This is a genomic window from Flavobacterium gawalongense (assembly GCF_007097265.1).
In the GTDB taxonomy this organism is placed as follows: Bacteria; Bacteroidota; Bacteroidia; order Flavobacteriales; family Flavobacteriaceae; genus Flavobacterium; species Flavobacterium gawalongense.
The window spans coordinates 57672-115342 of sequence record NZ_VJZP01000006.1 but is presented as its reverse complement, the minus strand read 5'-3'; the positions used below and the strand labels follow the sequence as shown (position 1 = coordinate 115342).

Genomic DNA, 57671 nt, shown 5'->3' with positions numbered 1-57671 from the left:
TCTTCCTTTAGTTAATAAATTGATATTAGCTGTAGCACTGTATTGAGAGGCAACTCTACTTGGATCAGCAGCTAACCAGATGTTTTTAGTATCTTCGAAATTGTAGTTTTTCCAAGTATAATATTCTCCATTAAACTGCGATGTAAATTTTAATGCTTTTACAATTTCATAGTCTAATTTTAAACCGCCCTGCAATGTTATGCTTTTTTGCTTTTCATTAAAAAAGTCTAATTGAGCTACAGGATTCCCTACATTATTAAATGAAGAACCTGTTGTTCCTGCAAAACCATCGTTTCCAACAAAAGACACACCATATTGTCCATTTGGAAAACGAACCGGAACTATTGGAGATTGCTTGTACGCATTTGTAAAAGCACTCAATGGTTTTGGAGTTGAATTTGTTGAACCGAAACTAAAGTTTTGATTCAAAGTCAATTTTTTAGAAATTTTGTATTCATTATTATTTCTAAAAGTAGTACGACTGTAATCTAAGCCATTAAGAATTGCTTTCTCTTGATAATTTCCTAAACTGAAAAAGTATTTTATATTTTCTGTTCCTCCAGAAACCGATACGTTATTTTGATTATACGATCCTGTTCTGGTAATTGCATCAAACCAATCTGTATTTAAAGGTTGATCTTGTGAAAAAGTGGTCGTTTGCAAAGCTGCATTCGAATAATGAGCATACTTGTTACTTCCTGCCATTTTTACTTTTTTCAGAGGCTCTCTAAAACCTGCAAAGCTTTCAAATTCTACAGAAACCTTATCCCCTTTTCCTTTTTTGGTAGTAATTATGATTACACCATTTGCAGCTCTGGTTCCATAGATTGCTAATGAAGAAGCATCTTTCAATATCTCATATGATGTAATATCATTGGTATTGATGTTATTAATATTCTCAGTAGGCATACCATCTACAATAAATAAAGGAGTTCTTCCTCCTAATGCAGTTCCTAAACCTCTAATAACAACAGAAGGTGTACTTCCCGGCAAGTCTGAAGAAATTACTTGAACACCAGCGGCTTTACCTTGTATTGCTTGTGAAGCATTCAAAACTTTGGTTTTAGATATTTCTTCTGCTTTTAATGAAGTAATTGCGGTGGTATTATCAATCTTTTTTCTGGTTCCATATCCAATAACAACCACTTCTTTTAATTCGGTGTCTTTGGCTTCTTTCAAAGTAATGTTCATAACCCCGGATGTTGCATTCACTGATATGGCATCAAAACCTACCATGCTAATTTTTAATACCTCACCTACTTTGGCATTGATATTAAAATTACCGTCAAAATCAGTATCAGCTGAAGTCTTAGAATCGGCAGCAATTATCATTGCTCCAGGAATTCCAATCCCATCCTTATCCAATACTTTTCCCTTAATTACTTGACCAGACATGTACGCCGGAAGTAGAATGAGTGCTAAAAAGCTAAAAATAAAATTTCTCATATATTAATAATTTGTTAAAGTTAGTGGAGCCAAATTAGATAATTACAACGTTATAGTAACCATAATGGAGTTACTACATGAATACATCAAAATATTGAAAAACGACAAGAAATCTATGTTTTAAAGTAGCTAAGAAAGGTAAAGAGGCATTGTACTACATCTATATGATGTAGTAATGATGTATTATAATTTCGTAAAGAATTGACTTAAATAATATAGTATCTATAAAAAATATAACTTATTTATATATTTAATAAAAACTTGGAAAGGTTTTCATCCTGAACAAGGTTCAATTTTTTTCTTAATCGATAGCGATGCAATTCAACACCTCTGAAAGAAATATTCATCATTGGTGCAATTTCTTTGGAGGAAAGATTCATTTTTAAGTAAATACAAAGCTTAATATCCTTAGAAGTCAGGTTTGGATATTTTTTAGAAAGGTTAATTATAAACTCATTATGAATTTGATTCAAATTTGTTTCAAATGTTTCCCATTCATGCTTGTTAACCGCATTGATTTTTATGGCCTTTTTTATCTCGCTTTTTAGTTTGTTGAAATCCGTTTCAGAATCTAAAATTCCTTGAATATTCTCTATCATTTCACTTTGCTTGGCAATCGAAAGTGATTTACCAGCTACTTCTGATGATTTTGACTGTAATTCGAGTTCTAAAATATGCTTTTCATACTCCTGAACATTCAACTCGTTTTCGGCTTTTAATTCCATTTCCAGAATTTTCTTTTGATGCTTTAATTCTTCTTCCTGTAATTTCAGTTTCTGAATATATTTCATCTTATTCCATTTATAATAAAGATATAATATCAAACCTATAACAATCAGGTACACTAAAATCATCCACAAAGAAAAATACCATGCCTTTGCAACAATGAATTGAAAATTGGAAACTTTATTATAATGCAAACCATCGTTACCATAAATAGTCACATCGTGAGAACCACTATTGAGGTTATTCAAAATAATCAATCCTTCTTTTATAGGAATGAATTCTTTTGTCCCATTTATTCTATAAAACAAATCCGGTCTTGTCGCTCCATAAATTCCGGATATTACATGTATTTTAAGCTCTGAATTATGCTTGATTTTTGATTTATTTTCCACCAAAACATCATCGTTGAAAGCTTCAATCTTTACATTTGTTCTTGGCTTATTTTTATATTTTAATTGAAGAGAAATAAAACCATCATCCAGATTCAAAAGATAACTGTCGTTATTCTTATATACTTTCAAATTATCATTGATGATTTTTCCTTTATAATATTTCTCCTGAATACTATTTCTAATGAATTTATTATCATCTGCATAAACATGATACAAAAGTCCATCTTGAAGCACCATGAAGTTATTTTCGTCAATAGCAACAATATCAGAGACGTTTTTGAAATTGGAATTAAACAATTCATTCCCTTCCAACTGATTGGTGATTGAATTATAAGTGTACCAGGAATTGTGTATTAAAAAAAGGATTTCATTTCTGAACTCAAATATTTTTACGCCAAAATCATTGTTGATTTTACTGCGTTGGGTAACATTATCGATATCGATTGTCTCGTAGGCATCATTATAAAGAATTCGATACAAACCTCTGTTATTATCCGCAGCCCAAATCTCATTTTTCCTGTTTTGGGCCACATATTTAATAGGCTTCAATAGTCCTTCTACAACTATCTTTTTATTCAAATCATTAGCGTCATTATAAATGATCACACCACTGTAAGTAGCTTGCAAATACGAATTGTTAATGCTGCTTTTTGTTAAATTCCAACCCCCATTTATAGTACTTAATTTATTGAATGATCCGTTATCATAGATAAAAGTCCCTTCATTATGGCCTATGAGGTATTTATTATTTATTTTACTGATATTCCAAGCCTGGCCTTGTGTATTTGGAACCAATGAAAGTTGTTTGTCCTCATATTTAAAAACACCATGATTAGAAGCCATCAGATAGCCCTTTGCAGTGCTTGCCACCGAATAGACAGAACCTAAAATCCCTGAACTGTCATAAAAAATAGAAATAGGAGAATTGACTTCAATATGAGCAATTCCATTATCCAGTCCCAACCATAAATCATTCTCTTTGTCCTGACCAATACTTAAAATAGAATTGTTCATCAAGACGTTATTTCGATTGATGTTTTTATAAGAACCATCATTCAAATCAAAAACGTAAACCCCTTTATTTGCTGTTCCTATTATCAGTTTATTGCTTTTTATAAACTGGGCAATGTTAATGTTTGCAGCCTTCAAAATGTCATTTAAAGGATTTTTCCAAGCAATCAAAACGCCATTTTCCAGAACATAAACACCATTTTTTTTAGTAAAAAAATATGTTTTGTCTTGGTGTTTTTGAATGGCATGAATGACATTATTTTCTAAAACTGACCATTCTTTTACTTTTTCTATACGACCATTATTCATTTTATAAATCCCTTTCTCTACTGAAGCAATCAATAATTCATTATCTACCACAAAGCAATAGGAAATAAGAAAGGTAAGCTTTATTTCCTTGATTACTTTTCCATCAAAGAGAAAAACCCCATTAAAGGACTGAAAGTAAATTTTGTTATTAAACTTAAATATCTTCCAAATTTCTTCATTGTTCTTTTCATCAAAAACCTTATTGCCTTTGGAAATCGAAACATAATGCATCTTTCCTTCTTTTCGAAACCAATACCCAAATTCTTTATAAGAACCAGAATAAATCTTGTTGCCGTCAACCATTATGGAGCGAATAATTGTTTTGTTAGGCAAGGTATATTTCTCCCATTTTACGCCATCGTATCGCAGTAAATAATAATTATTAGCAAAATACATGGCAGCATCATTTCCTTGCGCCACATTCCAAATCTGGTTATCGCCCTGATAATTAGATTTGCTGTAATTTTCGACGAAAGGAAGTAACTCTTGAGAATAAAGTTGGAATGAAATAAAATATAATAGGATTATTGCTGTAATTCTTACTTTCAAAATGTGGCGTTTTATCTCCAAATATAAACAGATTTCTTAAATAAAAACCATAAAAAAAGCTTCTCTGCAGAAGCTTTTTCAGAAAATGACATTTTTTAATTTGAAAGCAATTCAAATACCTGATTTGCAATTTCTATTTCTTCATTGGTTGGAATAACCAATATTTTTGTTTTTGAATCGGGTGTATTAATTTCTCGAATTTCCTTAGAACGAGTTTCATTTTTGGAATCGTCTAATTCAATTCCGAAATAATCCATATCCGTACAAACCAGTTTTCGAATGTAAGAGGAATTCTCTCCAATTCCTGCTGTAAAAACAATAGCGTCTAAACCATTTAAAACTGCAGTGTATGAACCAATGTATTTTTTAATCCGATACGCATTCATATCTAAAGCCAACTGACAATCAACATTTCCTTTTTCTGCATTTGCTTCAATGTCTCTCAAATCGCTATAACCGGTAAGTCCTAGCATTCCGCTTTGTTTTTGCAGCATCGTATTTACGGCTTCAAGCGAATACCCTAACGAATTAACCAGATAAAAAATCACTGATTGATCCACATCTCCGCTTCGGGTTCCCATAATCAAACCATTCATTGGACCAAAACCAAGCGTATGATCGACACTTTTCCCGTCTTTTATAGCTGTCATGCTACATCCATTTCCTAAATGTATCGTAATAATTTTCGAGCCTTTATTTTTAGAATTTTGTTTCAAATAATGAATTGCATTTTCCGAAACATATTTGTGACTCGTTCCATGAAAACCATATACACGTATTTTATTTTCAGTCAAAAGGTAATTGGGCAATGCATATTTGTGCGCCACGACAGGAATCGTCTGATGGAAAGCCGTATCAAAAACAGCCACTTGCTTTGCTGTATTGAAAATTGCTGACGCAACATTTATTCCTTCCAAGTTAGCAGGATTATGCAAAGGTGCCAAATCAAAAAGCTGTCTGATTTTATCTTTTACTTCACTGGTAATGATTACGGTATTCGAAAAAGCACTGCCGCCATGCACCACACGATGCCCGACAGCTTCAATCTCATCAGTACTTTTAATAACTCCAACTGTCTCGTCCATTAACAATTGAGCGATTTTTTTCAAACCAATTTTATGATTTGGAATAGGCAACGTTTCTTCTAATTTATTATTATTGGTTACGTAAGTAAGATTTGAAGTTTCCAATCCTATTCTGTCAATCATCCCCGAACAAATGACTTCATTAGCCGGCATGTCGATTAATTGGTATTTTATGGATGAACTCCCTGAATTTATTATTACTATTTTCATTATTTATTAGTTTTTTCCTCACCCCAACCCTCTCCAAAGGAGAGGGAGACTGGGTGGATATACTTTGTGTTTGTTTGTTTGTTTGTTTGTTTGTTTGTTTATTCTTAGTTTAAACTCATAACTACAGCCCCTGTGCTTGAATCGCTGTAATCACGACTGTATTTATAATATCATCTACTGTACAACCTCGGCTTAAATCATTTACAGGTTTGTTCAATCCTTGTAACATTGGACCAATTGCTAGTGCGCCAGTTTCTCTTTGCACCGCTTTATACGTGTTATTTCCCGTATTTAAATCCGGAAAAATCAAAACGCTGGCTTGTCCTGCCACTTCTGAATTTGGCATTTTACTTTTTCCGACAGCCATGTCAACTGCTGCATCATATTGAATAGGTCCTTCAATTTTTAAATCTGGACGTTTTTTTCTTACTATTTCCGTGGCTGTTCTTACTTTATCGACTTCATCTCCTTTTCCTGAAGAACCAGATGAATAGGAAAGCATGGCAATTTTTGGTTCAATTCCAAAAGCCAAACTGGACTCGGCAGAGGAAATCGCTATTTCTGCCAGTTGCTCGGCGGTAGGATTTGGATTGATGGCACAATCCCCAAAAACAGAAACCCGGTCTTCTAAACACATGAAAAATATGGAAGAAACCACAGTGGAATTGGGTTTTGTTTTAATGAATTGCAAGGCTGGTAAAATAGTTTGTTGTGTGGTATGTGCCGCGCCGGAAACCATTCCGTCTGCATCGCCTTTATATACCATCATCGTCCCAAAATACGAAACATCTTCCATCAAATCTTTGGCCATTCCTAAAGTTACGTTTTTTGCTTTTCGCAACTCATAATACGTATTTACATAATCATCGTAATGCAACGATTCTATTGGATTAATGATGTGTATTTTAGAAAAATCAAAAGCTAAACCCAGTTCCGAAACTTTATTCTCTATTTGTTTTTTGTTCCCAATAATCGAAATATCAACCACATCCATCGCTAATAATCGCGAAGCCGCAATAATGATTCTTTCGTCATTCCCTTCCGGTAAAACAATATGTTTTCTATACTTTCTGGCTCTTTTTACTAAGTTGTATTGGAACATTTTTGGCGTCATTCCCTCAGCTTCAAAAGTAATTAGCTTTTCAGCCAAATTATCTAAGTCTACATACTTTTCGAAAGTGTTTATGGAAGTTTCAATCTTTTGTTTGTTGTTAGCGTAAATTTTGGATTTAATGGAACCTATTTTATTGGTAATATAATACGTTCCTTCCTCTACAGCAAAAATGGGAACAACAGGAGAAAGTCCTTCTATCAATTTTAAAATACTAACTTCAGGTAATATATTTCCCGTAAGAAGTATTCCCGAAATTGTTGGATAATTTACCGATTCATTCGCTTGCAATGCACCAAGAATAATGTCGGCTCTGTCTCCGGGCGTAATCACCAGACTATTTTCTTTCAAGTGCAACAAGTAATTACAAAGCTGCATGGCACCCACACTAAAATTACCTGTCTGATTGTTTAAATAAGCGGAACCAAATAAAACTTTAGCATCTAATTTGTTTACAATTTCTTGAATTGTGGGATTATTCAAATTTAAAATTAAAGGAATTGAATTCACTAATACACTCTCCGGTAAACTTTTTCTTAAACCAGTAGTCACCAATTCAATGTTTTCAGGTTCGACTTTATTCGCAATAACGGCCAAAACTTCTACTTCTTTAACTTTGAATGAATCGTATACTAGGTACAAACTATCGATTAATTCCTCTAATGTTTTACCCACTCCTGAACCCACAATAATAGTTGGAATTCCAAGATTTTTGGCAATCAAAACATTCATATCTAATTCGATAACGGTTCCTTCCCCAGTAAAACTGGTTCCTTCAACCAAAACAAAATCGAAATGTTCTTCTAATTTCTTGTATTTTTCAATAATTAAATCAAGGACCTCACCTATTTTCCCTTTATTCTTCTTTTTGATTAGTTTACTTTTTGTAATAGCATATGCATCTTCAAATTGAATATCCAACCCAAAATGACCAATCACGGTTTCTATATGATTGTCAAATCCTCCTTCTTCAAAATCTTCTATAATAGGCCTAAAATAACCGACTTTGGCTGTTTTGCCAATAAGCATACTCATCAGCCCCAAAGTTATAATCGATTTACCACTATTTTGTTCACTTGTTGCTATATATATGGCCTTATTCATTTTTTTATTTTTTAATTTAATTCCAAAATAAATCGGATAGTTATATTTTTAATTACTAAAACCAACGACGTTTTTTAAAATAAATAATCATCCCAACTACTATTAAAAACATAGCGCCCACAACAGTATGATAACCATAGTGCCGTTTAAGCTCCGGCATATATTCAAAATTCATTCCATAAACCCCCACAATAAAAGTTAGCGGAATAAATATCGCCGACACAATAGTCAGCGTTTTCATAATCTCATTCATCTTATGGGTTTGTGCCGAGAAAAAGAAATTAGAAGCACTCTCCAGTGAACCCATATCAGATTCTATTTGTTCTAAAAGTTCTAAGCTCTTTTGATGCAATCGGGTAAAAAAACTAAAATTATCCGCTTCCATGGCATTAAACACATTATCGTCTTTTATGCTTTTAATATCGTACAAAGAATCCCGAAGTGGTATAATGGATCGTTTCAGAAAATTAAAATTATCCCTGTGTTTTTCAATTCTTTCCAGAATTAAAGGATCCGCACTTTCCTTGGTAAGGTTAATCAATTCTTCCACCTTATCTTCTTCATTTTCTATGGTTATGTAGAAATTTTCCATGATGGCATCCAAAAGAATGTACAACAAATAATCGGCTTTTTTTGTTCTGACAATCCCTGAATGTGTTCGAATACGTTCTCTAATATGAGTAAAAAAATCACTTCGCTTTTCTTGAAAAGAAACAAGAATGCCGTCTTTTATCAAAAAACTAATTTGCTCCACACTTATATTATCGGAATTTCCTGCAGGTAACAGTGATTTTATATTAAAGAATAAACTGTCCTGAGACTCTTCCAGTTTAGTTCTTCGCGTCGTATTCAAAATGTCGGCTAACATGAAATTATCTATTTTAAAATAAGCGCCAATAGACTTCAACCACTCAACATTATTTAATCCGTGTATGTTAATCCAATTGGTTTTTTGGACATTGATAAATTTGTCTAAATCGGAAACTTTAAAATCTTCATATTCTATCAAATCTAAATTATCATATACAAACAACTGCATTTCCGACTCCTTATTTTTATGAATACCAGTATATTCCAAATTATAAGGTTGCAGTTTCCTTCCTTTCTTGTATTTAATTTTTCTCATTCCAACTGATTTATGTAGTAATATTACAAAAAACTTTTATCAATGAATGACTACTTTATGAATTTGGCATTCATAAAAATGAATATTATCTTATTGATTTATTTTGAAAAACAAAGGTATACAGAAATAATAATCCGTTTTATGAGATTAATCATGTTTCATTTATAAAATTCCACAAAAAAAACCGAGCTATCACTAACTCGGTTTCTTCTTAAAAAATTATATTCTTTATTCAGCATCTACATAATCCTGCAAATAACTAAATCTTGGAGTCAATTTTCCTTTTTCGGTTATCTTGGCTCTTTGAAGAATACCATCAGCATCTCCATTGAAAAAAGCAGGTATTACATGCTCCATAAACATTTCACCAAAACCTATACTGGCATCCTTTGGCAATTCGCATGGTAAATTATCAACTGCCATTACAACAATTGCAGCGGGATGAAAGATATCAACTTCTTTATTTTCACTGGGCAAATATCCATATAAAGGTTCCGCAATTGTTGATGCTCTTTGCGTACAGGCTATTGGACCATTGACATCACAAGAAATATCCGCAACGACTTTAATTTTGCAATCTTTCGACTGCAGCATTTCGCGTGTAAGAATAACCGGAGCTTCATTGGCATAAAAATGCCCTGTAATATAGATATCGGAAACTTTAGTAAATCGTTCAAAATTGGATACGTAATCTTGTGGATTAGTATAAAAATCTTTAAAATCCAATATCTTCCCATCTTTACGTTTGTTGTATTCTAAAACATCAATTTGAGTATAAACGGGTTGTGAATAATTCTTTGTCAAATAATTTTCAACCGAAACTTCCTTTACTTTTATAGCATCCAGAACTTCTTTTGCTCCATTACCCACTTTTCCGGTACCCGTAATCACAAATTTTAAAGGCGGCAATATCAATCGTTTTAAATGAGCGATTAGTGCTTCTTTACCAGAAAGTGTATCTGCCTTTGGCAATTTGAACAATTCGAATTTTATTCCAAAAGCGCGAATACTGTTATAAACCCCTACAATTCCGGCATAGCGTCCAAAACCAATTAACCTGCGATTATGGGAATCCACGATGGTTTCATGATCGTATAAATCAATGTTTTTTTCGAGTATGGCTTGCAACAATTTTCTGTTGTATGGTTGTTTTTTTATGGTATGCGAAAAAAAGAAATACGCTTTATTAGGGATTAAGTCTTCCACAGGAATTTCTTTTACACCAAATAAAACATCACAATCACTGATGTCATTTGTAACTTCAATCCCAAGTTTTTTATATTCCTCATCTGTAAAAATTCGAATATCGGAATGTTCCACTTTTATAGAAACTCCCTGATAAAGCTGTTTTAATCTTGCCAATTCATCTGGTGAAAAAACAACTCTTCTGTCTGGTGGGTTTTTTCTTTCTTTTATAATTCCGAATTTCATTTTCTGTACTTTTATATTAATATAACTTATTTTGTATTATTTGTTACAAATATAACAATTTTAAATAAATTGGCTTTCTTTTTTAAATAATTTTACAAGTCATAAGCCATTAAAAGCTGATGTCCAAAATGATACAAAACAGCATTTATAAAACGTTGATAAAATAGTGTTAAGGTTTCGGAAAAAAGAGGAATCAAAAGGGATTGATTCTATATATTTGTCTTTCTAGCACTATGAAAATGAAATTTATAAAAAAAGCAAATATACTACAAATACTCATCTTGATAATCGTTTTGAGTTCTTGTACCAAAGAGAAAAAGAAAACAGAATTAAGTGATGCCCAACTCCCAAAGAGTACATTGCCTAAGATGAAACCTTTAATAAATGATCTTCCTAAACTAACTGCTGAATACATCGATACTAAAAAAAGGGCTGTTGATGCTTTTTACAATAAAAATTGGTCCAATAATAGTGCTAACGGTAGTTTTCTGGTAGCTAAAAACGGCCAAATTATTTATGAAAAATATGAAGGCTACTCTAATTTTAGGAATAAAACATTAATTACTAAATCGACACCGCTACATATTGCATCAGTGAGTAAAGTCATTACCGCAACGGCTATCTTAAAATTAGTAAATGCCAAAAGAATAGATTTAGATCAAAAAGTAAATACCATCTTGAAAGAGTTTCCTTATCCGGATGTAACTATCAAAACATTGCTGAATCACAGAAGTGGGATGCGTAATTATGCCTATTTTACAGATCGTGATAAATTGATTTGGGACAGACACAACATACTTACCAATCAAGATATCCTGACTATTATGGCAACTAAGGATATTGGTTTAGAATTCAAAACCGATACCCGTTTTAGCTACTGTAATACTAATTATGCCATGTTGGCATTAATAATTGAAAAAGTAACAAAACTCCCTTACAAAGATGCCATGAAACAAATCATTTTTGAACCACTTGGGATGAAAAATACCTATGTTTTTGATTATGAAAGAGATAAAGACACAGCAGTTACCTCTTATAAAGGAAATAAAGTTGAAATTGGCAAGGATTATTTAGATGCGGTTTATGGTGATAAAAATATCTATTCCACACCACGGGATTTATTGAAATTTGACAGAGCCAGAAATAGTTCTTCTTTTTTAACACCAAAGCTGCAAAGTCAAGTATATAAAGGATACAGCAATGAGCGTAAAGGGACTAAAAATTATGGTCTTGGTATTCGGATGGTCAATTGGGATACGGGACAAAATTTTTATTTTCACAACGGTTGGTGGCATGGCAATACGTCATCCTACATCACCTTGAGAAAAGAGAGTGTTACCATTATAGCACTATCCAATAAATTTACCCGAAAAACATACGATGTTAGGAAATTGGCTGTTTTATTTGGTGATTATCCGTTCAGAATAAAAGACGAATAAAAAAGGGAATGATTTTTGTAATAGAGTTGAGAGTTTAGCAGTACTAATTCAAGTTTAAAATTGTACATTTGCAAACTCAAAATTCATATTTTGAATTTTGAAATAAAAAAGGGGTCGACTGGTTTTGACAGCAAGTCGAATTGATAAGTAAGCACGTCGAGCATTGAGACCTTGCTCGTAAATATAAGATCTTACACTTTTACACGGCGAAAATAACTACGCTTTAGCTGCATAATCCGAATTATAGTACGATTAAGCCACGTTCCTATCAGATAGGAAAGCTGGATTCTCCTTGAAAGCCTTGGTTTGTGGCGGTCAATTTAGGGGAACCGTAAAAATAAACCTAGATTTCCATAAGCTTCGGGTGGATTTCGAAATTAAGAAGATAAGTATCGTGTGGCTGTTTCTGGCCAAGCACAATATCGAAAATCTAATCAGGAAATAAACGCGTAGAAAGCCTTTTAGTTGCTTGTTTGGACCCGGGTTCGATTCTCGGCGACTCCACTCGACGGGATGATTAACAAATCATCCCGTTTTTTTTCATAAATAAGACACCATTCATCTCTCATTAACAGGTAATTACGAGAAAATATACTTGACATAGTAGGTGTTCGATACACCCCTTCTTCATAGTATAAGTTGGTGTCGAACACCATACTTATAAATTCCCTTTTTTGCAGAGTTGTCGATTTAGTATAAACATAAGGTATGTCGGTAAGTAAATCCATATTTTTCTGCAAGATTTTATATACGTCCCCTACATTGGTACTCAGCCGTTCAATCGCTCCTTTTAGATTTAAAGAAGAGTAATTATAGGTAGCGTACCATCTGTTGTATGTTTCTCTTGAAATTTCGTTACTGATCCACTTTTCCTCAAGTGTATATAACTTTGCTTCTACATCTACCAGTTCCTCCTTTTTAAGTATCACCTTTTCACCATTACTTTTAATCTCCTTTTCTATTGACAAAGTGCAGCTATTCTTAATGTCCTTTAGCATTTTATCCGAAATGCTCATCAATTCAAAAGCACCTAGTAATTGAGTGTGTGCTTTAAGTGCACTTATATTATTATGCTTGGGACATCTACATTTATAATAATAGAAATATTTCCCCGATTTACCACGAGAAGGAGCACCAGTTAAAATATTGCCACAATGACATTTTAATATTCCTCTTAAAGGAATTTCGTCGTCTATTACCGTTTTTACTTTTTCAGGCTTTTTCATTTTACGTTGTACCATCTGCCATGTTGTAATATCAATTATAGGCTCATGTATCCCCGGAAAAAGTCCTCCAGGGTGTTCTTTAAAAGCCTCAACATGTAATAACCCTGCATAAATAGGATTTGCAAGTATTCTTTCGATTGCGCTATTACCGCCCCTATTAAATGGAAAAAACGGTCAAATTGACCACCACTTTCCAGTCATAAAACCTTTTTTAATATTAATAAAGTAAAATTGAGTACGGAAACTTAAAAAAACACTACTAATGCCAATCAAACCAATTTTTACGAAATAGTCAGCACTTCGCTATATTATCAAAAAACAATAAGTTCCAAAATTATCCTGATAGGGTCTCCTTTCTTGCCTTAAAACATTAAGCTGAGTAAGTATCCTTCGGAACTTAAAGCTCTTCATATCCTTATCTATTTTTTTAATAAATATTGTTTTTCTTTAACTAAAAGAATATGAATTTTAATATTTAGCAATCCTTTAAAACATTTTTTATTTTATAAGATATTTACACCAGAAGCTAAATCAAGTTTGTTTTAACTATTTACATTTTCAGAACCGAAAGGTTTTTATATTGATTTCTTAATTAAAAATCAAAACTAAATCCTTTTTGAGTCAATTTTTCATAAACTTTAGAATCAAATTTGTACAACTTTGCAGCCCGATGGGAAACATTTTGTTGTTCTTCATCCAAGGGAAGCAATAACTTCTTGCTTAAAATCTTTCTGCGAAAATTAGATTTATCTGTTGCTACACCCAGAATCTCTTCGTAAAGATGCAAAAGTTCCAATAATGTAAATTTTTCAGGTAAAAGATTAAAACCTATAGGAGCCTGACGAACCCGATTACGCAACTGCTTTAAGCTAAAAGCTAAAATTTCATTGTGATCGTAAATTAAATCCGGTATATCCTTAATTTTATACCACTTCGCATGTGAAGTGGTAAAACTAGCATTTACATTATATTTTTCTCGATTTACTAAAGCATAATAACCTATGGTAATAACTCGCCTTAATGGAAAACGATTGGGATCTCCAAAAGCCTTCAACTGCTCTAAAAATATATTGTCAAACATTCTAAACTCTTCTAATAATCTATGTGCAGCATTATCAGTACTTTCCTCCCTTTTAATGAGACCAGATGGAAGCCCCCATTTTATCATACCGGTACCTTCTCCTTGCTCCACTAAAAGTACTTCGAGACTTCCTCTATCAAAACCAAATATTACACAATCAATAGTTATTTCATTCATAACTGATTCCTTTACTGTTTTTAATGGATTATTATCTGAAATGGAACAAAAAAACATATTGAAACGTAGTTTTTAGCTACACAAATTATTTCAATACTATTTTTTGTTCCATCACACTACTAACCAAAAACAAACCCCATTTTAGGCTACAAACTATATATATTGATTAATAATATTTTCAAAAAGTTCTTGTTTACCACTTTGCAATGATAACTCCCCATTTTGTTGTGCAATTTTATACAAATCTGTCAGGCTTAATTTTCCTTCTTCAAATGCTTTCCCTTTTCCAGAGTCAAAAGAACTATAGCGCTGTTTTCTTAAACTATCATAAGGCGAAGAAGCAATAATTTTATCCGCAGTAAGCAATGCTCTAGCAAATGTATCTGCTCCACCAATGTGCGCTAGGAAAATATCTTCCATATCGGTAGAATTTCTTCTCAATTTTGCATCAAAATTTACTCCACCACCTTGAAGACCGCCTGCTTTTAAGAAAACCAACATAGCTTCTGTTATTTCTTGGATATTATTTGGGAATTGATCCGTATCCCAACCATTTTGATAATCTCCTCTATTAGCATCCACACTTCCTAGCATGCCCGCTTTTGCCGCAACTTCCAGTTCATGTTGAAAAGTATGCTGAGCTAATGTGGCATGATTTACTTCGATATTCATTTTGAAATCTTTTTCTAATCCATACTCACGTAAAAAACCAATAGCAGTAGCACAATCAAAATCATATTGATGTTTAGATGGCTCCATAGGCTTAGGTTCTATAAAAAAAGTTCCTTTAAAACCTTGTGCTCTTGCATAATCTCTCGCTTGTGTCAAAAACTGCCCCATATGGTCTAATTCTCTTCCCATATCCGTGTTTAGTAAAGTCATGTATCCTTCACGTCCTCCCCAAAAAACATAATTTTCTCCATCTAATGCAATAGTAGCATCTAAAGCCAATTTAACTTGACCTCCAGCCCTAGCCAGAACATTAAAATCAGGATTTGTAGCTGCACCATTCATATAACGAGGGTTAGAAAAACAATTCGCAGTTCCCCAAAGTAGCTTAATTCCTGAAGCTGCTTTTTTCTCTTTTAGATATTCCGTAATAGTTGCTAATCTTCTTTCTGATTCAGCAAATGTTGGTCCTTCTTGAATTAAATCATAATCATGAAAACAGAAATAATCAAAACCCATTTTACTAATAAATTCAAATGCTGCATCTGCCTTATCTTTTGCTGCTTGAATAGGATCAGTAGATTGATCCCAAGCGAAATTTTGCGTTCCTGGTCCAAATGGATCTGACCCTTGACCACAGAAGGTATGCCAATAAGCGATCGCAAATCTAAAATGTTCGCGCATAGTTTTACCTGCAACTATCTGATCTGGATTATAATATTTAAATGCCAAAGGATTATCCGAATCCTTTCCTTCAAAGTTAATTTTACCAATTCCTTTGTAATACTCTTTGTTTCCTAAAACTATCATCTGGTTGTTATTTTTTTGTTAGTATTAATTCTAATTCATTTTTCCAATTCTCATAAGCTTCTAAATAATGCTCCTTGTTTTTTAAAGGCATATAGGTCATTACATGATCGTTTTTGATTATACTCTCTCCAAATTTTTCAAAATTACCGTCAATAAGTCCCACCGCTCTAGCTGCTCCAACAGAACCTGTTGTGTTATAGATTTCTATTTCATGCCCAATAAGTGTGGCCACCGTATTTGAAAAAATTTCCGAACGAAACAAATTGTCATTACCAGCCCGAATAACATTTATTACTGTATTATCCTTTTTCAAAATTTCCATTCCATATACAAATGAAAAAGCAATTCCTTCTAAAGCTGCTCTGTATAGATGACCATGACTGTGTTTGTTTAAATTCAAATTCAAGAAATGAGTTCCTACATTTTTGTTATTCAGCATGCGCTCAGCACCATTTCCAAAAGGAATAATTACAACACCGTCCGAACCAACAGGCACTTTAGATGCTTTTCTATTCATATTTTCATACGAATCTAACCCACTATGATTACGCAACCAACGGTATTGAATTCCAGCACCATTGATACACAATAACTTCCCTACAATTGGTTTTTCATTGGTATAATTCACATGAACAAAACTGTTTACTCTAGAAGTTTCTTTTGAGTCTAATTGATCCGTTATAGCATATAAAACCCCCGAAGTACCTCCTGTAGCGGCAACTTCTCCAGGTTTGAATATGTTTAAGGACAATGCATTATTAGACTGATCTCCCGCTCTATAAACCACCGGAATACCGATAGGAAGTCCGGATTCATTTGAAGCTTGAGCATGTAAAAATCCTTGATTAGTAAAATTAGTTACAATGTTTGGAGTTAAGGACTCATCAATCCCATAATAATCTAATAACCAATTGGCCACTTTATTTTCTTTAAAATCCCAAAGTATTCCTTCAGACAAGCCATTTTTAGTTGTGGCGATTTCTCCTGTCAATTTATACGCAATGAAATCGCCCGGAAGCATGAATTTATAAATTTTATCATAAATAACAGGCTCATTTTCTTTAACCCATTTCAATTTAGAAACCGTAAAATTTCCTGGAGAGTTCATTAAATGAGTAGCGCATTTTTGCTCTCCTAATTCAGTAAAGGCTTGATCTCCGATTGTTACCGCCCTACTATCACACCATATTATTGCATTGCGTAACGCCTTTCCTTCTTTATCGACAACAACTAGCCCATGCATTTGGTAAGATATTCCAATACCTGTTATGTTAGAGGCATCTACATTTGCTTCTTTGATAGCTCGTCTGGTAGCAGTACAAACGTGTTGCCACCAAAGTTCTGGATCTTGCTCTGCCCACTCTTTATGAAAAGCAATTATAGGCATTTCGTCTGATGGCTCATGTATTGCTATTAATTTCTCTCCTGTAACAGCATCTACCAGGGCTACTTTAACTGATGAACTTCCTATATCATAACCTATATAGTACATTATATATTCTTTAAATTACTATTTATTTTAATCGTAATTCACAAACCTATTATATTAAAATAACATAACTGTTCTGAACCATACCGTTTACTGAAATTTAAATAAGAATTCGAGGTTTACTTGGATAGTGGACAAAGAAAAAACTACTTTTTGGGTGATAAAATCTATCATTATCTTTTTTTACCTTGAAAAGAAAATAGCTCTATGATGATGACACCAATTAAAGTAGTTAAAGGAGAATTTTCGAAAATTAAAAACTAGAAATAAAACCGCGAATAACTTGCAATCAACGGCCGTATCAAGACGCGACAAAGACTATTTAAAAGTAAATAATTGATAGTTTCAAAAACGCATAAATAATTCTCAGGTATTTTGACATAAACATGAATCTCTACTACAAATTAAAAAATGCTAAAATCCACTATCTAGAATCAGATATTGCCAGCTTTTTTTCTTAAAAAAATGAAACCCAACAATATATCTCTATGCCTATTTAAATAAAAAAAGTATTGTAAACAATTAGCTAATTGTTTACAATACTTTTTTTCTAACGGAATAAGAATATCTAAATTTTAACTCTCATTAGAAGGTTTTCCTATTGTTGCTAAAATACCCCCATCAACATAAACAACATGACCATTAACAAAGTCACTTGCTTTTGAACTTAAGAAAATAGCAGCTCCTTGCAAATCATCTGGATCTCCCCAACGACCAGCGGGAGTTCTACTTACAATAAATTCATTGAAAGGATGCCCATCAACCCTAATTGGAGCCGTTTGGCTCGTTGCAAAATACCCTGGTCCAATTCCGTTTGTTTGAACATTGAATTTAGCCCATTCTGTAGCCATACTACGTGTCAACATTTTCAGTCCTCCTTTTGCAGCAGCATAGGCACTTACTGAATCTCTTCCTAATTCACTCATCATGGAACACATATTGATGATTTTCCCAGAACGTCTTTCAACCATTCCTTTGGCTACATATTTAGACACAATAAATGGTCCTATAAGGTCAACTCTAATAACTGCTTCAAAATCTACAGTTTCCATTTCAAGAATAGGAGTTCTTTTAATAATCCCAGCATTATTAACCAAAATATCTATTGGCCCCACTTCTTTTTCAATTTTTTCAATACTCGCTTTTACTGCTGCATCATCCGTGACATCAAACAAATAGCCATAAGCTTCAATACCCACTGACTGATATTCTTTAATAGCAGCATCAACACTTTCTTGTGAAGAATGATCGTTTACAACAATTTTTGCTCCTGCATGACCAAGTCCTTTGGCAATTGACATTCCTAAACCATGAACACCACCGGTAATTAATGCAGTTTTACCTGTTAAATCAAATAAGTTTATTGACATAATTATTTATTTTAAAGTTTATTTTAATTCATTTATTTTACAAAAATCCATATCCCCGTAGTCTAAGTTTTCACCAGCCATTCCCCAAATAAAAGTATAGTTACTCGTAGCTGATCCAGAGTGAATTGACCAAGGTGGAGAAATTACTGCTTCGTTATTTGCCATCCATATATGCCTTGTTTCTTGTGGTTCTCCTATAAAATGACACACCGCTTGATCTTCTGGGACTTCAAAATAGAAATAAACTTCCATCCTTCTATCGTGTACGTGGGCAGGCATCGTATTCCATACGCTTCCCGGTTTCAACTCGGTCATCCCCATTTGAACCTGACACGTTTCTACGATACTATTAACTATTAACTTTCTAATAGTCCTCGCATTTGCAGTTTCCATTGCCCCTAACTCTACAACTTCAGCCTCTTTTTGACTTATCTTTTTTGTTGGAAATACTTTATGAGCTGGAGCCGAGTTCAAATAAAACTTTGCAGGATTTGTAGCGTCATCACTATTGAAAATTATTTCTTTATTTTCTCTTCCCACATACAAAGCTTCTTTATATGCCAATTCATATTTTTCCCCATCAACCAAAACAGAACCGCTTCCACCAACATTGATAATTCCCAATTCCCTTCTTTCCAGGAAATATTCTGCTTTTAACGGATCAATTGTTTCTAATTTTAAAGCCGATTTAACTGGTACAGCCCCTCCTGCTATATACCTGTCATAATGGGTATATACCAAGTTTACTGCATCAGGCTCCATCAAATTTTGAATTAAAAACTCTTCCCGCAATCTTGTGGTATCATACATTTTAAAATCGCGTGGCGAAGAAGCATATCGTACTTCAAAAGTGTTTTTCATAACTATATTTATCTAATTATTAGCAGATTCTGTTTTTTATATAAAAACAGAATCTGCTGCAAAAGTACTATTTTATTTTAAAAATACAATCGATTGTATTTATTTTTGTATTTTTGTATAGCATCACTATTAAACGATTCAACATCATTTTGTCAAAATCAAGACTTGTATTTATAGCTAAATAGGGGTTGGTAGTGAAATTTAGAGTTTTGAAGAAATAAAAACATTTAAATATGCTATTCAAGAAGCAATACTGTCAGAAGACACCTAATTTTGCAATAAGTGAATTGTTTATTTTATATTAGAGAGCAAGACGCCAATTAAAACTAACAAAAAAACATCGAAATAGTATTATATAATGGAAAACAGTAAAGTAACTATACACGATATTGCCAAAGCATTAAACATTGACAGCTCAACAGTTTCAAGAGCCTTGAACAACAATTCCAGGGTTACCCAAAAGACAAAAAACAGGGTCAATGAGAAAGCCAATGAACTTGGATACCAACGAAATTTATTAGCCTCAAGTTTACGCAATAACAAGTCTAATACTATAGGCGTGATTGTTCCCAGAATATCTCGTCATTTCTTTTCTTCGGCTATTGCGGGCATTGAAGAAACTGCTTATGAAGCAGGATATAATGTAATTATTTGCCAATCATTAGAACAATTAAGCAGAGAACAAAAAATAATACAAACACTTTCTGAAAACAGAGTCGATGGAGTCCTGATTTCCATTTCAATGGAAACAAAGGATAATCATAATTTATTGATTTTAAAAAAAAATGGAACACCAATAGTCTTTTTTGACAGACATCTTGATATCCCAGGAAACAGTAATGTACTTATTGATGATTTTCAAGGAGGATTTGATGCAACGGAACATCTAATCTCACAAGGATGTAAATGCATCGCTCATTTTTCCGGTCCACAAGAATTAGAAATTTATAAAAACAGATTTGAAGGTTATAAATCGGCTTTAGAAAAACATAATATAGAGTTAAATGAAAACTTAATTATAAGTTCAAAATTAATGGAATCAGATGGTATTGAAAGTGCTAAAAAGTTGCTTTCACAGCCTATACCCATTGATGGAATTTTTTCGGCCAATGATGTCGCAGCCATTGGTGCCATGCAATATTTAAAAGGAGAAGGCATTAAAATTCCTGAGGACATTGCAATTGTTGGATTTAGTAATGAACCTATTTCTTCAGTAATTGAACCTTCATTGACAACTATTGATCAACCTGGTTTTGAAATGGGAAAAATAGCCGCAAATTTATTATTAACACAAATAAAGGACAAATCAGGTTCAACTGTAGCCGAAACAATCGTATTAAAACCTATTCTTATAAAACGAAATTCTTCAAAAAGATTAATCTAATCCTATTTTGTTAAAATTAAAACAACTCTAAATAAATACTTCAATTTAACAAACAGTTCAGAATAGTATTCTTTTAATTAATATATACTTTTGAAATTAATTTAATAATAAATAAATTATGATTTTTTTTAGCAAATACAATCTTTTAAAGTCCCAAATACTATCATTTACTATTTTACAAGTCCTACTTCATTATTTTTGTGAAGCACAAGATAACGTAAATTCGAATTCTAAAGAAGAAAAATTAGGGTATAACAAGCCTTCCGAAAAGTGGGTTGAAGCATACCAATAAAAATCCTGAAATACCGTTTCTCAAAAAATTGGAGATGGTTACCAAATTTCATTTAAAACAATTAAAACGTAATCAATATCCAAATTATAAAAAATTATGTTACAAATATCCTTTACTTCAAAACCGGTACGCAGTCGTTTTATTAAAAATAGAATTGCTCTAGTTACATTATTGACGGTATGTATACAGATGTCTTTTGCCCAAAACGCTGAAAAGTTTTTTGATAAAAAAGACCTTATGCTTGTAGGCAGCTATTATTACCCGGAACAATGGCCTGAATCCAATTGGGAAAGGGATATCAAAAAAATGGCTGACCTTGGTTTTGAATTTACCCATTTCGGTGAATTTGCATGGTCAACGATGGAACCTGAAGAAGGTAAATACAATTTTGAATGGCTGGACAAAGCCGTAGCTCTGGCAGAAAAACACAATCTCAAAGTAGTATTATGTACACCTACACCCACTCCCCCGGCCTGGCTCACTCAAAAGCATCCTGATATATTAATGGTAAATGCCGAAGGACGCACGATACAACATGGTGCAAGACAACAAGCATCATGGTCAAGTAAAACCTACGAAGAATACGTTACTAAAATTGTGACTTTGTTGGCGAAGCGTTACGGCAACAATAAAACCGTTTGGGGATGGCAGATCGATAATGAGCCTTCTCATTATGGAGCTTCTTTTGACTATAGCAACAACGCCCAAAAATCGTATCGAGATTGGTTGAAAAACAAATACAAAACCATAGAAACCTTAAATAAGGTATGGGGAAATGCTTTCTGGAGTCAGACTTACAACAACTTTGAACAGATACGTATTCCTAACTCAAAGGAATTAGTGCAACAGGCTAACCCTCATGCTGTCCTCGATTTCAAACGCTTTTCAGCAGATGAAGCCGCTCGTTTTGTTATCCTGCAAAAAGACATATTGCGCAAATACATCCAACCTTCTCAGTGGGTAACCACTAACCTAATGCCTAATCATTCAGCAGTTGATCCGCTGCGGATGAAAGAGCTGGATTTCCAAACCTATACCAAATACCTCGCAGAAGGATATGATTTAGGGCACGGAGAACAAGGTTTCCGTATGGGATCGGCGAACAGCATCGGCTTTTCAAATGACTTTTTCAGACCAATAAATGGCGTAAGCGGTGTAATGGAATTGCAGCCCGGACAGGTAAACTGGGGATTGTTTAATCCACAAACGATGCCTGGAACAGTGCGGATGTGGATGTATCACGTAATGGCAGGCGGAAATAAATTTGTTTGCAATTACCGTTTTCGCCAACCTTTATCCGGAGGGGAACAATACCATTACGGCATCATGAAAACGGATGGCATTACGGTGAGTCGCTCTGGCGACGAATATGTAAAAGTAATAAAAGAATTGCAGGAACTGCGCAAATGGTACAAACCCGAAACAACAACACCAGCTATTCTCATTAAAAGAAAAACAGCCATTCTTTATAACCCGGATAACCGCTGGGAAATGGAATATCAACCCCAAACCAATCAATGGGACTATATGGCTCATGTAAACCGCTATTATAAAGCCCTTAAATCCTTAGGATCCCCAGTTGATGTAATTGATGAAAGTAAAGATTTTTCTGAATATCCATTTTTGATAGCTCCTGCTTATCAGCTATTAGATGATAAACTGGTTGCCCGATGGAAAACGTATGTGGAGAATGGAGGAAACCTAGTCCTTACCTGCCGTACAGGCCAGAAAGACCGGGAAGCACATTTATGGGAAGCACTCTTTCAAAAACCAATCTTGGAGTTGATTGGAGCCAAAGAAATTTATTTTGATTTGCTGCCCACTACCTTAATGGGAAAAGTAAAAATGGGCGAAACTTCTTTTGACTGGAATAATTGGGGAGATGTCATAGAACCACAGGATACCTCAACCGTTTGGGCGAGCTATGACAATCAATTTTACAAAGGTAAAGCTGCGGTTTTACATCGTAAATTAGGCAAAGGTACCGTTACCTATGTTGGCCCTGATACCGATGATGGACAACTGGAAAAGGAAGTACTTCAAAAAATATTCAACAAAGCAAACGTACCAACATTGGCATTGCCCGAAGGTGTATTGGTAGAATACAGTAACGGTTTCTGGTATGGATTTAATTATTCTTCACAAAATCAAGAAATCCCGGTACCCACTAATGCAAAAGTACTTATTGGAGAAAAATCACTCAAACCGGCAGAAGTTGTTATTTGGAAAGGATAAAATAAAGATTTAACAAACAGTTCAGAATAGTTTTCTCTGAATTAAAATATATTTTTGAGCTTTTATTTTAAAATAAAAATAGCATTAAAAGTGGGTACACGACAAATTGCATCTTTTAAAAAAGTACAATCTATTTGATTAAGAAACGATTGCTTTTATGGTAAATTAACCAATCGAATCTGCGTAAATCTGCCAAATCTGCGTGCCATTTTTTAACGCAGATTTGGCAGATTTACGCAGATTTCTTAAAAATTGACTACGAAATGCAATTTGTCGTGCACCCATTAAAAGTTTTTAATGCCATTTTTAGTTAAAATAAATTATAATTTAGGATAACAAATCATTTAAACATGAAAAACAAACCAAATAGACCATTCTTCTTGATGATACTGTTCTATTTATTATTAAGCACTCCAGTTGTCGCCCAATACCAGTGGTCGGTTCCAGTTTCTAGCCTTATTTCTAACGAAACCAAAGAGCACCCTCAAGCCTTTTTGTGGATTCCTGAAAATTGCAAACAAGTTCGTGCGGTTGTAATTGGTCAGCATAACATGACGGAAGAAACTATTTTTGAGAATCCCAAATTTCGAAAAGAAATGACCAAACTAGACATCGCCATAGTTTGGGTTTCTCCAGGATTCGATATGCTGTTTGACTTCAATAAAGGTGCCGGCGAGCAGTTCGAATCCATTATGAATGCTTTGGCAGAAGAATCAGGATACTCAGAGCTTAAGTTTGCCCCGGCAATTCCTATTGGACATTCAGCCTATGCTACGTATCCTTGGAATTTTGCAGCGTGGAATCCAGTAAGAACATTGGCAGTTTTATCTATTCATGGAGATGCTCCCTTAACAAACCTCACTGGATTTGGACGTCCAAATATGGATTGGGGCAAGCGAAACATTGACGGCGTACCTGGTTTAATGGTCGAAGGCGAATATGAATGGTTGGAAACACGGGTACAACCAGCACTCGATTTTCAGCAACGTTTTCCAGATGCTCCAGTCTCCTTTTTATGTGATGCCGGACACGGTCATTTTGATATTTCGGATGAACTAATAGATTATCTCAATTTATTCATCAAAAAAGCGGTACAGTATCGTTTACCATCAGCAACAGCTCTAAATAAACCCGTCCCATTAAAACCTGTGGATCCAAGAAAAGGCTGGCTCAAAGAAAGATGGCAAAAAGATTCAAAACCCAACTATTCAGCCGCCTCCTATAGTCGGTACAAAGGAGATAGAAAGGATGCTTTCTGGTACTTCGACAAAGAAATAGCCAGCGCCACCGAAAAATTTTACGCCAAAGTTCGCGGCAAAAAAGAACAATACCTTGGCTTTAGCCAAAATGGAACTTTACTTCCTTTCAATCCAAAATCACACGCTCGCATAATTGGCAAGTTCTCTCCCGAGGCCGATGGACTCACCTTTCATGTAAAATCCGTTTTTACAGATACTTTGAGAACCAAATCGATTAATGATCATGCCCAATCAAAACCAATGATAAGTCGTATCTGTGGACCAGTTGCAAAAATAAATGATACCACCTTCACGGTACGATTCTACCGAATGGGACTCAATAATGAAAAACGAACCGGAGATATTTGGCTTATGGCAAGTCATCCGGAAGACAATAAATATAAGAGTAGTGTCCAGCAATTCAATATGAGAATACCATTGCAAAATAAAGAAGGAATTGATCAACACCTCAGTTTTCCAGCGATACAAAATGTAAAGCAAGGGATAAATTCCATATCTTTAAAAGCCTCTTCGGATAGCGGGATGCCCGTTTATTTCTATGTTCAGGAAGGTCCGGCAGAATGGAAAGATGGAAAATTAATTTTTACAAAAATTCCGCCTCGAAGCAAATTCCCAATTAAGGTTACTGTGGTAGCTTGGCAATACGGACGTTCTGTTGAACCCAAAATAAAATCAGCTACACCAGTTGTACAAAGTTTTTATATTTTTAAATAATCAAATATTCATTAATGAATAATAGTAGAAAAATGAAAAAGCACTTACTGTTAATAATCATCTGTGCATTTAGTATCACCGCTTCAGCTCAGGGGCGAAAATATTTATTGCATACCGATGCCAATATTTCCCGTTTGAAAGAACAGATTAAAAATGATCCAGAGGTCAAAAAAGTTTGGGAAAACCAGTTACAAAAAGCAGAAGACATGCTTAAACGGGAACGGTCTAGTGCTCCAGATTTACAGGAACTGGGATTGGCTTATCGAATGACTGGAGACTCCCGTTTTGCTGAACGAATGAAACAGGTATTGCTAAACTCCATCAGTCAGCAAACTTGGGAAGGACAGGATTTACTGCAACGCTCTCCGCCATGGAAAGGTGGACTAGGAACAGCCCATACCAGTTATTATATGGCCATCGGATATGATTGTGCATACAATTATCTCACGCGATCCGAACGAAAACAAATTGCTGAAGGCATCGTGAAATTAGGAATTAAACCTGCAATGAACGATTGGCTTTCACCTGAAACCAACATCCATACTTTCGACACAATGGGACACAATTGGTGGAGCGCTTGCGTCGATATGGCTGGATTTGCAGCATTGGCAGTAAAAGGCGAAATTCCGGAAGCTCAAAAATGGGCCAATGAAATTTCAGAAACAGTTACAGAATGGGTTAATTTTTCTGGAAATGTCATGGACAACAAACCAAGGACTTTCGGTCGCGATGGTGGTTTTTATGAAAGCATCAACTATGCCGGCTTCGGTTTTTCGCAATACCTGCTTTTTCGTTATGCTTTCCAAAATGTGCTTCCAGAAGTAAAATTACCCGAAGTTCCAGCCATGGAAAAAATGGCCGACTTCTTTATTCAAACCACTTATTACACAAAAGACACTCCTCTTTCCGTCAATTTTGGAGACGGCAGCATCAAACGAAATGGAAACTCCTGTGTGCTTTTATTATGGAATCTGGGAGTCCATAAAGATCGTTATGCCTGGTATTTGCAAAAAACAATGAGAGGTTCCGACAAAGAAGGTTTGGAAATGGATAGTCCTCAAGGCTTGATTTTACACCCTGATTTTTCAAATCAAAAAGAAGTTAAAGCCCCTGATTTGCCAGAATCAAAACTATTTTCAGATTTAGGCTGGGCGACTTTGCGTAATTCATGGAAAGACAATGCAACTATGCTTGGGATCAAATGTGGTACCACTTGGAACCATGCGCATGCAGATGCCGGCTCTTTCATCCTGTTTCACAACGGTAAAAACCTGCTTATCGACTCCGGAAATTCATCCTACGGAAGACCAGAATACACCGAATATTACTGCCAGAGCGAAGCGCACAATGTCGCACTTTTCAATGGAAAAGCACAAAGCAGAAAAGACCCTTATTTTGGAGTAAAGAATGAAGGACACCTTTATAATTTGCTTGAAACAGACAAAATGAAATACATTTATGCGGATGCCACCGGTCCTACTTCACAATGGTTTTCCCGTAACTATCGCCATTTTTTATGGATAGGTGATGTAATTCTGGTAATGGACGATTTAGAATCCTACGAACCCGGAAAGTTTGAATGGTTGCTGCATTACAATGGGGAATCAAAACGTCGTGGTTTGGATTTATCGGTTAAAGATGGTGATGCCGAAATATTGGTTCGTCCTCTTTATCCGGAGACATTTCCTGATGGAGGATTACCGCATGACTTCCCGGAAAAAATGCGACTAGAAGAAAAATCAGGACTGAAAGACCATGAACCGGATGTAAAACAACCCTATTGGTCCATCAGTCATTTTCAAGAAACCAACCGCACCAAATTCATTACTGCCATCACCTTGAAGAATGATCAGAACAAAGATAAATTACCAATTATTGAACGGTTTGACGGAAAAAATTTTTTAGGGATCCGAATAACGCAAAATGGACAGACAACGGAAATCTACCTAAACCTATTGGCCGACGGCCGAATCAAACACCGCAATAGTCTCAACGTAATGAACGGCTGGGATACGGATGCTTACCTAATGGCGCTGACATTTCCTGAAGGTGCAGATACCGGCAATCCAAAAAACATAAAACGACTGTTCATCTCCGATGGTAGCTATTTACGCAGAAATGGAAAACCGTTGATTCATGCACTTTCCAAATTTTTTACCATAGTTGATTTTGACGGCGACAACCGAAATATGCAATTTCAGGGACAAGATGAGGTAACTGTTTCCATGTATTCTGAAAAAAATCAGAAATCGGTTATTGTCAATGGCAAAAAGGCACAAGTCGATTATAATTCGGATTCTAAATTGTCAAAATTTGTCGTGAAAAAATAATTCTTATTAAAATTAATTCAATCTTTATTCAATGAAAAAAATAGTTATCCTTCTCCTATTGATTAATATCAACTTTTGTTTAAATGCACAACAACTCATTACATTTCCCGCATCAGACAGTATCCCTCATAATGACGATTTTTCCGTAAAAGTGAGAATCCCCGGTGGTCAATGGCAGGATTTATATGAATATGAAGCACTGGTGGACATGCATAACGTTGCCAAAAGTTCTATGGTACATTTTGATTTTGAAGGTACTGTCGATTTTTCTGTAACCTACAATCGAGGAACGGTTCAATCGGCCCGTATTCGCCCATTGTCTTATGGATTTCAACCGGTGATAAATGGTAATACACTAACATTTTCACTTTCCAAACCATGCAATCTTTCTGTTGAAGTCAATGGTGACATTTTTCACAATCTGCAAATTTTCACTAATGCACCCGAAACTTACAAACCTAATCCCAAAGATAAATCAGTAATTTATTTTGCTCCGGGCTTTCATAAAATAAAAAACAATGTCCTACATGTTCCAAGTGGCAAAACGGTTTATCTCGCCGGAGGAGCAGTCCTGAAAGCTTCCATTCATTGTGACAGTATTAAAAATGTACGCATTTGTGGCCGTGGAATTGTTTATAAAGCCGATGATGGTGTGGGTGTGAATTTTTCGGATCAAGTGCAAATTGAAGATCTAATTTTTCTAAATCCAAATCACTATACCGTATCCAGTGGTCAATCTACAAATCTCACTATAAAAAATATTCGCTCTTTCAGTTCCAAAGGTTGGGGCGATGGTATTGATTTGTTTTCCAATACCAATGTGTTAATTGATGGTGTTTTCATGAGAAATTCAGATGATTGCATCGCTATTTATGGACATCGTTGGAAGTTTTTCGGAGATTGCCGAAATGTAACGGTGCAAAATGCTACGCTTTGGGCCGATGTGGCTCACCCGATTTTAATTGGAACTCATGGAAATCCGGAGCCGGGCAAATCCGAAGTAATCGAAAACATAAAATTTGAAAACATCGATATTTTGAATCATGATGAACCCCAAATTAATTACCAAGGTTGCATGTCTATTAACGTATCTGACGAAAATTTAGCCCGAAACATCTATTTTGAAAATATCCGTGTTGAAGATTTCGAACAAGGACAACTTATCAATTTACGCGTCACTTTTAATAAAAAATATGCAAAAGCTCCCGGTCGTGGAATCGAAAATGTATTTTTTAAAAACGTGAGCTATAACGGGAAAAATGCCAACCTTTCGATTATTGAAGGCTATTCACCAGAGCGCGGTATTAAAAACATTGTATTCGAAGGTTTAAAAATAAACGGAACTGAAATATCCGATCAATCTATTAATAAACGCCACATGCTACTATCTGATTTTGCCAGATTATACGAAGGTTTATATGTAGAGGGACTTGTTTACAAATCATTAAACGAAGGCGTAAAATAATGCTTATAAAAATTACCTGGTAAGTATCACGCAAACCAACATTCAAAAACAGGAAATCTTTCTCGATTTCCTGTTTTTTTTTTAACTGATTTATAATTTATCCGAATAGAATAAAAAGTCAAATTAGGTAATTTCTTTTTTCAGACGCTCGCTTTTCCATTACCCAAACTAGCATCCCAAACAACAGTACCCGTTTTTACACTTTCTTAAATATTTTAAAAAATTAACAACCAATTACGCCTAAAATTACTTTAAGTGTTTTTTTATTATTAAAAAACAACAAAAAACACAATTACATCAGCATGGTTCAGAACAGTTATATGAATTTTAAACAATAATTTTGTTTAAATACTAAAGACAAGATTGATACATAAGCCTTTAAAAGTAAAAAAACAGAACAGATTTTAAAGAAACCCATATTATAAAATGACTGAATAATAATATCTATCTATCTATAAAAATTTATAGAAACGATTTACATAACACGATAAATTTTAATAAAATAAATTGCCTATGACGAAATAAAAAAATAAAACTTAAGTGATAGTTATTATCTAATTATATCAAAAAACATTTAGAAAAATACGATTGAATTTAATGATAATATGTTAAATTCATCCGAAGCTACCAAATACAATCTACCTTTTTTATATAAAAAAATAACTATGGCTCAATTGTATTTAAATACCACAAATCATATCTAAAAAAAAATCAATGAAAAAAATTTACTCCATCTTTCTGTATGGAACCTTGTTGCTGATTCTCGGGTTTACCCAGCAGATTTCAGCACAACAACCGTTCGTACATCCGGGTATCCCTTTTACCCAGACCGATTTGGATCAGCTGAAGGTCAATATTACCAAGGAACCCTGGCTTTCGGCTTATAATGCTTTTAAAAGCAACTATCGTTCTCAACTAAGCTACACTCCTGGTGCACCGCAGGCAACAGTAAGCCGTGCTCCAAACTTGAATAATGAACAATGGAAGAGTGACATGATTGCCATACACAACCTGGCATTTATGTGGTGGTTTACCGGTGATGCTGCTTATGCCAAAAAAGCTACTGATATGCTTGATGCCTGGGCAGTAACCAATACCACCTGGGGCGGTAATGAATCTATGCTGGATATTGGAGACTATGTCCAGTACTGGGCTACTGGTGCCGAAATACTCCGATATACTTATCCCGGCTGGACCCAGGCAAATACAGACCATGTAGAAAAGTATTTTTCTCAGGTGTTATTCCCTACTTCCTGGGTACCTTATCCATTACGCGACCAGAACAAAGGAGCTCTTCAGCTGAAAATAGCCCTGGCCGCAGCCGTATTTTGTAATGATGTCACCAAATTTAACCAGGCGGTGGAAGTATACAGAATGGACGCCGGTGGAGGTATGCGTAACTCGCTACCCAATGGCGAAGTAGGTGATACAGGCCGCGACGACCACTGGCGTGTGCAGGCCGCAGCTTTAGCCTGGGGTGCAGAAGTTGCCTACAAACAAAATGTAGATATGTTTTCTGAGTTGGACAATCGAGTATTGGCTATCGGCGAATTGTACCATAAATACGCTTTTGACGGAGCTACCATGACCTATATCCCCTTTGGAGGTTATGCAAGTTATTGGACCAGCTGGGGAATTCAGCCCGGAGCAGTAGCTGGCGATATGACAAACCTTATTTATAGTGCTTATAATGTGCGTAAGGGAATACCAACCCCTAACACCGACAGAATGCGTGCTGCACTGGGTGGCGCCGGTGGTGATTTCTTATATCTAAAATCGTCAGATACTTCTACCGCAGTTAGTTTGCCTCCTGTATATTATCCTGCCGATCATGTGCAACCAGTGAGCAACCTGACCAATATAGATATTGGTAATACAGGATTAGCAAGCAGCGCTTCGTTCAATAACGGAATCTGGACACTTAAAGCTGCCGGAACTTCCACCAGTACTGCCTTTAGTTTCAATTTCAAAAAAGTTAGTGGTGATGCTGGTCTGGTAGTAAAAGTGGATAATATGTCGCTCACTACTGGAGGCTGCGGCGTGATGTTACGCGAATCACTTGCACCAGGTTCTGCTTACTGGGATCTTTTTCTTAACGCTACCGGCGGTGCCGGAAGACATTGGCAACCCAAAGCACCTTGGTGGTTAAAAATTGAACGTGTTAACACCCGTATATTTGTGTATCATTCGCAAGATGGTGTTAACTGGACTAATGATGGTTGCTGGTATTCAGCTACCGGTTTCCCAACTAATTTGTATGCGGGATTTTATACCCTTTCTAATAATACATCGGCACAAAACACTGCTACGTTCAGTAATGTGGCATTTAGTCAAACCGCAGCTGCCGGATCTCCGGAGATTAGCAGTGCTACCACAGCTACAGCTACCATTGGCACGCCTTTTAGCTATAACATCATTGCTAGTGCCAGTCCATCTTCTTACAGTGCCAGCGGATTGCCGGCAGGACTTAGCGTTGATACAGCTACTGGAATTATTTCTGGTACAGCTACCGAATTAGGACAAAACGAAGTTACCATAACTGCTACCAATGCCAGTGGAACAGGTACAGCCACATTAATCCTTACAGTGATTAATAGTGAAGCACCTGCAGCACCAACTTCAGCATTGGCATCGATTGTTAATACTACACAAATTAAACTTAACTGGACAGCTTCAGTTAACGCAACCAGTTATTCAGTAAAACGTTCGTTAACACCGGGAGGAACCTATACAACTATCCAGACAGGCATTACGGGAACCACTTTTACAGATGTAGCTCCTACACCTGAGGTGAATAACTATTATGTAATTACTGCACTTACAGGGAATAATGAAAGCGGTACTTCCAATGAAGTTTTTGAGTCGGTTCCTCCTGCAATTCCAGGTCGTCCTGTAGCAACTAATCATAATGACCGTATCAGCCTTACATGGGATACTGCTTTGGGCGCTTCTTCATACAAAGTAAAACGTGGTACCGTAAGTGGTGGTCCTTATACAACGATTGCAACTGTTAGCACTAACAGCTATGAGGATACAAATGTTACCAGTGGTAATCCATATTACTATGTGGTTTCTTCTGTAGGAACCTCACAGGAAAGCGGCAATTCTGCTGAAGCCTTTGGTGTACCAGGTGCAAACTCTTCGGTATGGAGTCCAACACCTCTTACCACTTCGTTGAATCTGGCAGCCAACTGGGTTGAAAATACTCTTCCGGTAAACCCTGCCATATTAACCTTCAAGGCAACTACTGATTCAATTCTGACCAACGATATAAATGACCTGATAGTCTCAAGACTTCAATTCGAAGCCGGAGCTGATGCCTATACCATTTCAGGGAATAGCTTAAATCTAAAGAATGATCTTGTTAACAACTCATCCAATACTCAAACTTTAACTACTCCTTTACTTTTAACTGACCTCCTTAATGTGAATTCCGTAGCTAATACAGCTTTAGAAGGAACAATAAGCGGTACTGGTTCTTTAATGAAATCTGGAACGGGTATCTTATATGTTAGGGGAAGTAATAATGTTTATTCTGGAAATACTACTATTTTTAGCGGTACTCTGTCAGCAGCAGGAATAGGAACCGGAACTGCGAGCAATCCTACAGCCGGGCCTTTAGGTACAGGCAAGATTGTCATGAATGGAGGCGCATTGCAGGCTACGGCTGGTGGCGACCTCAATTTGTACAACGATATAGAAGTGCTGTCTGAAAGAAGAAGTTATATGTATGAAGATGTTAATTCTATAACGCTTCGTGGAAGACTATTAGGTAGTGGAACACTGGAGCATGACGGAAATGATTATGCCGGCCTTAATCTTGTGGGTGATAATAGCGAATTTACAGGAACTTTTATCTCTAAATTGAGAAGTGGAAAACAAAGAATACGCTTTGGAATTCCCAATTCCGGAAGCGCAAAAGCAACTTGGCTATTAGATGCCAATGGGATTGATTGTCAGAGTATCGGATTTTCAACTGGAACGCTAAACTTTGGTGCTCTTAACGGTCGTGGTTATATACGTGTCAATGCAGGTGGCTCACCTGTTATCAGTATAGGTGCACTTAATACGTATTCTAGCTATGGAGGAACTATTAACGCTAATGGCAGTAATGTGACCGTTGAAAAGGTAGGTACAGGTATTTTAGAAATGTGGGGAAATCAGGCCTATGGAGGAACAACTACCGTTAAAAAAGGAAAATTGTTGATTAACAATAGTGGAACCACTGGGGTTTTTATCAGTCCAATAATTATAGAAGAAGGTGCTTTAGGTGGCTTCGGACTAACTCAGGCTTCGGCAACTCTTGGAACTGGTAGCGGAGCAGGTGCTATATTAGAACCTGGATTTTTAAAGGTCGGTACCTTAAGTGTTGGTGCTCTTACTTTAAAAGCGGATGCTACCTATACTCCGGAAATTAACCTGGGTACAGCTATTGGCGATCAAATTAAAGCCACTAGTGTAAACTTGCTTAACAGTCCTGTTTTAGCTCCAATCAGCATTGCGGGTACATTAACTGAAGGAACAAACTATACGATAATAGACAATACAGGAACGCTTGCTATTAACGGAACATTTAAAGATTTACCAGAAATGTCACTGGTAACTATAGGTGGAAATAATTTCCGTATTACTTACATAGGTGGTACCGGCAACGATGTGGTACTATTAGATGACCGTACTGTTACTGTTGCAATTACAAGTGTATTAGAACAAACTACACTTATTGGAAAACCTTTCTCTTATACTATTACAGCCATCAAATCACCAACTAGCTTTAATGCTACTGGGTTGCCTGCTGGTTTAAGCATAGATACTGCTTCTGGCATAATTTCAGGAACTCCAACTGTGCAAGGGATTTTTTCTGTTACACTTACTGCTTCAAATGAAACTGCATCTAATACTAAAATTTTATCATTAAAAGTATTAAATACTGTAGTGGATGGTCTAATAGTAGCGGCTGGTGATGCTAAAAACATCATCGAATGGAACCCTATTTTGAACTTTAGCTATAATGTAAAACGTTCGACAACTTCAGGAGGACCATACACTACCGTTGGAACTGTTACGGAATCAAAATTTACTGATACAAGTATCACTAACGGAACTGCTTATTATTATGTAGTGTCTTCTATTGACAGTACGGGAGAGAATCCTAACAGTACTGAAGTCAAAGCAACTCCAAATATCGGGCAAGTTACTTACCTGAAATTTGACGAACTAAGTGGAACACGTAGCATTGATAGCTGGGGTGCCAATCATGGTACATTAAACACCACTGCAAGTCGCGCTGAGGGTAGAAACGGACAAGCCCTTAAACTGGACGGAACTTCAACTTCTTATGCTACCTTACCTACCGGTATTGTAAGTACTTTAGCTGATTATTCGATATCAGCATGGGTAAATATGGATGCATTGGCTAACTGGATGCGAGTTTTTGATTTTGGAACCGGAACATCTAAGTATATGTTTTTATCCGCTCAGGCAGGAACATCAGGTCAAGTACGTTTTGCAATTAAAAATGGTGGATCAGAACAAGGCATAACGTATAATTACACTGTTCCTCTTAAAACCTGGACTCACTTTGCAATTACCCAATCTGGAAGTACTTGTAGTATGTACATTAACGGAGCTTTAGTTGCAAGCAATACCGCTATAACTATTAAACCTTCTGACTTGGGAAGCACTAATTTGAACTATTTGGGTAAATCTCAATGGAATGACCCTATGTTTAAAGGTGCAATTGATGAGTTTAAGATATATAGCAGAGCTTTAACTGCATCTGAAATTGCTGGAAGTTCTGTAAGTCAAACTATAACGCTAAATTCAATTGCCCAAAAAGTAATGGGTGATGACGATTTTGACCTAGCAGCAACCGCTACTTCAGGTCTTCCAGTAACGTACAGCAGCTCAAACGAATCTGTGGCAACCATTGTAAATGGTAAAGTCCATATTGTTTCTACCGGAACTGCAACTATTACTGCTTCACAGGCAGGAAATAGCGTATACTGGCCAGCACCATCACAAGCAAAAGTTTTAACGGTTGTCATTACAAACGATACGCAACTTACTACTTTGATTGGTAAACCATTTACTTATACCATTAGTAACAAAGCACTAAGCAATTTTACTGCAACAGGTTTACCTGCTGGTTTAAGTGTTGACAGTGTTACAGGGATAATATCGGGTACTCCTACACAATTTGGTGCTTTTTCTGTAACCTTAACTGCAACTAACGGTAGCAATACAGGTTCACAAATAATAACTTTAACAGTACAAAATAATGTAGTAAGCAATGTTATCGTGGCATCTGGTGATGCTAAAAATATCATCGAATGGGATCCTATTCAGAATTTTAGCTATAACATCAAACGTTCTACTACTTCTGGTGGACCTTATACTACTATCGGAAATACTGCCGGCACAAAATTTACCGATACTGCAATTAGTAATGGTACTATTTATTACTATGTGGTTTCTTCTATTGATGGTACTACGGAAAATTCTTCCAGCACCGAAGTGGTGGCAACTCCAAATATCGGACAGCTGACCTACCTGAAATTTGATGAACAAAGTGGAACGCGTGCTATTGATAACTGGGGAGCTAACCACGGAACATTAGCTGCCACAGCTACTAGAGATACAGGTAAATACAGCCAGTCACTTAAACTGGATGGAACAGCCAATGCTTATGCTACGTTGCCAACCGGAATTGTCAGTACACTAACTGATTTTACCATATCAACATGGGTAAGAATGGATGTTAAGACAACATGGATGCGTGCATTTGATTTTGGTGTCAGCGCTACAGCACCTACCAAGTATATGTTTTTGACAATTCAGGCAGGGACTAACCTTATGCGTTATGCTATTAGAAATGGTGGTTCAGAACAACAGCTAACTGCTACTTATACCCTACCGCTTAACACTTGGACTCATTTTGCAATTACCCAAACAGGAAGCACCTGTCGTATGTACATTAATGGGGCTTTGGTTGCTACTAATACTGGTGTAACAATTAAACCGTCTACCATAGGCAGTACCAATCAAAACTATTTGGGTAAATCTCAATTTAATGATCCTCTGTTCAAAGGTTCAATTGATGATTTTAAAATTTACAGCAAAGCTTTAAGTGCCTCTGAGATTGCCGAAAGTGCTAAATTAAGTCAGACGATTGCTCTTAAAGCGACTTTGCAAAAAGAAATGGCTGACGCTGATTTTTCTCCTGCAACAGCAACTTCAGGACTGGCTGTTAGTTATACCAGTTCAGATACCGCTGTAGCAAGTATAGTAGATGGAAAGCTGCATATTATTGCTCCTGGAACCTCAACTATTACAGCTTCGCAGGCAGGAAACACAGATTACAATGCTGCACAAACGCAAACGCAAGTTTTAACAGTGGTAAAAAAAGAACAGACTATTAGTTTTGCTTCAATTGGAGCGAAATCTATTAGCGATGCTGATTTTGATGCTGGAGCTACTGCCTCTTCAGGACTACCTCTAACATATAGCAGCTCAAATACCTCTGTAGCAACGATTGTGGACAACAAAGTTCATATTTTATCTGCAGGTTCTGCTATAATCACTGCTTCGCAAGCGGGTAATGACATCTACAATGCTGCAACTTCAGTTTCACAACCACTAACCGTTAATAGGACATATTATATAGATGCCGATCGTGATGGTTTTGGATCAACTACAAGTGCTTTATTTACGGTAAATGTTACCCCTGAAGGATATGCTACCAACAATACCGATTGTAATGACAGCGATGCGACTGTTCATGAGCCTCTTCAATATTATGTAGATGCTGATAAGGATGGATTTGGATCGACTGTAACAGCAATGTTATGTTCATCTATTGCTCCTGAAGGATATGCTACCAACAACACCGATTGTAATGATAGCGATGCGACGGTTCATGAGCCTCTTCAATATTATGTAGATGCTGATAAGGATGGATTTGGATCGACTGTAACAGCAATGTTATGCTCATCAGTTGCTCCTGAAGGATATGCTACCAACAATACCGATTGTAATGATAGCGATGCGACGGTTCATCAGCCTCTTCAATATTATGTAGATGCTGATAAGGATGGATTTGGATCGACTGTAACAGCAATGTTGTGTACATCAGTTGCTCCTCAAGGATATGCTACCAACAATACCGATTGTAATGATAGCGATGCGACGGTTCATCAACCTATTCAATATTATGTAGATGCTGATAAGGATGGATTTGGATCGACTGTAACAGCAATGTTGTGCTCATCAGTTGCTCCTGAAGGTTATGCTACCAACAACACCGATTGTAATGATAGCGATGCGACTGTTCATCAGCCTCTTCAATATTATGTAGATGCCGATAAGGATGGATTCGGATCGAGTACAACAGCAATGTTGTGTTCATCAGTTGCTCCTGAAGGATATGCTACCAACAACACCGATTGTAATGACAATCAGTTTTTATATGCAGATAATGATGGGGATGGATTAGGTTCAGGCAATCCAGTAGCCTGTGGTGTAACAAACCATACGGATTGTGATGACACCAATGCAGTTCAATTGACAGCAACGATTCCAAATGTGTATGCGCTTAATGCTGCTGTTGACGAAAAAAACACCATCTATATTGGTTATGGACCAACTTCTCTTAGTATTACCGCGACTCCAACAGGAGGAACAGCACCTTATACTTATACTTGGAGTTCAAACCAAACAACACCAACCATTGCAGTAGCAACAGCAGGAATGTATACTGCGGTAGTAACTGATGCGAAAGGTTGTCAAACAACGACTTCTATAGTGATTAAAACCATAAATGTACAGTGTGGCAACTCCGGTGATAAAGTTATGGTTTGCCATAATGGAAAAGAAATTTGTGTAAGTTCCAATTCGGTTCAATCGCATTTGGATCATGGAGACAAACTGGGTTCTTGCAGTACCACTGCGGTTAGTATGGTAAGCAAAGACATTAGTAAAGTCTTGATTAGTGAGGAAAATGCTGCGGAAGACGTAACCGTTTATCCTAATCCCGTTACAACCCTATTAAATGTTAAAGTAAGTGAAGTCCATAGCGGTGCCACACTTCAACTATACAATTCATTAGGAATGAAAGTGCAGTCTCAAGCTTTGACTACTACTTCAGAAGTGATGTCTTTGGAAAGATTACCTTCCGGAATGTATTTCTTGAACATTACCAATGGAAATGAAACTACCGTGAAAAAGATTATCAAAGAATAAGTCTTTTTTCTAAAAACAAAAGCCGTCTCTTGTGCAAACTTGAGGCGGCTTTTTATTTTCTGTCACGTCCTGAAATAAAATTGATTCAAAATCTTCCCGATAATATTCTGAGTATAGCCTTTCTATTATGGCATCAACTTTTGTAAAGAAAAAATCTGCTGGACTATTTTCAAATATGTCTGAATATGCAAAAAAACTAATTTAATAACGGATATAAACGATTCAAAAGCTCTCGAAATAAAAAAATAGATGTTTTTCAATAAAGAATCAAAATGATGTTCTCCCTATCGAAAGGAAAATCCTAATCTTGTTAATATGTCCAATAAATTTAAGTCAAGTGGATTTGAAATCTTTGCTGTTTCAATAGATGATAATAAAATTGATTGGATGGAGAATCTTCTTAAGTTCGCAAGAGTTCTAAGGTTGTCAACAAAGTCTATTCAATTGGATTTAAGACTCAATGGAGAGAGTGAAAAAGAAGTTATAGAGATGTAGTTCGTAAGAACTAGACGCCCGTTTTGGTTGGGAGTTCTAACTGATTTAAAAGTTAGAGGAGGTGTTGAAAATATATTCATAACTGCTACAGACAATTTAAATAGCTAAACCCAAACTATAAAACATATTTCCAGACTAGCAAACTCAAATCTGTGTGGTACATCAAATCAGAAACTCTGCTCGTTATAAGTTTGGAAAAATAAGAAGGGATTTTCAAAAGACATAAAGCAATTTTATGAAGCCTCAACTAAACAAGATGATCAAGCCACATTGGGTGATTCAGACAATAAAGGAAATGATAAAATCCTTTAAATAAATTTAAGAAGAACTCAATGTATTCTTTCACTTTCCAGCGAAAATCAGAAAATAATCTGCACAACAATTTTAATAAAAAACTTCAATGGAAAGATTAGGACATACACCAAAAATAAGTTGTCTTTCCCAACTGATGATACTATAATAAAATCTACATGTTTGCCTATCAGGGAATCAACCAAAAGATGGTCAATACCAATACAAACTATATTAAAAAAAGGGTTCAACTTTAATTAAAAAGTCAACCCTATTATTTTTAAACTTACACACTTTTTAGGATAGTATCTTTAAAATATTACAATTTTGTTTTTGAAAAAATAATTCCCTCAACATGTTCCCCTACAAAGAAATTCGCCATATCGGATGTCTTAAACCATTTAGGTTTATTTGGCATATCATCGTAGATTAAAACACCATTAATGGTTAGGTTCTCAAAAACCACATCTTTCACTTTTCTATTGCTGTCATAGCCCGCAATTATAGATGTTCCTGCATTCACACCATTATAAGTAATATCTTTAAAAAGAATATTTTCAACACCCCTGCCCGGTGACGTACAATATTTGCTATTAAAAAACACTCGGATATTTACAAGCTGTCCCTGTCTGAAATCTTCAATTCTGATATTCTCAAATTTTACATTTCTAATCAGGTTGCTGTCCCCTGCATTAAGGCTCAGACAACCCTGGTAATCAAGCTGGCGTTCTTTGTGATCCAATATATCTATGTTTTTATAGGTAAGATTTTCAAGAATTTCCGGATTAGGCGTACTGCCGTGTGTTCCTACCAAAATAGGATGTCCTACATCTGCCCAGAGTGTGGAATTTTGCATGGTAATATTAGCACAGCCCCCTTTATAGCCGCCTCTTGTTCCATATACAGTAGTACAGTCATCGGAATTTCTATTAAACGAGCGATCAATAAGGACATTAGTACTGGATATGACATTCATTCCGTCACCCCACCCAAAAAAACTGATTACCTTTACATTGCGAATAATAACACCGTCCGATCCCCCGGTGAAACACTGGGTACTAAATAGTCCTTCGATTTCAATATTTTTAGAATTGGATATAGAAATGCCGCCTTTAATTGACTGATCGACCATACCGCTTCCCAGTACTTTTACATTTTGGGCATTTTCAATCCTGATCTTCCCCATAATAATAGCACCGCCGTCTACATATACTGTTGAGCCGGAAGGCACCATCAGTTTACCGTCTGGTATATTATGAATACCCGGACCGAAATAAATAAGTTTTTTATCCTTCTTATTCGGCACATAAGTACTTATAGGATTAGCAAAAAGATGCAGATTGTGCATAATATCTCCATTAACCTCTATTGATAAATTGGATGGCTGACTCAGCTTAAAGGTCAGGGTATTACCGTTTACATTATGTTGGATTCCATAAGATAACGGTCGTACTCTAGATGTATTAATAAGCCCGTGGCTGTAAGTAACTGAAACTTCGACTTCTCCCGAAAAATCAAAATAACTCATTGACGCATACTGCACATCATGACCGCTGTCTTTTACTTCGTCAACCTTAATCAAATGTTCAGGCAATTCCTGCCATGTACCACCCGGGACACGAACCTTAACCGAGAAATCCGTATTTTGCAATGCCTCTTTCGGAGCAGTATAGGTAATTAGTTTATTTTGTACTCCAACTTCCGCATACAGCATATTTCCTAAAAACAGCAATACACCAAGATAAAATATTTTTTTTATGTGCTTCATAATACTTTCGCAAATTATATAAATATAGTATTAAATTAATTAAGATTAGATTGGTTTTCTATTTCTGCTTAAAAACCGTTTCCTGTAATTCTTCTAAGGTTTTTCCTTTGGTTTCCGGCATCATAAACATGACAAATAACAATTGGAATACCATCATTACCGCAAAGATTAAAAACACCGTTCCTGCTCCGATGGTGGAGAATAAAAATGGAACCATCGATGGTATAATCGCTGCCAACACCCAGTGTGTGGAGGAGCCGAATGCCTGTCCGCTGGCACGCAGGTGATTGGGGAAAATTTCAGAAATAAATACCCAAATCACTGCCCCCTGTCCGATAGCATGTGACGCGATAAACATGAATAAGAAAATAGGCACTGCCATTCCTTCCCATTTTAGGAAAAAGGCTAGCGAAACTAAACCAAGAGAAATGATGTACCCTATAGAACCAATATACATCAGTACCTTACGTCCTAATACATCAATCAAAAAGACTCCAAAAAGGGTAAACACTAAGTTAGTCAAACCAATTCCGATACTGCTCATCAAGGCAGCACTTTCTTCTAATCCCGCTTCAGCAAAAATCCTTGGCGCATAATACAAGAACGCATTAATACCGGATAACTGGTTGAAAAGCGCAATCAAAAAGGCCAATATCAAAGGGAATCTGTACTTCTTCAAAAAGATGGTTTCGCCTTTTACATGATCTTCGCCAATATGAAGCTCGGCTATCAATTCTTCAATTTTAGCGTCAGGATTAATTTGTTGTAATACTTTCTTCGCTTCCTCATTTCTGGATTTAGACAACAACCATCTCGGACTCTCCGGTATCGTAAAAACGATTATCATATAAAAGAAAGATGGAAATGCCATCACTCCTATCATCCAACGCCATGCATTTTCTCCTGCGTCTCTCAATAAATAATTAGATAAGAATGCCATTAAAATTCCCAGTACAATATTAAACTGGTACAAGGAAACCAAACGTCCCCTGTCTTTCGCCGGAGCAATCTCGGAAACATAAGCCGGTGCCGCTATGGTAGAAGCTCCAATTCCCAATCCGCCTAAAAAACGAAAAAAAGCAAATGTATACGGATCATTGGCTAAAGCCGAACCAATCGCTGAAACTAAGAATAAAACACCAATCCAGATTAATGTTTTTTTTCTTCCTAATGCATTGGTCGGAATTCCGCCAAAAATAGCTCCAATCACAGTGCCCCATAATGCCATTGCCATGACTACAGAACCGTGAAAAACATCGGAAGTATGCCATAATTCCTGTAATTTTTTATCGGCACCCGAAATGACAACGGTGTCAAAACCAAATAAGAAACCGGCCAGGGCTGCCGTAATAGACCATAAAAGTATTTTATTCATAATTGTTTGTTTTTATTGTTTTGATAGTAAAAAATCCTGTTTATAGATTAGTTGTTTATCCACCTAAATCAGGATGGATTTGTAATTATTATTTTTTGGTGGCAATAGCTTTATTCCTTTGAAACGGAGCAAAAATATCCTTACCTGATTTCAATTTTTTCAAACGCAACAAGGCTTCCACATAATAATAATCAGCATATATAATTGAATAATCTATTTCGCTTTTGTTCGGATAATGTCCGGTTGAATGCAATAAAAACGCAGGATTGGCATTACCGCTTTGGTACCTTTTACTGGATAATTCGGCTAACATGGCTTCTGCCTTATCCAAATAGGTTTTGGCCAATGCTTTATCTTTGGTATAGGTCGATAATTCTATCAATCCCGAAGCTACCAAGGCTGCTGCCGAGGCATCTCTAGGTTCTTTAGTAACATTAGGCACATCAAAATCCCAATACGGAATCAGATCTTTAGGCAAACGGTCTAAATATACTTTGGTTACCTTATGTGCAAAATCCAGGAATTTAGGATCTTTGGTTTCTCTATACACCATCGTGTAACCGTAAATGGCCCAACCCTGACCTCTGGCCCACATACTGTTATCAGCATATCCCTGATGCGTCATTCCTTTTATTTTTTTACCTGTAACGGTGTCGTAAACAACTACATGATAAACCGAATAATCTTTTCTAAATTGATTTTTCATGGTAGTTTCAGCATGTTTAACTGCCATATCATACAGCGATTTATTACCTCCATTTTTAGAAGCTTCAAATAACATCTCTAAATTTATCATATTGTCTATGATGGTGTTGTGCGGCCAATTCATCTTCTTAACCATTTCTGGCCATGACAAAATAGTTCCCACTTTAGGATTATATAATGTTGCCAAAGTATCTGATGTTTTAAGTATAACATCCTTAAACTCCTGATTTTTAGTCAATCTATAGCCATTCCCAAAACTACAATATACTTGAAAGCCTAAATCGTGATCAGTCGCTGAACGTACCGATAATGGAGTTAAGAAACGGGTGTACTTATCTGCTTTTTCTTTCCACACTTCATCTCCGGTATATTCGTATAAATACCACAATATTCCTGGCCAAAATCCACTTGTCCAGTCTTTATAACCTACAAGATTCCAGTCTTTTGATCCAGGAGCTACATTTCTTGGAATTCCTAAACTATCTGGTAAAACCGATAAAGTTTTATTAGCTTGTGCTACACAATACTCTAAATTTTGATCTATGTTAAAAGACTTTTTCTCTTTTTGAGAACTTATCATTACAATTGTCAGCGTAATTATCAATGCAATTGTCAGTGCAAAAAAAATTGTTTTTTTCATTTTCTTTATTTATTATTTTTTTAATTTGACTCTTTTTTCTACTTACTATTTTTTATTTATTTAGATACTTTAAACCAATCAAAATCGGCATAACTTCCCATTCTTGCAGTTGCTTCACTCACGGAAAAAATTCCCATTTTGGCACTGATCCACAAATCTTTTTGCGCTTTGAAAGGTTCTCCTATTATTTGAAATTTGTTTCCATCTTCACTGTAACTGAAGTAACAAGTAGCATCCGGAGACTTTACCTCCATTCTTAAAAAGACCTCATTTTTTGGAAGCTTTTTCTTTTCGACAACTTTTTCTTTTGAACTGTTTGTAGCGTCATTACAGACCACTTGTTTTACCCAAAAACTTCCCTCTTCAAAACTGATTCCGGCATAAGCATAGGACTGTCCCATCATCAATAATCCTGCGGTTTTCCCGGTGGTTTCCCATTCGATATTCAACTTTACTTTAGTGGTTGTGGTAAAATTTTCTGCGGGTAATTTTTGTAATAATAAATTAGGAGCATCCCATAAGTTGGGCAACTCTTTTTTACTCATACAAAAAAGCCTTAAATAATCTGTTCCCGGAATTTGAGCACTCCATTTGACGGAAGGATTACCATACCATTGCCATTGAATACCCATTTTTCCGTCATTAAAATCATCGCTTTCCTGTGGCGTTTGAATGGGATATTGTTTATCCACAATTGTTTTTTTTAAACTAAAAATTGGTTCCCCAATACCATTCCCATCGAGATCTTTCCCCATCAATGGCCAATCATTTACCCAATTTAATGGCTGCAGGTGCAACACTCTTCCATACACTCCTTTATCTTGAAAGTGTAAAAACCAGGAATCTCCATTTGGAGTGGTTACCCAAGCCCCCTGATGTGGGCCATTTATTGCTGTACTGCCTTGTTCTAATACAATTTTTTCTTCATAAGGACCATAAATATTCTTGGATCTTAAAACCAACTGCCATCCCGTAGCCACACCACCAGCTGGTGCGAAAATATAGTAGTAGCCCTCTTTTTTATACAATTTTGGTCCTTCAACAGTATGATGTTTATCATGCCCGTCAAAAACATGTTTCCCTTCATCAATCACTTTTGTTCCCTCTTGATTCATTTTATTAATAGTTAGCATACTATTAATACCAGCGCGGCTTCCCGCCCAACCATGTATCAAATAGGTGTTTTCACCATCCCATAGCGGACAAGGATCGATAATCCCTTTCCCTTCTAAAACCAGAACAGGAGCTTCCCAAACACCGGCAGGATTTTTCGTTTTCACCATATACACCCCAAAATCAGGATCTCCCCAATAGATATAAAATTCATTATTATGATACCTAATAACAGGTGCCCATACCCCTTTGCTATGTTGAGGGACATCAAACACTTTTTCCGGTACCAGTTTATTAATCGCATAATTAATGATGGTCCAATTCACCAAATCGTTGGAATGTAAAATAGGCAATCCAGGAGCACAATTAAAACTACTGGCGGTCATATAATAATCATCCCCAACCCGAATTACATCAGGATCAGAGTAATCGGCATGCAGAATAGGATTGATAAAAGTTCCATCGCCTTGGTCGGATTTCCAAACCTCAGAAACATAGTGTTCCGTTTTGTTTTCTTGATGAACAGGGGCACTATTTTTTTTATCAATAGAACTACATCCATTTATAATCAAAATACTTATACCCAGAAAAAGACTTTTATTCCTCATTATTAGCTTATTATTTAATTGTAACCGATAATGGATTCTGAATTGCTTGTGATTGTTTTTCCAACATCGCATCCCAATCTTGGACAGATTGTACTTGACCGCTTCCTGTCCAGGCAAAACCAACGTAATAAGTCAATGTATTCTTTTTAGGTGCTGTTACCACCAAAATCTGGCTTTGGTCAACAGCTTTAGAATGATGATTCATCGCTGTTTTGACCACACTCGGATCAATCACAATTCCTTCTCCCACGAAAGAATCGTCGATGGGTTCCCAATGACGAAAAACTCCCTTTTGGGCATTAATAGCCACCACTCCTTTTTCTTTGTGCAGTGTAATTCCTAAGGTATAGTTTGGTATTTTACTTGTTGAACTGATTTTATTTTCAAATTTTGAAAAATTAGAACCCAAGTCAAGAGAAATTCGTTTGGTTTCTTTAACGCCATATTTACTCCAAGGAGCATAATCCAATTCAAAAATGGTACGCAAAGGGCCTGTTGCAATTATTCGGTATTTAGTATAGTTTTTAGAAATGTATAAACTATCCTTTTCCCAAATTCCTGTTCCACCACTGCCTCTACTCCTTCCAACATGATACGGGTCGTATCCTTCGCCGTGATCGATATGATAGTAACCTGGCGCTACAACATTTTTGGCATACCAGGAATCAATGATGGAATAATTTACTTTTTTCAACCAAAGATCGATACCACTTGATAATGTCCCATCAGTTCTTCCAGCTTCGGTTAATCGTTGCGCTTCCGGGCCATAGGTTCGAAAAGCTACTCTGTCATTTTCCCAAGCAAAATCATCGATTCTTTCCGGAACAAAACGAGCATATGTAGTAGTAACACTTACGGGGCCTTTGTGATTGGATTCCTTATCTGTAAACAAAGTATAAACAACCTTAGACATTGCGGGAACGCTAGCTTGAAACAATAACTCATCTGGAGTTCCATCAAGGTTTGTATCAATTAATTGTGTAACCAATAGTTTCCCGGTTGCATCTTTCACCAATACCGCACTAAAATCTTTAATTTTAGAAAGACATTTATAGGTATTTAACTGAATGCTTACTACTTCATTTCGATCAAAATGAAGTTTGTTTTCCACCACTATCTTTTTGGTTAATTTATTTTCGCTGTCAAAACTGGAAAACAAAATTAGGATTCCTAAAAAACTCGCTATTTTGGTTAAACTAAATCTCATTTTCTATTTAATTTCTATTATTCAAAAACTGTTATTTCTTAACTTCTGTAATCCAAATCGCTACTCCACCAGACGCTTTTAGATCTAATTTTATTTTAGAACCTTTTTTAATCAAAACATCTTTTAAGGCAACTTTTGTTTTGGTAGCCATTTTTTCATCATCAGAATAAATTCTGGCATTATATTTCTTATTGGCATCCAAAAAATTAAAATCCAATTCCAGAGTTCTCGCCTCATTATTGGTAATACTTCCCACAAACCAATCCTTCCCAGATTTTCTTGCGGTTGTGATATATTTCCCTATTTTTCCATTTAAAACTTTGGTATCATCCCAAACTGTTGGCACTTTATCAAAAAATTCTATTTCAGGTTCTCCGCCATAATTGGAAGCATTGTCGTACCAAAATAAAGTTTGCAATGGGCTGTACATTACCACTGACAATGCCAATTGATGCGCGTGGGTGGTTTTAATTCTGTTGGTGTAATAACAAACGGTATAATCGCCTGCACCGGCAATCCCTCTGGTAAAAGGCAAAGTCGTATTGTGCGTTGCATCAGGCATTTCTTCATTTCCGCGTATTCCTTCAACGGTCAAAACATTAGGCCAAGTTCTTTGTTCCCCGGTCAGTCTAAACTCATCATGTATGTTCACCATCAATTTATTATCCGCAGCACGTTGAATCGACTCGTGCAACCAGGTCGTCCATCGGTGGGAACCTACTTCAACAAAACCGTATTTAACTCCGGCAATTCCCCATTTTTTATAAATTGGAAAAATCTCGGCATCTTGCTTCAATAAGGCTTGTTGGTTCACGTATAACCAAATTCCAATTCCTTTCTCTTTTCCATAACGGATGACTTCCGGTAAATCTAAATCGATAGCCACTTTACCCGCATCAGAGTCAAATGTAAATGCCGGTCCATACCATTTCCAATCAAACAAAACATATTGCAGGTTATGTTGTGCTGCAAAATCAATCCAAGCTTTAGCCCCTTTCTCGGTAAGTGTCAGGTCACGGACAATTTTTCCAGGTTTCACCCAAGAGACATCTCCTATTCTATTCGGTTCATTCAAATTGAGCAATAAATCGTTATTTTCAATTAGTTTCCCGGGAGTTTCCGCAGCCATCACCACGCGCCAAGGCGTAGCGAAATAAGGCACTTTGTCAACCGATTCATAGAGTGCGGTTTTAATGGTATTCTTTTTGGTTTTCGATAATTCAAAATTCAATTTCACATAATCCACCATATTGGCTTCAGCCAAACAGGCATACAAACCATTTTCCAGTTGCAAAGTCAATGGACGAACCGTTTGGGAAGTCCAGTCTTTTAACGGTTTTAAAGTAAATGGTGCTTGCGCCCAAGGTTCATACCAAGCCATCGTATTCTCCGGAAAAGTAAACTCGGTGTTTTCTTCGGTTATCTTATAATAAATCCCTGTTGGATTATCATGGAAATAATAACGCATCGCCAGACCTTCATCATACAATCTGATTTGAAGATCCATCTTATAATTAGAAGAAACTTTTTGCTCAAATGTCAAAATAATCTCATTGTATTTCTCTTTGATAATTTTTCGTTCCCCATAAGGCGGAACCCAAGAAGTATCAACACTCTTGTTTTTAGTTTCTTTTAAAACTAAGCCATCCATCCAATCACCTGTTGGCACATTTTTAATGGCCAACGCCCATTCTGAAGCTCTATTGTCTAATTTAATGTCAAGTCCTGAATCGAGTAGTACCGGTTTATTCTTGAAATTTAAGTTATAGCTAAGACTATTTTTTCCTGAGACATCCTGCTTTTGCTGTAAAACAAATGCATACTTTTTATCAGGAGAAAATAGTTGTTTCTCTATTACTGTTTTTAATTGAACCGATTGGGCATACCCCCCCATCACCAGAAAATAAAAAATAAACGAAAGTAATTTTAGTGCTGATTTTATGATTTTAGGCATCTTGCATTAATTTTTTATTATTACAAAAAAGTAGCTTAAGAATATCATCTGATATACTAATTATACTGTTATATCCAAATTTTAATTTAAATCCGACAACTCATTTGTCCGTTTTTTTAACAAAGTATAAAAAGAAACCTACAGCCATCATATTGACTGTAGGCTACTATTATTATTAATATTAAAAAACTAAGCTAAATTACCAGCCTGGGTTTTGTTTTAAACTCGCATTCAATTGAATCTGACCAGAAGGAATCGGTTTTAAATAATGCTTTAAAGCAAATTTACGATTAGCTGTCTGTTCTATAATGATGGCTCCCGCTTTTGTTGGAGTCAGACCAGAATAAGTAAATGAGAAGTCCGAAGTATTAATTTTTCCCCCATACGATGATGCAATATATACTGGTTTGTTATCAATAGGATTAATCATTGTTTTCAGGAATGAATCGGTACCATTATAAGACAAATACCCCCCACAACGTGGTTGTCCTCCCAATTCTGCCTCGGCAATTCCCCAACGGCAAAGATCATTTATACGTTGTCCTTCGCTGTAAAGCTCTAAAGCACGTTCACGACGAATTTCACCAAGGAATGTCAGTTGACCACCTAAACTACTTGCTTTTGCAAGCAATGCCGCATTCAGGGGAGCTACACCGCCACGGGCACGAACTTTATTTATTGAATAGTCCAAATCACCATCAGAGATCAGGCCTCCACCCAATTCACAGGTCGCTTCTGCATAAATCAGATAGACCTCGGCAAAACGGATAAACATATAATCCATAGCCTCATCACCAGCGGCACTATTTGAAGCCAATTCACTGCGGAATTTACGCCCCCCTACAGCCCCCTCTCCATTACGAAGACTAGGGATATTTTGATAAGAAATCTTAGATAAAGTATAAATATCTACGGCATATTGGGCTCCAGTCTTATACATCCCATTTCCCCAAGCATACTCTAAAACTGGAGTCACACACGAAGTAAAGCGGTAATCACGGTTCTGCAGTTCTGCATTCATTGTGGTGTAGCCTTTAAATAACGGAGAAAGGTGTACTGGCAGTCCATCAGTACAAAGATACATATCAGACAACTTACGGGTCATCCCCGCAGGCCAAGTATGTGTAAGATTTGTAGCACTTTTTCGTGTTACTGCATCATACACCGCTCTATAAATAGACTCTTTATTGGATGCTTTGGTCAAACCAGCAGGATTCGAAGTAGCGCCTTCCAAATTAAAAAGATAATAATAACTACTATTTTTATACAATTGCGGATTTTTAACCGAGGCAATATTACTAACATTTTCTACCCCTTTCCATAGTTCAAACTTTCCACCGTCAATAATTTCTTTTGAAAGATTTTTGGCCATGGTAAGGAATTCCGTTACGGTAGGATAGCCTGAAGGCATTTTACTTCCGGTACCTGAACCGGTGCCATCACCATCAGTCTTAGTACCAACATATTTATCCCAAGTTCCTTCAAATAAGCATACACGGGCTTTCAAAGCCTTCGCTGCTTCCAGTGTAACATGCCCATCGTTACCGGTTGAAGTCACGGTGGTCTTGGCCAGTTTGGCAATAGCCACGTCCAAGTCATCCAGAATCTGTTTCACCACTTCGTAACGGGAGGCACGAGATCCATTTACAAGATCGGAATTTATATCAGGCACAGAATTCGCAATTGGCACTCCTCCATAACGTTTTAATAAAAAGAAGTGATTCCAGGCACGAAAGAAGTAGGCCTGTCCAATTGGACCTGCAATCTCTTCTTGATTGCTATACGCTTCACCAGCTACTATCACCTTATTTGCCGCACGCAACCATTTATAAGTAGTTTCCCAAAATAGGTCACCAGTGGAGATAACATTAAGACCGCTTCCTTCATCTCCTCCTGCAGAGACTATGTCAGATCCCCAATCATGATTAATACCATAAGTAGCATTAGCAGTTACAGGCTTTTCACCGCTACCACCCCATGCATAAACATTCGTGTGCAAACCATTGGCTGCAGCCTGAAATTCTGTCAGATTCTTAAAATAAGAAACCTCTGAATTTGAATCAAGCGGTGCCTGTTCTAAAAAATCTTGCTCACAACTTGTAGTAAGCATACTGCTTACCAGTAAGAATAATATGATTTTATTTGTTTTCATAATATACAAATTTGTAAAAGTTTTAAATTATAATGATAAATCGATACCGAATGAAATCGTACGTGAATATACATCTACGTTACCTTGTCCGGTGGCCGATTTGCTTTCAGGATCAAAACCATCCTTAACATTTGAAATTTCAAACAGGTTGTCTCCAGATACATAGACGCGAAGATTATCAATCAACATGCGATTAAGCAATGTTTTTGGTAAAGTGTAACCTAAAGCAACACTTTTGGCACGGGCATACCAATTATTGTTTATGCTAATATCGTTAGCCCATTTGTAATTCCAGTTGTTACGGGCTCCATTTTGTGACATCACCGGGTAACGTGCATTGGGATTTTCAGGTGTCCATGTTTGTCCATAAAAAGTAGCATTCTGATTTGTAAACTTTTGAAACCAAGGAGATGATAACGACCCTTCACGAAGGTTGTTTTGTTGTCCTACTCCCTGAATAAACATCTTGAAATCGAAGTTTTTATAGTTTAGGCCAAGGTTTAATCCAAAAAGGTAGTGTGGATTCGCATCGCCATAATAATACAAATCGTCGGTTGTGATTCTACCATCATTGTTCAAATCAACTTTCCTTACAGATCCCGGAGTCAACTGATTCGATGTACCCTGTACAGGATGTTCTCCTCCTGTTGTCTGGGTAATCGCAGTATAGTAAGCAGCCACTTCAGCTGTGTTTTGAAGATAGCCATCGGTCTTATATACATAAAGTGCATTCAATGGTTTTCCTTCGATATAAGTCGGAAACGCACCACTTCCGTTATAAACCGGACTATTCAATCCACGATTAATAGCCTTTGCTCCTGAATACGAAGTTACTTCTGTTCTTGAATCAGTAAGTGTTGCTCCGATTCTATAACTAAAATCATCATTGATCTTATCTTTCCAGTTCAATGTCAACTCCCAGCCTTTTGCAATAAAATTACCACTGTTGGTTCTCGGAGCAATTCCACCCAAAGCTTGCGGATAAACCACCGGAATCAACATCCCTTTATTCTCTCTCTCAAAGATTTCAAATGTACCCCCCAAACGATTGTTCAGTACATCAAAATCAATTGCAAGGTTGGTTGAAGCGACACGTTCCCATGTACGCTCAGTAGAAGTAATTGAAGAAACCGACGAAGTATTGTACAATGCTCCTGTGTAACCAAATACAGTTGTTCCTGTACCAACACCAGAGATATAATCGTAGTTACCAATACCCGTTTGAGAACCGGTTTCGCCATAAGACGATCTAATTTTCAGGTTATCAAAGAGGTTCAATTTTTTAAGTGACGGAAGTTCGGACAAACGCACCCCGGCAGAAACACCTCCAAAATTAGCCCAACGATTTTCAGGAGTAAATTTAGAAGACCCATCGCGACGGAAATTACCTTCCAATAAAAAGATTCCTTTATAGTCGTAGTTTAAACGACCTAAATAAGAAACCAAACCAGTCTCAAAACTACCTCCAGTTGCTTCTGCTGTTGTTGCATCTCCTAAATTAATATCATCCAACAAATTGTTTGACAAATTCTTACGAAACCCAACAAATTTTTGTTCGTGAAATTTTTCTGATGTCATACCAGCTATCAAACCAATATTGTGACCGGAAAATTCACGGTTATATGCCGCAATAGCATTATAAACTTGGTAAAATCCATCTATATTGGTATTTTTTACATTTGTATTAAGAGCAGTTGTTTGACTCTTAATAGATCCTGTTCCCAAAGTATAATCCGGAAGCCCTGTTGGATTTGTCGTTTCACCTGACCAGTCATACATGGTAATCTTATTATTACGTTCAATTAATAAAGTATTAAGTTGACGCATATTAGCACTACCGCTAACAGATAGCCCTTTTGTTATTTTACCCAAGTCAAGTGTCAATTTACCTCCCAGACGTAAAACGTTATCGGTATTATTCTTACGACCACCTTCAATTAATTTTGCCAATAAGTTATTATTCCCGAAAGTATCATAGAATTGACCATAGGTATTATACAACGGAAAAATATAGAAGTCCTGAATACCATGTCCTATCCCATTAATTGGAGTACTTACAGTTCGTTTATCGTATGACATATTAAAATCAGTTTTAATCCAATCGTTTACTTTATAGTCAATATTGGTTCTGAAATTATATTTTTTTTGTCCATCATAAACTACATCAACCAACGAACGGTCATCAGAATACCCTAACGAGGTATATACTTTTAAGTTCTCATTACCTCCACTAAAACTTAAATTATGATCCTTACCCCAAGTATCCCCATAAACTGCATCAAATTGATTCACATTTGGATCCAACACGCGCCATAAACCAAATGCCAATCCTTCAGTTCTTTCTCCTGCTGCCATGGCACGATAAACACCTTCCCCCCATATCCACCAATCGTATTGAGGATTATTAGGTCCCAAAGCAAAAGCATCACTAGTCACCGTATCAACAAACATTTTGCCCCAAGTCTGACCATTAGCAACCGGAAATCGATTCCCCAACATGTTCACATGTGTACTACCGGAATATGATACTTTTGTCTTCCCTGATTTACCACGTTTAGTAGTAATTAAGATAACCCCGCCCCCAGCTCTTGTACCATAAATAGCGGCAGCTCCATCTTTCAGTACTGAAACAGTATCCACATCGTCTGCATTAATTTGAGAAAGTTCAAACCCATAAGCCTCCACACCATCTATCAAAATCATTGGAGCAGTTGCATTCACAGAAATCCCGCCACGTAACGTAATGTCAATTCCTTCATTACCAGGTCTTGAAGAAGTTCTGGTAATTACCAATCCCGGAATTTCACCTTGTAATGCTGCTGCAATATTGTTGGTTGCCTTTCCTTTTAAAACTTCATCCCCTTTCACCTGAGTAACTGATCCGGTAAGAGTAGCTTTCTTAATAGTTCCATATCCTACCACTACCACCTCATTTAAAGATGCTATATCAGCTTGTAGCTTTACATTGATTGAAGTTTGAGAACCCACTTTAATCTCTTGGGTTTTAAAACCTACAGAGGTAAAAACCAATATAGCTTGAGATGAAGAAACATTTATGGAGTAGTTTCCGTCAAAATCAGTACTTACACCACCTTTTACACCTTTCACGGTAACGTTAACTCCGGGAATCCCCATATTATCATCGGCAGAAACTACTTTCCCCGTTATCGTAATACTCTGCTGAACACTTGACAGTCCAGTCTCACTCAAACTTAGATTAATAGCCTTATTAGAATCGGCAGCATATACATCGCCTACAGCACTGCATCCTAATAATAACACTAACAAAGTTGGTTTTGATAAAAATTTCAGTTTATACTGAATGATTTTCGGTTTGTTCATAAAACAATTCATTTTGGTTAATAATTAATTATGTTAATTTAACTTAAATAGTATAGCTGTACCTATACTATTATTCTGCAATAATAAGACTGCCAATTCACCTAACTGTTCTGAACCGTTATGTCTTAGAAAAAAATCCACTATTTAAAGAGATTATCAACAAACAACCTCTTTTATAAAAATCCAATAATAAAACAGGGTCGGATTTTTAGAATACTATCCGTCTTAAATTTTGATACATGTAAAAATCTATAATCGTCATTTCCTAAAGTACCTTGACATACATCATAAATTTTCTTCATATCAAATGGGCTATGTAAAAACTTCAAACCAACCAAAGTCTGTAGTTTGATTCCAATCCCAACTCGTTAAAAAAATAAAATCCAGAACGCTTGAAGTATTTAATCTCCTATTTGTAATTATCAATACTGATACCCATAAACTCATTGATAATTCATAATACATTAACCTTAGACTAACGATTTATTAACTTATCAACATATCAAAATTACCTAAAATGTCTTTTTCAGAAGATAAATTATAATTCATTCTACATAAATTATCGCCCATTTTTAGTGTAAACACATAAAAAAGTAAGTTTTTTTTACGATACCGTATTTATATTGACAAATTATTACATTTTACATATTAATAAAAAACCAAAAAACATTAACTTAATTTTACAAAACATGCAATCAAAACCACGGCCGTCACTATATTTTTTTAGATATATTGAATCAAAAAGTCATTTCTTAATTGAATAAAATCAGAATTAAACAACGAGCAACGTAAAGACTTCAACTAAAACCATCATAAATTATACGTTCACATAAACTAATACCATTTTACTTTTGATTTTACTGTAATAAAAAAACATCCCGTCTCTTCGAGGCTTAATTTTTTTACAAAAAAAGCAATATAAAATGACGTATTATTCTTGCATGTTAATTTTGTTAAATTATTGATTTTCAATACATTAAACAAAAACGTCAATGGTAGTGATTTTAAATAGGAATGCGACAGCTTTACTATTTAAAATTGTATCGAGAAGCTTACAATGTTAGGGTTCTCGATACATTTTATTAAAAAAAGCTATCGCATTTTTTAATAAAACACTACCAATGACGTTTTTTTAAAACGAGTATAAAATACCGCTAAACACAAATAGTAAAGATTAAATTTGAACACGAATTTCACTAATTGTCACGAATTCGTTCGTGAAATTATTACACGAACCATATTAACCACATAGATTCGTGTAAATTAGTGCAATTCGTGTTTGTTTTTTAGGCTTATGGCCTGATGATAGTCGTAATACGTCATTTTATATTGCTTTTTTTGTAAAAAAATTAAGCCTCGAACTGACGCACAGTTAAATTGATTTATCACAGTAAATTTAAAGCCTAAATGGTATAATATGTTTTATTTAAGAACACTCAAAATATACCTAAATCCACTCCTTATTCTCCTATACAATTACAATGAAGATAACCGCCTATACTTTCAACAATTATGATAACTAACAAAAAAGTGGTCGGAATTTCTTCCGACCACTCATATTAAAAAATCAGTAGTATTAAAACTAATTTATTTTATCGAATAAGCCCTGTAGATTATTAACTCAATATGACTGTCCGGTACTTGTACCAAGCTACATCTTATGAATAAATTTAGCTGTTTTGTCATTTCGACGAAGGAGAAATCACATAACGAGAGCAACTAATGAGATTTCTCCTTCGTCGAAATGACAAAATTAATTACATTGGTATTAGTAACGGACAGTCATATAACTCAATATACCTTAACCTCCCACAAACCAGGCGCACCGGACAAGATGGTAAGTTTAAGGAAACGGGTTTTTCCTATTTTATTAATAACTTCGGGAGAGCGAATTAGCTGTGACACAGGCATATTTACTGTTTTCCATTCCTTGCCATCATCCGACTTCTCAATTTTAAAACTATGCCCCAGAGTAGATTTCAAGAAAAAGAGCTCCAGACTCTTCACCCGCTTTACAGCTCCCAGATCAATTTGATACCAAGGCTTTTTATCGGCATTATCGCACATCCAGAAAGTTCCGTTTGAAGCGTCAATCGCATTTTCTGGTTTAAAATCCATTGTACGCTGAACATTTGCTAATTCAGATTCAACAAATTTTGGAGGGATAGTGATTAACTTCTCAATTACCGTGTCGATAGTTGTTTTGATAATGGTATCTCTCCTTACACTCGAAGCCGTAACTTTAACAGGACGAATAAGAGGCTTTTTGTTCAAATTAGGCATTTCTGAAATACCAGTAGTAGTAACCTGTACAGGCTTAATGGTCCCATCGGCGTTAAATTGCAAGCGGTTAACAAAAACCTGACGGGTGGTACTTCCCTGACCGTATTCCAGATAGAAAAACAAATAGTCGTCAGTACCGGGAATATGTAGCACATTACCATGGCCTGGTCCCCAAACCCCTTTCTCAATATTCGATTTAAACACCATATCCTGTTCAGGGGCAACAAATGGCCCTAATGGTCCTGTTTTGCTCATCATATAGGCATACACATAATTAGCTCCACCAGATAAAGTGTACAAATAGTAATAAATTCCGTTTCTTTTAAATAATAAGGGACCTTCTGAGTAGCCACTCCTTTTGGTTGGAATAGATACTTCCGAACCTTCAATCGTTTTCCAGTCTTTACTCAGTTTGGCAGCCTTTCGACGACGCCAGTAGATATAAGCTTGACCATCGTCATCAACGAAAGGGTCTCCATCTATATCTGCAAAAACAGGCTTAGTCTCTTCTTTTTCTTTTTCCGGCTCATTAAAGAAAATCCCTTTCCCATTGCTGAATTGGAACGGGCCTTCCGGACTTTTTGATGTTAAATGGTACGTACCAAGTTTATTATCCGGCTTTAGAATTGTAGGATACAAATGATACAATTTATCTTTTTTAATTACGACACCAGGTGCCCAATACCTGAAATAACCCGTTTTCTTTTTTCCTTCGGGACCAAAAGTGTAAGGTTTGTTCCAATCAAAACCTTTAAAAAGCACTCCTTTATAACTCCAGTTGACAAGGTCTTTTGATATCCACACAACTGGCGGACCCATTTCCTGCAAACCATGGTCGATATCGGACGTTCCATATAAATAGTAGATACCATTAAAATAAGAAACAGAGGGATCAGCAACATAATCCGGTATAACCGGTTGTGGTAAAGGCTGATTTTGCTGTGCTTCAACTTCATACCCAACAAGCAATAGCCATAATAGACCAAAAATCTTTAAAAAATTATTATTCATGACAGTACTTTTATTAAACTTCCAATTTTTATCTATTTCCCTTTTTTAAATCGCAATACCGAAAAAGAATAGGCAGGAATTTCTTTATCCATAACTTCTGACAAAGAAGTACTATTTGTTACAGGACGAAGCTGTTTGTCTTCTGGGCGACCACTCAAACAAGTATAGGATACTTTTGTGTCCAAA

General features: G+C 36.0%; 29 protein-coding genes and 1 other RNA gene (2 of these 30 cut by a window edge). 8 read left to right on the top strand and 22 right to left on the bottom strand.

Annotated elements, in window-relative coordinates; all coding sequences use genetic code 11:
- The 6 genes from FNW38_RS05340 to FNW38_RS05315 form a co-directional block, all read right to left on the bottom strand.
- Positions 1 to 1446, bottom strand: partial view of a SusC/RagA family TonB-linked outer membrane protein gene (locus FNW38_RS05340; RefSeq protein WP_143386250.1) — the start only. The gene continues 1554 nt to the left of window position 1, outside the view; the window shows 1446 of its 3000 coding nt (coding positions 1–1446); its start codon is at positions 1444 to 1446; the stop codon falls past the left edge of the window.
- Positions 1447 to 1688: 242 nt separating this feature from the next.
- Positions 1689 to 4433 carry a helix-turn-helix and ligand-binding sensor domain-containing protein gene (locus FNW38_RS05335; RefSeq protein ID WP_235890150.1) on the bottom strand — a complete coding sequence of 915 codons (2745 nt, stop codon included), beginning with the start codon at positions 4431 to 4433 and terminating at the stop codon, positions 1689 to 1691.
- Between the two features lie 95 nt (positions 4434 to 4528).
- Positions 4529 to 5728, bottom strand: a complete 1200-nt coding sequence (locus tag FNW38_RS05330) for an acetate/propionate family kinase (protein ID WP_143386252.1) — start codon at positions 5726 to 5728, stop codon at positions 4529 to 4531.
- A gap of 121 nt (positions 5729 to 5849) precedes the next feature.
- Entirely contained in the window at positions 5850 to 7943 is a 2094-nt protein-coding gene (gene pta / locus FNW38_RS05325; RefSeq protein ID WP_143386253.1) for a phosphate acetyltransferase, read from the bottom strand.
- A 55-nt stretch (positions 7944 to 7998) separates the two neighbouring features.
- Complete coding sequence (gene corA, locus FNW38_RS05320) at positions 7999 to 9069, bottom strand: magnesium/cobalt transporter CorA (RefSeq protein WP_144064656.1); 1071 nt, start codon at positions 9067 to 9069, stop codon at positions 7999 to 8001.
- Between the two features lie 228 nt (positions 9070 to 9297).
- Positions 9298 to 10500: an NAD(P)-dependent oxidoreductase gene (locus FNW38_RS05315; RefSeq protein ID WP_143386255.1), complete on the bottom strand. Its 1203-nt coding sequence runs from the start codon at positions 10498 to 10500 to the stop codon at positions 9298 to 9300.
- A gap of 233 nt (positions 10501 to 10733) precedes the next feature.
- On the opposite strand from FNW38_RS05315, the gene FNW38_RS05310 reads away from it, so the two are divergent.
- The gene (locus FNW38_RS05310) at positions 10734 to 11939 is read left to right on the top strand and encodes a serine hydrolase domain-containing protein (RefSeq protein WP_143386256.1); all 1206 of its coding nucleotides are present in this window, start codon (positions 10734 to 10736) and stop codon (positions 11937 to 11939) included.
- Between the two features lie 110 nt (positions 11940 to 12049).
- Positions 12050 to 12446, top strand: a transfer-messenger RNA (tmRNA) gene (gene ssrA / locus FNW38_RS05305).
- Here the strand turns inward: ssrA and FNW38_RS17430 are convergent.
- The 6 genes from FNW38_RS17430 to kduI all read right to left on the bottom strand — a co-directional run bounded on the left by FNW38_RS17430 (position 12401) and on the right by kduI (position 19622).
- Positions 12401 to 13303: a recombinase family protein gene (locus tag FNW38_RS17430; protein ID WP_185963090.1), complete on the bottom strand. Its 903-nt coding sequence runs from the start codon at positions 13301 to 13303 to the stop codon at positions 12401 to 12403. The genes ssrA and FNW38_RS17430 overlap by 46 nt on opposite strands.
- A gap of 454 nt (positions 13304 to 13757) precedes the next feature.
- On the bottom strand, positions 13758 to 14480 hold the full coding sequence (locus tag FNW38_RS05295) for an NUDIX hydrolase (RefSeq protein ID WP_143386257.1): 723 nt from the start codon (positions 14478 to 14480) through the stop codon (positions 13758 to 13760).
- 96 nt (positions 14481 to 14576) lie between these two features.
- The gene (gene xylA / locus FNW38_RS05290) at positions 14577 to 15902 is read right to left on the bottom strand and encodes a xylose isomerase (protein ID WP_143386258.1); all 1326 of its coding nucleotides are present in this window, start codon (positions 15900 to 15902) and stop codon (positions 14577 to 14579) included.
- A 7-nt stretch (positions 15903 to 15909) separates the two neighbouring features.
- Entirely contained in the window at positions 15910 to 17394 is a 1485-nt protein-coding gene (locus tag FNW38_RS05285) for a xylulokinase (RefSeq protein ID WP_143386259.1), read from the bottom strand.
- 572 nt (positions 17395 to 17966) lie between these two features.
- The gene (locus FNW38_RS05280; protein ID WP_143386260.1) at positions 17967 to 18761 is read right to left on the bottom strand and encodes a gluconate 5-dehydrogenase; all 795 of its coding nucleotides are present in this window, start codon (positions 18759 to 18761) and stop codon (positions 17967 to 17969) included.
- An 18-nt stretch (positions 18762 to 18779) separates the two neighbouring features.
- On the bottom strand, positions 18780 to 19622 hold the full coding sequence (kduI, locus tag FNW38_RS05275; RefSeq protein ID WP_144064655.1) for a 5-dehydro-4-deoxy-D-glucuronate isomerase: 843 nt from the start codon (positions 19620 to 19622) through the stop codon (positions 18780 to 18782).
- 358 nt (positions 19623 to 19980) lie between these two features.
- Between kduI and FNW38_RS05270 the strand changes: the two genes are divergently transcribed.
- The 6 genes from FNW38_RS05270 to FNW38_RS05245 all read left to right on the top strand — a co-directional run bounded on the left by FNW38_RS05270 (position 19981) and on the right by FNW38_RS05245 (position 38541).
- The gene (locus FNW38_RS05270) at positions 19981 to 21006 is read left to right on the top strand and encodes a LacI family DNA-binding transcriptional regulator (RefSeq protein WP_143386262.1); all 1026 of its coding nucleotides are present in this window, start codon (positions 19981 to 19983) and stop codon (positions 21004 to 21006) included.
- A gap of 388 nt (positions 21007 to 21394) precedes the next feature.
- Positions 21395 to 23533 carry a beta-galactosidase gene (locus FNW38_RS05265; RefSeq protein ID WP_218043824.1) on the top strand — a complete coding sequence of 713 codons (2139 nt, stop codon included), beginning with the start codon at positions 21395 to 21397 and terminating at the stop codon, positions 23531 to 23533.
- A 350-nt stretch (positions 23534 to 23883) separates the two neighbouring features.
- Positions 23884 to 25506: a hypothetical protein gene (locus FNW38_RS05260; protein WP_235890153.1), complete on the top strand. Its 1623-nt coding sequence runs from the start codon at positions 23884 to 23886 to the stop codon at positions 25504 to 25506.
- Positions 25507 to 25538: 32 nt separating this feature from the next.
- The gene (locus FNW38_RS05255; RefSeq protein ID WP_185963085.1) at positions 25539 to 27836 is read left to right on the top strand and encodes a heparinase II/III domain-containing protein; all 2298 of its coding nucleotides are present in this window, start codon (positions 25539 to 25541) and stop codon (positions 27834 to 27836) included.
- Between the two features lie 31 nt (positions 27837 to 27867).
- Positions 27868 to 29301: a glycosyl hydrolase family 28 protein gene (locus FNW38_RS05250; protein WP_144064653.1), complete on the top strand. Its 1434-nt coding sequence runs from the start codon at positions 27868 to 27870 to the stop codon at positions 29299 to 29301.
- A gap of 714 nt (positions 29302 to 30015) precedes the next feature.
- The gene (locus FNW38_RS05245) at positions 30016 to 38541 is read left to right on the top strand and encodes a LamG-like jellyroll fold domain-containing protein (RefSeq protein ID WP_144064652.1); all 8526 of its coding nucleotides are present in this window, start codon (positions 30016 to 30018) and stop codon (positions 38539 to 38541) included.
- Positions 38542 to 39646: 1105 nt separating this feature from the next.
- Here FNW38_RS05245 and FNW38_RS05240 read toward each other — a convergent pair.
- From FNW38_RS05240 to FNW38_RS05195, 10 genes are all read right to left on the bottom strand, one after another.
- A complete protein-coding gene (locus FNW38_RS05240; RefSeq protein WP_144064651.1) occupies positions 39647 to 41095 on the bottom strand; it encodes a glycosyl hydrolase family 28 protein in 1449 nt (482 codons plus the stop codon).
- Between the two features lie 58 nt (positions 41096 to 41153).
- Positions 41154 to 42470 carry a sugar porter family MFS transporter gene (locus FNW38_RS05235; RefSeq protein ID WP_144064650.1) on the bottom strand — a complete coding sequence of 439 codons (1317 nt, stop codon included), beginning with the start codon at positions 42468 to 42470 and terminating at the stop codon, positions 41154 to 41156.
- 88 nt (positions 42471 to 42558) lie between these two features.
- Positions 42559 to 43815 (bottom strand): glycoside hydrolase family 88 protein, encoded by a 1257-nt coding sequence (locus tag FNW38_RS05230; protein ID WP_218043825.1) that lies wholly within the window; start codon positions 43813 to 43815, stop codon positions 42559 to 42561.
- A 56-nt stretch (positions 43816 to 43871) separates the two neighbouring features.
- Complete coding sequence (locus tag FNW38_RS05225) at positions 43872 to 45536, bottom strand: glycoside hydrolase family 43 protein (protein WP_144064649.1); 1665 nt, start codon at positions 45534 to 45536, stop codon at positions 43872 to 43874.
- A gap of 10 nt (positions 45537 to 45546) precedes the next feature.
- Positions 45547 to 46743 carry a DUF4861 family protein gene (locus tag FNW38_RS05220; RefSeq protein WP_144064648.1) on the bottom strand — a complete coding sequence of 399 codons (1197 nt, stop codon included), beginning with the start codon at positions 46741 to 46743 and terminating at the stop codon, positions 45547 to 45549.
- Between the two features lie 31 nt (positions 46744 to 46774).
- Complete coding sequence (locus FNW38_RS05215) at positions 46775 to 48697, bottom strand: glycoside hydrolase family 97 protein (protein WP_235890154.1); 1923 nt, start codon at positions 48695 to 48697, stop codon at positions 46775 to 46777.
- A 199-nt stretch (positions 48698 to 48896) separates the two neighbouring features.
- A complete protein-coding gene (locus FNW38_RS05210; RefSeq protein ID WP_144064647.1) occupies positions 48897 to 50849 on the bottom strand; it encodes a RagB/SusD family nutrient uptake outer membrane protein in 1953 nt (650 codons plus the stop codon).
- 27 nt (positions 50850 to 50876) lie between these two features.
- Complete coding sequence (locus tag FNW38_RS05205; protein WP_185963084.1) at positions 50877 to 54191, bottom strand: SusC/RagA family TonB-linked outer membrane protein; 3315 nt, start codon at positions 54189 to 54191, stop codon at positions 50877 to 50879.
- A 1791-nt stretch (positions 54192 to 55982) separates the two neighbouring features.
- Positions 55983 to 57485, bottom strand: coding sequence for a family 43 glycosylhydrolase (locus FNW38_RS05200; protein WP_144064645.1), 1503 nt, complete (start codon positions 57483 to 57485; stop codon positions 55983 to 55985).
- A gap of 32 nt (positions 57486 to 57517) precedes the next feature.
- Positions 57518 to 57671, bottom strand: partial view of an alpha-L-arabinofuranosidase C-terminal domain-containing protein gene (locus tag FNW38_RS05195; RefSeq protein ID WP_144064644.1) — the 3' end only. Its footprint extends 2468 nt past the window's final position; 154 of the gene's 2622 nt are visible here — the last part of the coding sequence; its start codon lies off the right edge, out of view — the gene reads right to left on this strand; it ends in the stop codon at positions 57518 to 57520.

Bases quoted from the DNA above. Each gene is read 5' to 3' on its own strand.
- FNW38_RS05330 (WP_143386252.1), bottom strand. From the start codon at position 5,728: ATGAAAATAGTAATAATAAATTCAGGGAGTTCATCCATAAAATACCAA.
- pta (WP_143386253.1), bottom strand. From the start codon at position 7,943: ATGAATAAGGCCATATATATAGCAACAAGTGAACAAAATAGTGGTAAA.
- corA (WP_144064656.1), bottom strand. From the start codon at position 9,069: ATGAGAAAAATTAAATACAAGAAAGGAAGGAAACTGCAACCTTATAAT.
- FNW38_RS05315 (WP_143386255.1), bottom strand. From the start codon at position 10,500: ATGAAATTCGGAATTATAAAAGAAAGAAAAAACCCACCAGACAGAAGA.
- FNW38_RS05310 (WP_143386256.1), top strand. From the start codon at position 10,734: ATGAAAATGAAATTTATAAAAAAAGCAAATATACTACAAATACTCATC.
- FNW38_RS05295 (WP_143386257.1), bottom strand. From the start codon at position 14,480: ATGTTTTTTTGTTCCATTTCAGATAATAATCCATTAAAAACAGTAAAG.
- xylA (WP_143386258.1), bottom strand. From the start codon at position 15,902: ATGATAGTTTTAGGAAACAAAGAGTATTACAAAGGAATTGGTAAAATT.
- FNW38_RS05285 (WP_143386259.1), bottom strand. From the start codon at position 17,394: ATGTACTATATAGGTTATGATATAGGAAGTTCATCAGTTAAAGTAGCC.
- FNW38_RS05280 (WP_143386260.1), bottom strand. From the start codon at position 18,761: ATGTCAATAAACTTATTTGATTTAACAGGTAAAACTGCATTAATTACC.
- kduI (WP_144064655.1), bottom strand. From the start codon at position 19,622: ATGAAAAACACTTTTGAAGTACGATATGCTTCTTCGCCACGCGATTTT.
- FNW38_RS05270 (WP_143386262.1), top strand. From the start codon at position 19,981: ATGGAAAACAGTAAAGTAACTATACACGATATTGCCAAAGCATTAAAC.
- FNW38_RS05265 (WP_218043824.1), top strand. From the start codon at position 21,395: ATGTTACAAATATCCTTTACTTCAAAACCGGTACGCAGTCGTTTTATT.
- FNW38_RS05260 (WP_235890153.1), top strand. From the start codon at position 23,884: ATGAAAAACAAACCAAATAGACCATTCTTCTTGATGATACTGTTCTAT.
- FNW38_RS05255 (WP_185963085.1), top strand. From the start codon at position 25,539: ATGAAAAAGCACTTACTGTTAATAATCATCTGTGCATTTAGTATCACC.
- FNW38_RS05250 (WP_144064653.1), top strand. From the start codon at position 27,868: ATGAAAAAAATAGTTATCCTTCTCCTATTGATTAATATCAACTTTTGT.
- FNW38_RS05245 (WP_144064652.1), top strand. From the start codon at position 30,016: ATGAAAAAAATTTACTCCATCTTTCTGTATGGAACCTTGTTGCTGATT.
- FNW38_RS05240 (WP_144064651.1), bottom strand. From the start codon at position 41,095: ATGAAGCACATAAAAAAAATATTTTATCTTGGTGTATTGCTGTTTTTA.
- FNW38_RS05235 (WP_144064650.1), bottom strand. From the start codon at position 42,470: ATGAATAAAATACTTTTATGGTCTATTACGGCAGCCCTGGCCGGTTTC.
- FNW38_RS05230 (WP_218043825.1), bottom strand. From the start codon at position 43,815: ATGAAAAAAACAATTTTTTTTGCACTGACAATTGCATTGATAATTACG.
- FNW38_RS05225 (WP_144064649.1), bottom strand. From the start codon at position 45,536: ATGAGGAATAAAAGTCTTTTTCTGGGTATAAGTATTTTGATTATAAAT.
- FNW38_RS05220 (WP_144064648.1), bottom strand. From the start codon at position 46,743: ATGAGATTTAGTTTAACCAAAATAGCGAGTTTTTTAGGAATCCTAATT.
- FNW38_RS05215 (WP_235890154.1), bottom strand. From the start codon at position 48,697: ATGCCTAAAATCATAAAATCAGCACTAAAATTACTTTCGTTTATTTTT.
- FNW38_RS05210 (WP_144064647.1), bottom strand. From the start codon at position 50,849: ATGAAAACAAATAAAATCATATTATTCTTACTGGTAAGCAGTATGCTT.
- FNW38_RS05205 (WP_185963084.1), bottom strand. From the start codon at position 54,191: ATGAACAAACCGAAAATCATTCAGTATAAACTGAAATTTTTATCAAAA.
- FNW38_RS05200 (WP_144064645.1), bottom strand. From the start codon at position 57,485: ATGAATAATAATTTTTTAAAGATTTTTGGTCTATTATGGCTATTGCTT.